Source organism: Dichotomicrobium thermohalophilum, from assembly GCF_003550175.1.
Lineage (GTDB): Bacteria > Pseudomonadota > Alphaproteobacteria > Rhizobiales > Rhodomicrobiaceae > Dichotomicrobium > Dichotomicrobium thermohalophilum.
This window is the reverse complement of record NZ_QXDF01000001.1, coordinates 2098350-2150849: the sequence shown is the minus strand read 5'-3', so window position 1 is coordinate 2150849 and position 52500 is coordinate 2098350. Positions and strand designations below refer to the sequence as shown.

Annotated in this window: 52 protein-coding genes, 1 tRNA gene and 1 riboswitch (1 of these 54 cut by a window edge); of the genes, 26 read left to right on the top strand and 27 right to left on the bottom strand. The window is 64.5% G+C overall.

Annotated features, from left to right (window positions below):
• Positions 1–154 precede the first annotated feature (154 nt).
• Positions 155–2185 (bottom strand): 4Fe-4S binding protein, encoded by a 2031-nt coding sequence (locus BXY53_RS10030; RefSeq protein ID WP_119061870.1) that lies wholly within the window; start codon positions 2183–2185, stop codon positions 155–157.
• Positions 2186–2333: 148 nt separating this feature from the next.
• Here BXY53_RS10030 and BXY53_RS10025 point away from each other — a divergent pair, with 148 nt between their 5' ends.
• The 5 genes from BXY53_RS10025 (at position 2334) to BXY53_RS10005 (ending at position 7508) form a co-directional block, all read left to right on the top strand.
• A complete protein-coding gene (locus BXY53_RS10025; protein WP_119061669.1) occupies positions 2334–2897 on the top strand; it encodes a DUF3305 domain-containing protein in 564 nt (187 codons plus the stop codon).
• Positions 2894–3463: a DUF3306 domain-containing protein gene (locus BXY53_RS10020; RefSeq protein ID WP_119061668.1), complete on the top strand. Its 570-nt coding sequence runs from the start codon at positions 2894–2896 to the stop codon at positions 3461–3463. Before BXY53_RS10025 ends, BXY53_RS10020 begins: the two co-directional genes overlap by 4 nt.
• A 179-nt stretch (positions 3464–3642) precedes the next feature.
• Positions 3643–4062, top strand: a complete 420-nt coding sequence (locus BXY53_RS10015) for a DUF4399 domain-containing protein (protein ID WP_119061667.1) — start codon at positions 3643–3645, stop codon at positions 4060–4062.
• 109 nt (positions 4063–4171) lie between these two features.
• The gene (locus tag BXY53_RS10010) at positions 4172–5980 is read left to right on the top strand and encodes an ABC-F family ATP-binding cassette domain-containing protein (RefSeq protein ID WP_119061666.1); all 1809 of its coding nucleotides are present in this window, start codon (positions 4172–4174) and stop codon (positions 5978–5980) included.
• Positions 5981–6152: 172 nt separating this feature from the next.
• A complete protein-coding gene (locus BXY53_RS10005; RefSeq protein ID WP_147361544.1) occupies positions 6153–7508 on the top strand; it encodes a L,D-transpeptidase family protein in 1356 nt (451 codons plus the stop codon).
• Here BXY53_RS10005 and speB read toward each other — a convergent pair.
• The 4 genes from speB to BXY53_RS09985 form a co-directional block, all read right to left on the bottom strand.
• Positions 7505–8398, bottom strand: a complete 894-nt coding sequence (gene speB, locus BXY53_RS10000) for an agmatinase (protein WP_119061664.1) — start codon at positions 8396–8398, stop codon at positions 7505–7507. The genes BXY53_RS10005 and speB overlap by 4 nt on opposite strands.
• A gap of 4 nt (positions 8399–8402) precedes the next feature.
• Positions 8403–9596, bottom strand: coding sequence for a type III PLP-dependent enzyme domain-containing protein (locus BXY53_RS09995; RefSeq protein ID WP_119061663.1), 1194 nt, complete (start codon positions 9594–9596; stop codon positions 8403–8405).
• A 119-nt stretch (positions 9597–9715) separates the two neighbouring features.
• On the bottom strand, positions 9716–10195 hold the full coding sequence (locus BXY53_RS09990) for an Lrp/AsnC family transcriptional regulator (protein ID WP_245410405.1): 480 nt from the start codon (positions 10193–10195) through the stop codon (positions 9716–9718).
• Between the two features lie 110 nt (positions 10196–10305).
• Complete coding sequence (locus tag BXY53_RS09985) at positions 10306–11199, bottom strand: LysR substrate-binding domain-containing protein (protein ID WP_170144398.1); 894 nt, start codon at positions 11197–11199, stop codon at positions 10306–10308.
• A gap of 160 nt (positions 11200–11359) precedes the next feature.
• Between BXY53_RS09985 and BXY53_RS09980 the strand changes: the two genes are divergently transcribed.
• Positions 11360–11806: a DUF1127 domain-containing protein gene (locus BXY53_RS09980; protein WP_210209183.1), complete on the top strand. Its 447-nt coding sequence runs from the start codon at positions 11360–11362 to the stop codon at positions 11804–11806.
• A gap of 71 nt (positions 11807–11877) precedes the next feature.
• Here the strand turns inward: BXY53_RS09980 and BXY53_RS09975 are convergent, their stop codons facing one another.
• Positions 11878–14085: a protein-disulfide reductase DsbD family protein gene (locus BXY53_RS09975; RefSeq protein WP_119061661.1), complete on the bottom strand. Its 2208-nt coding sequence runs from the start codon at positions 14083–14085 to the stop codon at positions 11878–11880.
• 352 nt (positions 14086–14437) lie between these two features.
• On the opposite strand from BXY53_RS09975, the gene BXY53_RS09970 reads away from it, so the two are divergent.
• From BXY53_RS09970 to BXY53_RS09950, 5 genes are all read left to right on the top strand, one after another.
• A complete protein-coding gene (locus tag BXY53_RS09970) occupies positions 14438–15577 on the top strand; it encodes a TRAP transporter substrate-binding protein (protein WP_119061660.1) in 1140 nt (379 codons plus the stop codon).
• A 178-nt stretch (positions 15578–15755) separates the two neighbouring features.
• A complete protein-coding gene (locus BXY53_RS09965; protein WP_119061659.1) occupies positions 15756–16394 on the top strand; it encodes a TRAP transporter small permease subunit in 639 nt (212 codons plus the stop codon).
• Complete coding sequence (locus BXY53_RS14305) at positions 16391–18211, top strand: TRAP transporter large permease (protein ID WP_245410404.1); 1821 nt, start codon at positions 16391–16393, stop codon at positions 18209–18211. The genes BXY53_RS09965 and BXY53_RS14305 overlap by 4 nt, the downstream gene beginning before the upstream one ends.
• Positions 18201–19580: an amidase gene (locus BXY53_RS09955; RefSeq protein WP_119061658.1), complete on the top strand. Its 1380-nt coding sequence runs from the start codon at positions 18201–18203 to the stop codon at positions 19578–19580. Before BXY53_RS14305 ends, BXY53_RS09955 begins: the two co-directional genes overlap by 11 nt.
• A 34-nt stretch (positions 19581–19614) precedes the next feature.
• On the top strand, positions 19615–19794 hold the full coding sequence (locus BXY53_RS09950; RefSeq protein WP_119061657.1) for a hypothetical protein: 180 nt from the start codon (positions 19615–19617) through the stop codon (positions 19792–19794).
• Between the two features lie 35 nt (positions 19795–19829).
• Here BXY53_RS09950 and BXY53_RS09945 read toward each other — a convergent pair whose 3' ends face one another.
• Together BXY53_RS09945 and sciP are read right to left on the bottom strand one after the other, a co-directional pair.
• Complete coding sequence (locus BXY53_RS09945; protein WP_119061656.1) at positions 19830–22175, bottom strand: adenosylcobalamin-dependent ribonucleoside-diphosphate reductase; 2346 nt, start codon at positions 22173–22175, stop codon at positions 19830–19832.
• A 118-nt stretch (positions 22176–22293) separates the two neighbouring features.
• On the bottom strand, positions 22294–22569 hold the full coding sequence (sciP, locus tag BXY53_RS09940) for a CtrA inhibitor SciP (protein ID WP_119061655.1): 276 nt from the start codon (positions 22567–22569) through the stop codon (positions 22294–22296).
• A gap of 269 nt (positions 22570–22838) precedes the next feature.
• Between sciP and mnmA the strand changes: the two genes are divergently transcribed.
• Together mnmA and BXY53_RS09930 are read left to right on the top strand one after the other, a co-directional pair.
• Positions 22839–24020 carry a tRNA 2-thiouridine(34) synthase MnmA gene (gene mnmA / locus BXY53_RS09935; RefSeq protein WP_119061654.1) on the top strand — a complete coding sequence of 394 codons (1182 nt, stop codon included), beginning with the start codon at positions 22839–22841 and terminating at the stop codon, positions 24018–24020.
• Positions 24017–25501: an ArnT family glycosyltransferase gene (locus tag BXY53_RS09930; protein WP_119061653.1), complete on the top strand. Its 1485-nt coding sequence runs from the start codon at positions 24017–24019 to the stop codon at positions 25499–25501. The genes mnmA and BXY53_RS09930 overlap by 4 nt, the downstream gene beginning before the upstream one ends.
• Here BXY53_RS09930 and BXY53_RS09925 read toward each other — a convergent pair.
• On the bottom strand, positions 25486–26262 hold the full coding sequence (locus BXY53_RS09925; protein WP_119061652.1) for a glycosyltransferase family 2 protein: 777 nt from the start codon (positions 26260–26262) through the stop codon (positions 25486–25488). The two genes, BXY53_RS09930 and BXY53_RS09925, sit on opposite strands and share 16 nt — an antisense overlap.
• A 128-nt stretch (positions 26263–26390) precedes the next feature.
• On the opposite strand from BXY53_RS09925, the gene BXY53_RS09920 reads away from it, so the two are divergent.
• From BXY53_RS09920 to BXY53_RS09910, 4 genes are all read left to right on the top strand, one after another.
• Complete coding sequence (locus tag BXY53_RS09920) at positions 26391–27038, top strand: class I SAM-dependent methyltransferase (RefSeq protein ID WP_119061651.1); 648 nt, start codon at positions 26391–26393, stop codon at positions 27036–27038.
• A gap of 133 nt (positions 27039–27171) precedes the next feature.
• Positions 27172–27248: transfer RNA gene (locus BXY53_RS09915), tRNA-Met, on the top strand.
• A gap of 215 nt (positions 27249–27463) precedes the next feature.
• Complete coding sequence (locus BXY53_RS14135; protein WP_170144397.1) at positions 27464–27601, top strand: hypothetical protein; 138 nt, start codon at positions 27464–27466, stop codon at positions 27599–27601.
• A 40-nt stretch (positions 27602–27641) separates the two neighbouring features.
• Positions 27642–27932, top strand: coding sequence for a hypothetical protein (locus BXY53_RS09910; protein ID WP_119061650.1), 291 nt, complete (start codon positions 27642–27644; stop codon positions 27930–27932).
• 52 nt (positions 27933–27984) lie between these two features.
• Here BXY53_RS09910 and BXY53_RS09905 read toward each other — a convergent pair whose 3' ends face one another.
• A complete protein-coding gene (locus BXY53_RS09905) occupies positions 27985–28683 on the bottom strand; it encodes an aspartate/glutamate racemase family protein (protein ID WP_119061649.1) in 699 nt (232 codons plus the stop codon).
• 299 nt (positions 28684–28982) lie between these two features.
• On the opposite strand from BXY53_RS09905, the gene BXY53_RS09900 reads away from it, so the two are divergent.
• From BXY53_RS09900 to BXY53_RS09890, 3 genes are all read left to right on the top strand, one after another.
• Positions 28983–30326 (top strand): MFS transporter, encoded by a 1344-nt coding sequence (locus tag BXY53_RS09900; protein WP_119061648.1) that lies wholly within the window; start codon positions 28983–28985, stop codon positions 30324–30326.
• 128 nt (positions 30327–30454) lie between these two features.
• A riboswitch (S-adenosyl-L-homocysteine riboswitch) is annotated at positions 30455–30522 on the top strand.
• Between the two features lie 24 nt (positions 30523–30546).
• Complete coding sequence (locus BXY53_RS09895; RefSeq protein ID WP_119061647.1) at positions 30547–31593, top strand: homocysteine S-methyltransferase family protein; 1047 nt, start codon at positions 30547–30549, stop codon at positions 31591–31593.
• Between the two features lie 66 nt (positions 31594–31659).
• A complete protein-coding gene (locus BXY53_RS09890; protein WP_119061646.1) occupies positions 31660–31863 on the top strand; it encodes a DUF1289 domain-containing protein in 204 nt (67 codons plus the stop codon).
• Positions 31864–31962: 99 nt separating this feature from the next.
• Here the strand turns inward: BXY53_RS09890 and BXY53_RS09885 are convergent, their stop codons facing one another.
• Together BXY53_RS09885 and BXY53_RS09880 are read right to left on the bottom strand one after the other, a co-directional pair.
• Positions 31963–32538, bottom strand: a complete 576-nt coding sequence (locus tag BXY53_RS09885) for a peptide-methionine (R)-S-oxide reductase (RefSeq protein WP_119061645.1) — start codon at positions 32536–32538, stop codon at positions 31963–31965.
• 192 nt (positions 32539–32730) lie between these two features.
• Positions 32731–32988: a hypothetical protein gene (locus BXY53_RS09880; protein ID WP_119061644.1), complete on the bottom strand. Its 258-nt coding sequence runs from the start codon at positions 32986–32988 to the stop codon at positions 32731–32733.
• Between the two features lie 497 nt (positions 32989–33485).
• On the opposite strand from BXY53_RS09880, the gene BXY53_RS09875 reads away from it, so the two are divergent.
• Positions 33486–34322 (top strand): acyl-CoA thioesterase, encoded by an 837-nt coding sequence (locus BXY53_RS09875; protein WP_119061643.1) that lies wholly within the window; start codon positions 33486–33488, stop codon positions 34320–34322.
• A 10-nt stretch (positions 34323–34332) separates the two neighbouring features.
• Here BXY53_RS09875 and BXY53_RS09870 read toward each other — a convergent pair whose 3' ends face one another.
• The 12 genes from BXY53_RS09870 to BXY53_RS09815 all read right to left on the bottom strand — a co-directional run bounded on the left by BXY53_RS09870 (position 34333) and on the right by BXY53_RS09815 (position 45285).
• Positions 34333–34710, bottom strand: coding sequence for a hypothetical protein (locus BXY53_RS09870; RefSeq protein WP_119061642.1), 378 nt, complete (start codon positions 34708–34710; stop codon positions 34333–34335).
• Positions 34711–34778: 68 nt separating this feature from the next.
• Entirely contained in the window at positions 34779–35705 is a 927-nt protein-coding gene (locus BXY53_RS09865) for a metal ABC transporter permease (RefSeq protein ID WP_119061641.1), read from the bottom strand.
• The gene (locus tag BXY53_RS09860; RefSeq protein WP_119061640.1) at positions 35705–36916 is read right to left on the bottom strand and encodes a metal ABC transporter permease; all 1212 of its coding nucleotides are present in this window, start codon (positions 36914–36916) and stop codon (positions 35705–35707) included. The genes BXY53_RS09865 and BXY53_RS09860 overlap by 1 nt, the downstream gene beginning before the upstream one ends.
• Before the next feature lie 2 nt (positions 36917–36918).
• Complete coding sequence (locus BXY53_RS09855) at positions 36919–37734, bottom strand: metal ABC transporter ATP-binding protein (protein ID WP_119061639.1); 816 nt, start codon at positions 37732–37734, stop codon at positions 36919–36921.
• Positions 37735–37737: 3 nt separating this feature from the next.
• On the bottom strand, positions 37738–38703 hold the full coding sequence (locus BXY53_RS09850; protein ID WP_210209182.1) for a metal ABC transporter solute-binding protein, Zn/Mn family: 966 nt from the start codon (positions 38701–38703) through the stop codon (positions 37738–37740).
• 156 nt (positions 38704–38859) lie between these two features.
• On the bottom strand, positions 38860–40623 hold the full coding sequence (locus BXY53_RS09845; protein ID WP_119061638.1) for a SulP family inorganic anion transporter: 1764 nt from the start codon (positions 40621–40623) through the stop codon (positions 38860–38862).
• Positions 40624–40707: 84 nt separating this feature from the next.
• On the bottom strand, positions 40708–42381 hold the full coding sequence (locus BXY53_RS09840) for a bifunctional protein tyrosine phosphatase family protein/NAD(P)/FAD-dependent oxidoreductase (RefSeq protein WP_119061637.1): 1674 nt from the start codon (positions 42379–42381) through the stop codon (positions 40708–40710).
• Between the two features lie 106 nt (positions 42382–42487).
• On the bottom strand, positions 42488–43372 hold the full coding sequence (locus BXY53_RS09835; protein WP_119061865.1) for an MBL fold metallo-hydrolase: 885 nt from the start codon (positions 43370–43372) through the stop codon (positions 42488–42490).
• A 22-nt stretch (positions 43373–43394) separates the two neighbouring features.
• On the bottom strand, positions 43395–43847 hold the full coding sequence (locus tag BXY53_RS09830; protein ID WP_119061636.1) for a YeeE/YedE family protein: 453 nt from the start codon (positions 43845–43847) through the stop codon (positions 43395–43397).
• A gap of 1 nt (position 43848) precedes the next feature.
• Entirely contained in the window at positions 43849–44277 is a 429-nt protein-coding gene (locus BXY53_RS09825) for a YeeE/YedE family protein (protein WP_119061635.1), read from the bottom strand.
• 7 nt (positions 44278–44284) lie between these two features.
• Positions 44285–44497 (bottom strand): YgaP family membrane protein, encoded by a 213-nt coding sequence (locus BXY53_RS09820; protein ID WP_119061634.1) that lies wholly within the window; start codon positions 44495–44497, stop codon positions 44285–44287.
• 110 nt (positions 44498–44607) lie between these two features.
• Positions 44608–45285, bottom strand: coding sequence for a Crp/Fnr family transcriptional regulator (locus BXY53_RS09815; protein WP_119061633.1), 678 nt, complete (start codon positions 45283–45285; stop codon positions 44608–44610).
• Positions 45286–45384: 99 nt separating this feature from the next.
• Here BXY53_RS09815 and BXY53_RS09810 point away from each other — a divergent pair, with 99 nt between their 5' ends.
• Positions 45385–45903, top strand: a complete 519-nt coding sequence (locus BXY53_RS09810; RefSeq protein ID WP_119061632.1) for a GNAT family N-acetyltransferase — start codon at positions 45385–45387, stop codon at positions 45901–45903.
• 13 nt (positions 45904–45916) lie between these two features.
• Here BXY53_RS09810 and BXY53_RS09805 read toward each other — a convergent pair whose 3' ends face one another.
• The gene (locus BXY53_RS09805) at positions 45917–46843 is read right to left on the bottom strand and encodes a DMT family transporter (protein ID WP_119061631.1); all 927 of its coding nucleotides are present in this window, start codon (positions 46841–46843) and stop codon (positions 45917–45919) included.
• Positions 46844–47015: 172 nt separating this feature from the next.
• On the opposite strand from BXY53_RS09805, the gene BXY53_RS09800 reads away from it, so the two are divergent.
• Positions 47016–47717, top strand: a complete 702-nt coding sequence (locus BXY53_RS09800) for an SDR family oxidoreductase (protein ID WP_119061630.1) — start codon at positions 47016–47018, stop codon at positions 47715–47717.
• 33 nt (positions 47718–47750) lie between these two features.
• A complete protein-coding gene (locus BXY53_RS09795) occupies positions 47751–48821 on the top strand; it encodes an AI-2E family transporter (RefSeq protein ID WP_119061629.1) in 1071 nt (356 codons plus the stop codon).
• A 4-nt stretch (positions 48822–48825) separates the two neighbouring features.
• Here the strand turns inward: BXY53_RS09795 and BXY53_RS09790 are convergent, their stop codons facing one another.
• Together BXY53_RS09790 and BXY53_RS09785 are read right to left on the bottom strand one after the other, a co-directional pair.
• A complete protein-coding gene (locus BXY53_RS09790; RefSeq protein ID WP_119061628.1) occupies positions 48826–50100 on the bottom strand; it encodes a M24 family metallopeptidase in 1275 nt (424 codons plus the stop codon).
• Positions 50101–50107: 7 nt separating this feature from the next.
• Positions 50108–50995 carry a HalD/BesD family halogenase gene (locus tag BXY53_RS09785; RefSeq protein WP_119061627.1) on the bottom strand — a complete coding sequence of 296 codons (888 nt, stop codon included), beginning with the start codon at positions 50993–50995 and terminating at the stop codon, positions 50108–50110.
• Between the two features lie 239 nt (positions 50996–51234).
• Between BXY53_RS09785 and BXY53_RS09780 the strand changes: the two genes are divergently transcribed.
• Positions 51235–52113 carry a LysR family transcriptional regulator gene (locus BXY53_RS09780; protein ID WP_119061626.1) on the top strand — a complete coding sequence of 293 codons (879 nt, stop codon included), beginning with the start codon at positions 51235–51237 and terminating at the stop codon, positions 52111–52113.
• Between the two features lie 64 nt (positions 52114–52177).
• Positions 52178–52500, top strand: partial view of an ABC transporter permease gene (locus tag BXY53_RS09775; RefSeq protein WP_119061625.1) — the start only. It continues 325 nt past the right edge of the window; only the first 323 of its 648 coding nucleotides appear in the window; its start codon is at positions 52178–52180; the stop codon falls past the right edge of the window.

The following is a 52500-nucleotide window of genomic DNA, read 5'->3' as shown; positions in this document are numbered from 1 at the left end:
CGGTCAGGAACGGTGTGGGTGGGAGACCTCGATCCAGACGATCGCACGATCCGATTGCTTACGGTTGCCCACCCACACAACCCTCATACACCATCGCGAACACACAATTGCTTCAGCCCTTCGGGCTTCGCAATGACGGTCATGGTGCGACGCGTCAATCCTTGTCGCTGTCGTCCCGCTCCATGATGTAGTCCTCGGTCGTGCGGGTGCGCGGCACCTCGCCCATCTTGAACGGGTCGTTGCTGCTTTCGGCCATCGCCACGATGCGGCAGTTGTCGCACATCTTCAGCAGTTCGGTCTGCTTGTTCGACTCGAACATCCAGTGCTTGCCTTCGAGCTTGGCGATGATGCCGTCGATCGCCTTTTTCGAGCCGAACGGCTTGCCGCAGCGCACGCAGGCGAAGGGCTCATCCTCGTTCAGTACGATCGGGTTCGCCGCCTCCTGTCGGAAGTTGTAGCGCGGCTCCAGCGTGATCGCGCTTTCCGGGCAGGTGCTCTTGCAGATGCCGCACTGCACACAGTTCTGTTCGATGAAGCGCAGCTGCAGCGTGTCCTCCCCGTCGAGCAACGCGCTGGCCGGACAGGCGCTCACGCAGGCCAGACAGAGCGTGCAGGCATCGGTGTCGACATTGACGCGGCCATAGGGTGCACTCTCCGGCAGGGCGATCAGCTCGGCGTCGCTGCCGGCGCCTTCGCGCAGCTTGCTGATGGCCAGCCGGGCAATGTCGCGCTTCGAGCCGATCGGCAGGAACGGCTGCGCGGTCACCGGAGTGGGCGCCGGCGTGTCGTGCAGCGTGCTCTCGACGGCATCCGGGTCAGCCTCGACCAGCACCTCGACGCGCGCATCCTCGCCATAGCCCAGCTCGCGCATGAAGGTCTGCGCCAGTTCCGCCTGCGCGTGCAGCGCCTCCAGCTCCTCGGCCTGCTTGGGCGAGGCGAGCACGACCACACGCCCCGCCCCCGAGGCGACCATCGCGCAGATGAGGTCGTGCCCGAGCATCGCCACCGAATGCAGCGCGAAGGGCAGCACATTGGCGGGCAGACCGCGCCCGAACCGCGACATCGCCGAGACCAGCTCGCGCCCGTCGGTAGCGTCATGCACGAGGACAACGGGATCGCGCCCGCCCGCGCTGGCATACGCCTTGAGCAGGGTCTGCGCGCGGCCGATCAGGTCCTCGCGGTGCGGGTAGGCATAGCTCGCCGCACCGGTCGGGCATACGGCGTTGCACTGGCCGCAGCCGCCGCAGATGGCCGGGTCGATGGACACGTGATCGCCATCTGGCGTGATCGCCCCGGTCGGGCAGACATCGAGGCAATTGGTGCATCCGACCTTGCCGCTGCGGCTGTGGGCGCAGATGTCGGCGTTGTAGCTGACATAGATCGGCTTCTCGAACTCGCCGACCATGTCGGTGATCTCGAACATCGCGCGCGCCACGGCGCCCGGCTGGTTCGGGTCGGCCCGGAAATAGCCGTCGCGGCGCTGGCCCGGGGTGAACAGCGGTGTGTCGCCGGACACATCAAGGATCAGGTCGCATTCCGAGCGAACATTGTCCTGAGGAGCCTCGAAGGCGAATTCATCGCGCGAGGATGGCTTCATCGGCGCATGGCCGTTGAAGGTGACTTCAAAACCGCCAAGCGTGCCAGTGGTGCCTGCGATGGTGCCGCGATAGATCGGCACGTCGACCTGTGCCGGCGGGATCGCATCGCTCGCATCCTTGAGCACCAGCGTGACGCTCAGCCGGCTGGAAAGCTGGCGCGCGACGTCGAGGGCCTGCTGGCCCGCACCGTAGACCAGGCACACACCTTCGGATTTGAGCGTGGTCAGGCCGGTCGGGTTTGGCTGATAAGCGGCTTCAGTGATCAGCGCGGCCATCTTCGGCAGCGCGCTCGCCCCGGCCTCGCTCCAGCCTGCCTGCTCGCGGATGTTCACATAAGCCGGTTCGGCCGCGCCCATCTCCTCGGCGACCTCGCCGAACAGTGGCGCTTCCTGCGTGCACGCGACCATGACAGGCTCGCCGCTCTGCACGGCGGCGCGGTAATTGTCAAGCTGGCGGCGGCATAGCTGTGTGTTGACGTTCAGGGAATCGGACAGGCCGAGCGCTTCGCTCAGCTTGCCGCCGTCGAGGTCCATGGTCTTCTCGCAGTTGCAGACCAGAAGACGGCGGCCTTTCAGGTTATCGCTCATATCGGGCGTTTTCCGCTCCTTGGAGTTCATGGGTTCGCCGCGGGGGCTACAATGTGTTATTATTCTAATTTAAACAAGTCAGCTAGCAGAGGGAAGCGCGGTGCGTCCGGGCCCGCCCTCTTATGCCAATAAGACAAGGGTGACGCGAATGAACGCCCCAACGCCGGGTCCCTCGGAGACATCGCTCGCCATCCCGATCGGCGTGATCCTGACCTGCAAGCAGCCGACCAACGCCTGGGCCGACCCCGTGTGGCGCGCCAGCGGCGTCATGCTCGACATCCCGCCGGGGCCGGAATGGCGCGAACTGGCGCAGGGCGAGGGCTTCACCCAATACCTGACGACCCGCGCGCAGCTTGAACTGTTCCGCAAGGAGACCGAGGCGTATATTGCAAACATCGAAAGCCGCGAGCCGGCGCTGTATATTGTTTTGCGCGAGAGCGAGAGCGAGGACGCGCCGATGGAAGTGCATCTCGTGACGGCCTCGCCTTTCGAGGCGCAGGACTACATGGACAGCAGCGAGGAGACGGTCGAGCGCGTGTCGATGCCGGCGCCTTTGATGGAAATGATCGAGGCATTCATCGCCGAGCATCACGTCGAGGAAAAGTTCCGCAAGCGCAAGCGCGACGAGGTTGACCTTACCGAGGAGAAGTTCGGCAAGGAGCCGATCTTCGTCACGCGCCAGCGGATGAAAGGCAACGGTCGAGAACAATGACGACGGACGAAAAGGATTTTCTGTCGCGGTGGTCGCGGCGCAAGCAGGCCGCACGCGAGGGGCTGGAACAGCCGGAGACGGATCTGGAGCAGCCCGCGGCGCCGGCGGAGAGCGCCGCTGCGGAGCCGCCCGCCGAGGACGCGCCTGTCGATGAGTCGGCCTATGCCGAATTCGATTTCGACGCGCTGGACTACAACTCTGACTACACGCAGTTCATGGAAAAGGACGTGCCGGAGATCGTGCGGCGGCGGGCGTTGCGCGCGCTTTGGCGCTCCGACCCGATCCTCGCCAACGTCGACGGGCTCAACGACTACGACGAGGATTTCACGGACGCCGCGCTGGTCGTCGAGAATCTCGCCTCGGCCTACAAGCCGGGCAAGGGGTACAGGACCGAGGAAGATGAGGTCGAAGAGGCGCAGGTCGCGGAGACCGAAGACGCGCCCGCGCAGGAGCCGGCCTCGGGGGAAACGCCGGCACTCGAGCATAGCGAAGACCAGCCCCTCGACGCCGAAGAGACCGAGACGGCTAACACCGGGCCGGAGGACGGCGAGCCGTCCAAGACGTAATGCGTCATTCGATGGCATGTCGGGACGGGGCGTGACGCACGAAGTGCGCGCATTCTCCTGTATTTTCGTGTAGACTTCCTCCAATCGGGCGAGTGACATTCAACAAAGCGGAAAAATCCGTGCGGCTCGCCTTTCATCAGCCGTCGGTCAAGCGCCGATCGGCAACTGGAGGAAACGCCATGAAATACGCGGTGATTTTCGCCCTCGGGCTGGTGTTTGGTAACGCCGCCAGCGCGCTGGAGCGTACGCCCGCGCCGGAAGGCGCCGAGGTCTACATCGTTGAGCCGGAGGACGGGGCGCAGGTGAAAAGCCCCGTCACGGTCGTTTTTGGGCTCAAGGGTATGGGCGTCGCGCCCGCCGGCGTGGATAAGGAAGGCACAGGGCATCATCATTTGATCGTCGATGCACCGCTGCCGCCGATGAATGAGGGTATCCCGGCGGATGAAAACCACATTCATTTCGGCGGCGGCCAGACGGAGACAACAGTGGAGCTGGAACCGGGCGAGCACACGCTTCAGATGATCCTCGGCGACAAGAATCACGTGCCACATGAGCCGCCGGTCACGTCGGATCGCATCACGATCACGGTTGTGGAGTAAAAATGCCTCGTGCCGGTCGCCTGCGGGCGTCACCGGCGCAGCCCCCATGACATTGCGCGGCGCAACAGCTACATCGGGGCCATGAACGCAAGAAAACCAAGCGCAGGTCATGGCCCCGCCGCTTATCCAGCTAAACGAGATTGATCTCAGCTTTGGCGGCACGCCGCTTCTCGAAGGCGCGGAACTGCTCGTTTCGCCCGGCGACCGGCTATGCTTGGTCGGGCGCAACGGCTCTGGCAAATCCACGCTGATGAAGATTGCCGCCGGAATGATCGAGCCGGACGCCGGCGAGCGGTTTGTCCAGCCGGGCGCGACCGTGCGCTATCTGCCCCAGGAGCCGGACATGACCGGGCACGAGACGGTGCTGGCGTATGTCGAAGCCGGGCTGGCGCCGGGGGATGATCTGCATATCGCCGCACGCCTGCTCGAACAGCTCAGCGTCGATCCGGCCGCGGAACCCGCCAACCTCTCAGGGGGCGAGGCTCGCCGTGCGGCGCTCGCGCGGACGCTTGCGCCAAAGCCGGACGTGGTGCTGCTCGACGAGCCGACCAACCATCTCGACCTGCCGGCTATCGAATGGCTGGAAAGCTGGCTGGGCGGGTATCGCGGTGCGCTAGTCCTTATCAGCCATGACCGCCGCTTCCTCGAAAACCTCTCGCAGACGACCGTCTGGATCGACCGGGGCAAGACGCGCCGGATCGAGATCGGATTTTCCGGCTTCGAGGAATGGCGTGATGAGCAGCTCGCGCAGGAAGAACGCGACCAGCAGAAGCTGGACCGGAAGATCGGCCGGGAAGAGGACTGGCTGCGTTATGGCGTCACGGCGCGGCGCAAGCGTAATACCCGTCGCCTTGCCGAGCTGCAGGCGTTGCGCCAGGCCCGGCGCGAGTATCGCGGCGTGCAGGGGCAGGCGACCTTCAGCGCGGCAGAGGCTGAAAAGTCCGGCAACCTGGTTATCGAAGCGAAAAATGTCTCCAAGGCATTTGACGACACGCCGATCGTCCGCGACCTCTCCCTCAAGCTGCGTCGCGGCGACCGGCTCGGCATCATCGGGCCGAACGGCACCGGCAAGACCACCCTGGTCAAGCTGCTGACCGGCGAACTCCCGCCAGACAGCGGCACGATCCGGCTGGGCGCGAACCTGGCGATGGCCACGCTGGAGCAGGACCGCGCACAGCTCGACCCCGACGCGTCGCTGAAAGACGCGATCACGCGCGGCGGCAGCGACATGATCGACGTCGGCGGGCAGACCAAACACGTTGCCGCCTACATGAAGGATTTCCTGTTTACGCCTGAGCAGATGGGCACACCCGTGCGCGCCCTCTCCGGCGGTGAGCGGGCACGCCTGATGATCGCGCGGGCGATGGCGACGCCCTCGAACCTTCTGGTCCTGGACGAGCCGACCAACGATCTCGACCTCGACACGCTGGACGTGCTGCAGGACATGCTGGGCAGTTATGAGGGGACAGTGCTGCTGATCAGCCACGACCGCGACTTCCTCGATCGGATTGTCGGCTCGGTACTGGCGCCCGAAGGCGGCGGCGTCTGGCGCGAATATGCCGGGGGCTATTCAGACATGCTGGCCCAGCGCGGCGCGGAGCTGGGCAAGGACAAGCCGAAGGGCGGCAAGCAGAAGTCCCAGCCCAAGGCAAAGCCCAAGCGCGACACCAACAATCGTGGTCGACTGAGCTTCAAGCAGAAGCACGCGCTGGAGACACTCCCCGGTGAGATCGAGCGGCTGCGCACGCAGGCCCGCAAGCTGGAGGAGCGGCTCGCCGACCCGGACTTCTACAGCCGCGACCCCGAAGGCTTCGAGCGGGCGACCACCCGGCTCGGCGAAATTCACAAGGCGCTCTCCGAGGCCGAGGATCGCTGGCTGGAACTGGAGATGCTGCGCGAGCAACTTGAGAACAGCTGATACCCCTCCCGCGATGGTTGCCGAAAAGCATCGCCCGACGCCTTTTCTAGAAATTTGACGAAAATCAATATTCACCAGCCGTTAAGAGCTGTGTAATACTTTGGACAAAGGGGTGGCCGTCGGAATTTTCCCGAAGGCCAGCGTGTTCTTTGTGTTTTGGGAGTGGGGTATCATGTTGCGTCTGCCGCGTTGCAGCGAGTTGTCGCGTATTGTGTTTCGTTCTGGGGCTGTTCCCACGGCTTTTCTCTCCGCGGGCCTTATCGCTGCACCACCGGCAGCCGCCCAGGGCGCCAGCAGCCTCCTGACCAAGCCCGATCCGCTCAAGATCGTGGTGTCCCTGGAAAAACAGCACATGTACGTTTATCGCGGGACAGAGCGGGTTTTCACCTCGCGCGTGTCGACGGGCAAGCGCGGCTATTCGACCCCGGCGGGCGTCTACAGCATCCTTGAGAAGCGGCGCTGGCACCGCTCCAACATCTATAACAACGCGCCGATGCCGTTCATGCAGCGTCTGACCTGGTCCGGCATTGCGCTGCATGCCTCCGGCCACGTGCCGCGTTACCCAGCCTCGCACGGTTGCATTCGCCTGCCACGGGGTTCAGCGAGCACGCTGTTCAAGAAAACCGATGTCGGTGGGCATGTGATCGTGACGCGCGGCGAGACGACGCCGCACAGGATCAAGCACGACAAACTGTTGCAGCCGCAGCCGCTTGATCTGGTGACGATGGACGCCCGGAAGGCGCTAAAAAAGCGGCTGGCCTATGAAGAGGGCAACCTGGTGAGTATCGCGCTGCCTGCGCCGGCCGACCGGGCGCGCAAATACGCTTCCTTGACCCGCCCCCAGGACAAGACCGTGATGACCGACGCCACCAACGCGCCGGAGCCGATGTCGGCGAAGGAGGGGGCGCTGCTCATGGCCGATCTGGAACACGACATGCACCGCCTGGAGAGCTATATCGCGCGCTCCGAAGAGCCGGTGCGGATCCTGATCACCAAGCGCCTCGGTCGCGAGCGCATCCGCGACGTCCAGATGCTGCTGCGGGAACTGGGTTATGACCCTGGACCGATTGACGGGTTCATGGGCCGCCTCACCGGCGCTGCGATTCAGGAATACCAGGAAGACAAGGGCCTGAAGGCGACCGGCGCGTTTTCAGAGGAACTGCGCGACAAGCTGTTCCTCGACGCGCGCGGCGAGCCTGCGCCGACGGGGCATCTGTATGTGCGTCAGGGCTTCAAGCAAGTGTTCGACGCGCCGGTGAGGCTCAAAAACCCAGATGAACCGCTTGGAACGCATGTCTACTTCTCGCAGAGTTTTGCGCCAACCGATGAGCAGACTCAGTGGCTCGCGCTGACCACGGAAGAGGCGCCGGGCGTTGACGCAAATGCGGCGCTCGATCGCGTGAGCATCCCCAGAATCCTCCGCGACCGGCTGGAGCGGATGCTGACGCCCGGCTCGTCGATGATCATCTCGGACGCCGGCCTGGGACGCGAAACCGGGCGTGGCACGGACTTTGTCGTCCAGCCCTAGCCTGTTTCCGTCAAGGCGTAGGCGAGCAGCTTGTAGGCGAGCTTGGCGGCGGTGAAGTCGTAAGCGTGGAAGCCCGGGATCGGCGCCAGTTCCACGAGATCGGCGCCGACAATGCGGCTCGCGCCCGACGCAGCGCGCAGCACGGCGCAGACCTCGTCGAAGGAAAGGCCGCCCGGCTCGGGCGTGCCAGTTGCGGGCATGATCCCGGCGTCGAGCACGTCGATGTCCAGGCTGACATAAAGCGGCCGGCCGCGCAGCGGGGCGACGATCTCTTCCAGCGACCAGCTTGCGCGCTCGCGGCCCCAGAATACCCGCACCCGCTGGGGGGTTGCTTCCAGCAGGGGCACTTCCTCAGCCGAGATTGCGCGGATGCCGGCAGAGACGATCTCCACACCCTGATCCAGCACGCGGCGCATGGCGCAGGCATGGGATAACGGGTTGTCCTCGTAGCTGTCGCGCAGGTCGGTATGCGCGTCGAGATGCAGTACGGCGAGGTCCGGGTAGCGCGCGGCGAAGGGCCGTATCGCGCCCGCCGTCAGCGTGTGCTCGCCGCCGAGGACCAGGGGAAAATGTCCCGCATCCAGCGCCGCACCGGTTAGCGCGGCCAGCTGGTCCAGCGCATCGGCGGCCGAAGCCGCCACGCTCTGCGGCGCCAGCGTGGCGATGCCGAACTGCCGGTAGGGCTCGCACCAAAGCTCGTCATCGAAGAATTCAAGCTCCGGGCTGGCCGCGATGATCGCCTCAGCGCCGCGCGCGGTGCCGGTGCCGTAGCTGACCGTTTTCTCCATGCCGAAGGGAATGATAACCGCGCCAGCCCGCTCCGGCGCTGCGGCCTCCGCGGCGCTCAGGCCCAGAAAACCGTCTTCCGGCCGGCGGTAGTCAAGAGACATGGCGCTAGCCCAGCGCGCCGGCCTTGTCGGCGGGGCGGGCCTCGGTGTCAGCGTCATACATGCTCATCATCGGCGCATCGGTGAGGCTCACCCGCTCATACCTGCCAAAGCCGTTGAACGGCGAAGCCATCACATGTCCGTAAGCGCCAATGTTGCCGATCTCGATGTAATCGCCCTCGCCGATGTCGGCCGGCAGCATGAACGGCCCCGGCAGATGATCGAAGCTGTCGCAGGTCGGACCGAACAGCGCGAACCCTGTCTCCGGGCCGTCGATCTCGCCTTCGCCGGCGCGCAGCGCCCGCGTCGGGAACACGAAATTCGCATGCGCGGCGTCGAACAGCGTGCCGAACGCGCCGTCGTTGATGTACAGCGTGCCGCCCTTGCGGGCCTCGACCCGCACCAGCACGGACTCCGCCTCGGCCACCAGCGCGCGGCCCGGCTCGGCCCACAGCTCACAATTGTCGCCCACCCATAGCCGGTCGAAACTCTCCGCGATCGCGTCCACGAAGGCGCTCAGCGGCGGCGGCTCCAGCCCCGGATAACGCGCGGGAAATCCGCCCCCGACATCCACCAGGTCGATGCGCGCCGGCGCGGTGGCGATATAGCGCGCGGTCGTGCGTAGCGCCTCGCCAAAGCCCTCGGGCGACATTGCCTGGGAGCCGACATGGAAAGTCAGGCCCAGCCGCTCGGCCACGGCGCGCGCGCGCATCAGCAGGTCGGCTGCGTCGCTCAGCGCCACGCCGTATTTGCCCTCCAGCGGGATTTCGCTGTGCGTGTTCGGGCAGACGATGCGCAGCATCAGCGTCAGGTCGCGCGCGCCGCCGGTTTCGGTCAGGATCTTGTCGAGTTCCGCCGCGCTGTCGAAAGCGAAGGTGCGCACGCCATAGTCGAAATAGGCCGCGCGGATCAGCGACCGCGACTTGATCGGGTTCATCACATGCGCCTGCGCGCCGGGCAGCGCGTTCACGCGCGCGATTTCATCGAGAGAGGCGGCGTCGAAATCGCGAAGCCCCGCCTGATGCAGCGCGGCAAGCACATCCGGCGCGTCGTTGGCCTTCACGGCATAAAGGGTTCGGCCGGGGAAGCTGTCGCGGAACCACTCGACTGCCCGCGCGGCGGCATGCGGACGCACGCACAGAACCGGCACATCCGGCCTGCGATGACGGAGCAACTCGGCGGCGCAGGAAAACTGTTCCATCGGCATTCCTCCCGCGAGGGCGGCATTCGAGATCACGGCTTGTCAGGAAAATCGGATTGCGTCGCTTAAAAGTCAAAGCCGCGCTTGTAAAGACTTTTCTGCGCGACGCCAAGCGCGCATCATACCGGCAGCGCGGTCTCTTCCTTCAGCACCTCCATCGAGAGGCTGCTGGTGACGTTATAGATCGAGATCCGCGAAATGAGGCGCTTGTAGAACGCATCGAATTCCGCGGTCGAGGGCACGCGCACCTTCAGCAGATAGTCGATCTCGCCGGCAAGTCGATGGGCCTCCTGAATTTCCGGCATCTCCTGGATAGCGCGATGGAAATTCTCAAGCCAACCGGCGTCGTGGCTGTTGGTGCGGATGGTGACGAAGAACACCTCCTGCAGCCCCGCGCGGCGGCCATCGACAATCGCCGCCTGCCGGACAATCACGCCTGACTGCTGCAGCCGCTGGATGCGGTTCCACACGGCGGTCTTGGAAATGTTCACCTTCTTCGCCAGCCGCTCGAAGGAGATGGTCGCGTCCTGCTGCATGATGCGCAGGATCTTGCGGTCGGTTTCGTCGAGCTTGGGCTGGGTCGTATCGCTACGGCTCAAATGGCGGCTCCAAGGTGATCGTTGTTCATCAATCTGCCCGTGAGACTGTCCTTAAATGGAACTTTGTTCAAGATTTGTCGAGCCTCCGGGCAAACACGATCGCGTGAGCCCTAGGCCGCGGCCTCGCGCGGCGGTCCCTGGCGGAAGCAATTGACGATGTGGTCCTCCAGCCGGTCATGGATGCACGATGTTGCTCCCTTGGCCCGGCGCATGGCGAGCGCATAATCGGGCAGGGCCGGGAAGCCGTCGCGCTCGTCGAGGATGCGCAGCCCCGGGGTCACGTTCGATTGGGGAATCGCACCGACCGCGAGTCCGGCGCGGATTGCCGTCTCGATGCCGGCGAAGCTTACGCTGGTGTAGTTGATGCGGTAGCCGCGCCCCGCATCGGCCAGCGCGCCGATCGCCCATTGCCGGAAGCGGCAGCCGGAGTGGAACAGCGCCAGCGGCACCGGATCGTCCTGATGGACGCAGTGCTTTGCCGAGGCGGCCCACACAACGGGCTCGCGCAACAAGATCGGGTCGCTCTTGCCGTCGTCGCGATTCAGTTCGCCGCCCTCGGTGAACAGGATGATGTCGATCTCGTTCATATCGAGCTTGGGCATCAGGCTGCGCGTTGGCTCGCACACGACATTCACATGCACCTGGGGGTGAGTCTCGGCGAAGCTGCGCAGGATCGTCGGTAGGAAGGCGACCGCATACTCATCCGGGGATCCGATAGTAACCGTTCCGGTCAGTTCCGAGGGCTGGAATGCGGCCAGCGCTTCTGCATGGGCGCGCAGCACCCGGCGGGCATGGCCGAGCAGCAGTTCGCCGTCGGAGGAAAGCTGCACCGTCCGGCCCTCGCGCACGAACAGCGAACGGCCGATCGTGTCCTCCAGCCGCTTGATTTGCATGCTCACGGCCGACTGGGTGCGGCCGACGCGTTTGGCGGCTTCGGTGAAGCGGCCGGTTTCGGCGATGGCGATAAAGGTCTGCAGCAATTCGGGTTCTAGGACGGGCGGCATTGCATTCTCCAGTTTCACTTGACGCAGCCTACCACGCAGATCGCCATTCATCAATTGCGGAGATGAATAGCATCAGAACTATTCGTTAGACTGATGGTTTGTGCTCCGGCATCGTTCCCTCAGTGACGGATCGGTCACGGGCAACACTGGAGCTTGAACGATGGAGTACCCGAATGGATTGCGGCGCACATCGTCGCATCAGCCCTATATCCGGGCGGCGCACCAGGCCCGCTCGGCAGAGTTTTATCGGCTTATTGGCATGGCCGCGCGCAGCATCGCGGCAGCCGTCGGCGCGCTGTCCTCGCCGCTGGCGAGGGGCGTGCGTCACCTCAACCGCGAGAGGCGGCTGCGCGCCGCGAAGCGGGAGCTGCAGGCGCTGGATGATCGGCTGCTGGCGGACATGGGCATCAGTCGCGACGACATTGACGAGGTCGTGCGCAACGGTCGGCCGACGCCGAATATCGCCGCGGAGCAGGCGCATCCGCACGAGGCCAAGCGGGCGGCTGAGGTCGTCGAACTCCGCCGCGAGCCGGACCTGATGGGCGCGCTGATCATCCACGGACCGTGGGGCCGCTACAGCGACCGCCGGCGCAACGATGCGGCCTGAGGCGTGTTGCCGATTTGTCGTAACAACGGGCTGAGGGGCCGGGCGCGATCCCGGCCCCTGCATGTCTGGCGCTATCGCTGCGTCTTGCGGACCTGGCCGACATCGTCAAGCTGGCGCAGCACGAAGCCTTCGGTGAGGATTTGCGGCAGCACCCTGGGCGGCTCGCCGTTGCCGGAATAGAGCAGGTAGAGCGGCACGCCGGCGCGGCCGAACTTCTCCAGCATCTGCGAGATTTCAGGGTCCTGGTTGGTCCAGTCGCCAACAAGGTAGGCGATGTTGCCGCGCTTCAGCGCCTCCTGGAAAGCGTCCGAGTTGAGCGCGACCTCTTCATTAACCTTGCAGGTGATACACCACGCAGCCGTGAAATTCACGAAGACCGGGCGGCCTTGCGCGCGCAGCTCTTCCAGCCGGGCGACGGAGAACGGCTCGCCAACCTCGGCGCTGGCGGCTGTCCGCGACTCGCCCTGCCGGGCATCCTGGGCGAAGTCCACCATCGGCCCGGCCAGCGAAAATGTCACGATCACGACGGCGGCAGAAACGGTGTAGCGGAACGCGCGGCTCGCTTGCGTCATACCGACCAGCCAGGCGGCGAAGCCGACCGCGATCAGCACCGCCCCGGCACCCAGCACGCCATCCGCGCCAGTCTGCAGGCTCAGCACCCACACCAGCCAGACGACCGTGGCATAGAGCGGGAAGGCTAGCACCTGCTTGAGGGTTTCCATCCACGGTCCCGGCTTGGGCAACAGCCGCGCGAACGCGCCCGACAGGCTCAGAAGCGTCATCGGCGCGGCGAAGCCCAGCCCCAGCACCATGATCACCGTTGTCGCCTCAACCGCCGGCTGCGTCACGGCATAGCCCAGGGCAGCGCCCATGAAGGGGGCGGTGCAGGGCGTCGCGGCGATGCTGGCCAGCACGCCGGTGAAGAACGAACCGGAGGCGCCGCTGCGCCGCGTCAGTGAATCGCCAACGCCCATCAGCGCGCCGCCGAAATTGAAGACACCGGACAGGCTCAGCCCCAACGCGAAGAACAGCGCCGCCATGACCAGAACGAACCACGGCGACTGGAACTGGAAGCCCCAGCCGAACGCGGCGCCGGTCGCGCGCAGCGCCAGCAACAGGCCCGCCAACACCGCGAAGCTGAGCATCACCCCGCCGAGATAGGCCAGCGCATGATGACGGTTGCCGTGCGCGCCGTCTCCGCCGCGCGCGAGGCTCAGCGCCTTCATGGACAAGACCGGGAACACGCAGGGGAAGAAATTGAGAATCAGCCCCCCGAGAAAGGCGAACGCTGCCGCGTGCCATAGGCTCAGGCCCCCCGGCGCGGCGCCGCTCGACGCGGCCGGAAGCGCCGCAACCGTTTCCGCTGGCGAGACGGAGAGGTTATAAGCCTCGCGCGTGCCGTCTGCGGCCGTCAGCGTCAGCACCCCGTTCAGCTTTTCGACAGGCTGGTCCTTCCGTTCGCCGCGCATCATGACGAGGCGCGGCGTGCCATTCTGCCAATCCAGCTCTTGCGGAGCGGCGTTGGTGATCAGTCCCCAGTCGCGGGGGAAGAAACGCATGGCCGCGACGTCTTCGGCGCGCAGCGCGTCGGTCTCCGCCGTCAGCGCCAGCTTATCCGGCGCGACTGTCAGCTTCACCGGCCAAGGCGCCTCCATGGGCAAGTCGCGCACCGCCGCGGCGATCTTGTCCGCGCCCTTGCCGGGATCAAGGGGTGCACCGCTCCCGGCCACCGCCAGGGTCAGTCGTGCCTTGCCGTCCTCGGGAATGCAGATCTCCTCGCAGACCAGCCACCGAGATTCCGCGCGAAGTGTGACCTTCTCTGCGCTCAGGCCTTCCGGCGGCGTGATCTGCACGAGCAGCAGCGCCTCGTCGGCGTAGCCGTAATTCATCAGGGTGCCGTAGGGAATCGCCTTGGGCGGCGGCCAGTGAATGTCCGAGACGGCGAATCCTTCGGGCAACGTCCAGTCGATGCGCGTTGGCTCACCCGAGTCGCCCGGGTTTTCCCAGTAGGTGTGCCAGCCTGGTGCGATTTTTTGGCGCAGGGCGACCCAGAAGGTCTGGCCGGGGCGGATCGCGGCGGTCTCGGAGAGGAGGTCGATCTGGACTTTCCGGTCGGCCCGCTGGGGGGTGCTGCTGGCAGTCGATTGGCCCTGCACAAGTGTCTCGAGCGTACTGGAGCCAGTCTGCGCATGAAGCGCACCCGCCGTGACAAGGGCGAATGCCCCCAGGGCAAGAACGCCGGCAATATCCTGAATGATCCGTAAAACCCGTCCCTTCATGGGCCCTGCCGTGTGCTCCTCCGTGTCGATGATGCTCCTGCTATAACAGATAAGACCAACCTGTCTGATGCCCAGCTCAAAATCCCGTGAACCGTATCAACGCCGCAGGGCCCGTGCCCCATGCTGCATCGCGAAGGGACTGGCCGCGTTCGACTTTCGGACCGTTCATGTCGATAAAGGCTTGCGTACGTGGCAATAATCCGGTCGTATATGCTCCGGAGCGGGCCTGCCCCGCTTCAGACGCATGGCTTATGCCTGTGAGGCTTCTCGCAGCCTCGAAAAGCCATGCCGCCCCGACCGGCGCGAGATTCCGCGCTGCTCAAGAAGATGACCTGAATTCTGGGAGGAAGGAATGTCTGAAAACAAGACTGACCAGACTGTCTCTCGCCGCAAGTTCCTCAAGGGGGGCGCCGTCGCCGCGACAGCGGGCGTGACTGGCGCCGTGGCGATGCCAAACATTTCGCGCGGCGCGCCGGTGACCCTGAAGATGCAGACTTCCTGGGGCGCGCAGAACGTCTGGCAGGGCTTCGCGCAGCAGTATGTCGACCGCGTCGAGGCGATGTCCGGCGGCCGCATCAAGATTGACCTGCTTCCGGCCGGCGCCGTGGTGAAGGCATTCCAGGTTCAGGACGCGGTGGCCGACGGCGTGCTCGACATGGCCCACACCGTGACCGCCTACTGGTACGGCAAGAACAAGGCCGCCTCGCTGTTCGGCACGGGCCCGGTGTTCGGCGCCAACGCTGCGCAGGTGCTGGCCTGGATTCACGCCGGTGGCGGTAAGGAGCTATATCGCGAGCTGGTTCAGGACATCCTTGGCCTCAACCTGGTCGGCTTCTTCTGCTTCCCGATGCCGACGCAGCCGCTGGGCTGGTTCACCGAGCCGATCGAGTCCGCTGAGCAGATGCAGGGCCTGAAGTACCGTACGGTCGGTCTGGCCACAGACATCATGCAGGGCATGGGCGTTTCGGTGACGCAGCTTCCGGGCGGCGAAATCGTCCCGGCGCTGGAGCGCGGCGTGATCGACGCGTTCGAGTTCAACAACCCGAGCTCGGACCGCGACTTCGGTGCGCATGACGTGCGGTCGCACTACATGCTCGGCTCCTACCACCAGGCGGCCGAATTCTTCGAGATTCCGGTCAACAAGGACCGCTTCGAGAGCCTGGATCCCGACCTGCAGGCGATCCTCGAGCATGCGGCCGAGGCTGCCAACACGTCCAACTACGCCACGGCCATGGACCAGTACTCGAAAGACCTGCAGTGGCTCCAGGAGGAAGGTGGCGTGACCGTCCACCGCACGCCGCAGAGCGTGATGGAAGCGCAGCTCCAGTCCTGGGACGAGGTTCTGGAAGAACTGAGGCAGGACGAGTTCTTCAATCGCGTCGTCGAGAGCCAGAAGGCCTGGGCCGAGCGTGTCGCCTACTACGACCTGCTCAACTCGGCCGACTACAAGCTTGCCTACGAGCACTACTTCCCGGGCAGGCTCGGCTTCTAAAGTATACGAACGCAGACAACGCTCCCGGTCAGGGGCGGTGGGCTTCGCGCTCGCTGCCCTTGCCGGGCGTAACGCGGTGCGCTACCACCAGCACGGCCAAGCCGGCGTTCCGCCGTGCTTCTTACCCCGCTCGGCTCAGAGCGCCCTTAACCTGCGTTTTTGAGGAGTTAGGCCAGACGTGCTCGCCTTCATAGCGTTTATCGACCGCATATCGGCCTGGTTCGGAAAGGCCTTTGCGTGGTGCATCGTCATCATGACACTGGGCGTCTCCTATGAGGTGTTCGTGCGCTACCTGCTGCGCCAGCCTACCTCCTGGGCCTTCGACCTCACCTACATGATGTACGGCTCGCTGTTCATGATGGCCGGCGCCTATACCCTCTCGCGGGACGGCCATGTGCGCGGCGACGTCGTCTACCGGCTCTGGCCGCCAAAGACGCAGGCCGCCGTCGAGCTTGTGCTTTATATCGTGTTTTTCTTCCCCGGCGTGACCGCCCTGATTGTCGCCGGCTGGCAGTACGCCGAGCGCTCGCTGCGCTATCTGGAGGTCAGCGTGATGAGCCCGGCGAATGTGCCGATCTTCCAGTTTAAACTCATCATCGTTGCCGCCGGTATTCTCCTGTTCCTGCAAGGTATCGCCCAGGTATGTCGTTGCATCGTCTGCATGCGCGAAGGCGCCTGGCCACGCCAGATCGAGGACGTCAAGGAGTTGGAGGACCGCCTGCTGGAAGGCGATACGGCGGACATCATTCGCCACGGTACCGAGGCCACGGATGTTCAAAAGCCAAGTGAAAGCGTGAAGAGAGAGTTCGACAGATGACCGATCCTCAAATTGCCGTCTTGATGCTGGGGATTTTCATCCTCCTCATTCTGCTCGGCTTTCCGATCGCTTTCACTCTCATCGCCATGGGCGTGGGGTTCGGCTATTACGCCTACTACGACCCCGAGCGCATGCAGACGATCTTCGACAACCGGATCTTCGATCTGCTCGTCAACCAGACCTATTCGGTCATGGCGAATGACGTGCTCACGGCTGTGCCGCTCTTCCTTTTCATGGGCTATATCGTCGAGCGGGCAAACATCGTCGACCGCCTGTTCTATACGCTGAACATTTCCGCGCGGCGCGTTCCTGGCTCCATGGCCATTGCTGCGATCATCACCTGCGCGCTGTTTGCCACGGCGACGGGTATCATCGGCGCTGTGGTGACGCTGATGGGCCTGCTGGCGCTGCCGGCGATGCTGCGCGCGCGATACGACACCAGCTTTGCCTCCGGCGTTATCTGCGCGGGCGGATGCCTCGGCATCATGATCCCGCCGAGCATCATGCTGATCGTCTATTCCGCGACATCGAACGTCTCGGTGGTGAAGCTCTATGCGGGCGCCCTGTTGCCGGGGTTCATGCTGGCGGGACTTTATCTGCTTTACGTTGTAGGGCGCGTCCTGTTCAATCCGAACCTGGCGCCCAAACCCCGCCCGGAGGACGTACCGGATGTCAGCCGCGGGCAGATGTTCCTGATGCTCGCGACGTCATTCTTCCCGCTATTCTTCCTCATTCTGGCCGTGCTGGGGGCAATCCTGTTCGGGCTGGCCACCCCGTCGGAAGCGGCCGCAATCGGCGCGCTCGGCGGCATGGTTCTGGCGGTGGCCTATCGCGCAGCGGCCATCAATGATGGCACGGAGACCGCACCCTGGGTCGGACAACGCTGGAGCGGGCTGGACACACTGTTCTATATCCTCGGTTATGGCGGCGCCGTCACGCTGCTGCTCGCCTTTGCCTACGTCGCCATTCGCGCGGCCCTGGTCAATTACGTTGGTGTGCCGATGCCGGACGAGCCCGGCTTCCTGATCCGTGCGGGCAGCATGCTTGCCATTGCGGTGATCATCGGCCTCCTGTCGCGTACCGCGCTGCTTGGCACGCTGCAGCCGCGCCGGCCCGAGATCGCGCGCATGTTCGTGTTCGGCGGGCAGGGCGCATTGATCGGCCTGGCTGGCGCCGCGGCCTACATGGTCATCTTTGAGGTGTTCCAGCTCGGCGACATGTTTTCGCGGCACGAAACAAACTATCGGGCCTTTGACATCGGCTTCTTCACCGGTCTCGCCGGCATGATGATGTGGCGCATCGTCGACCAGGACAAGCTGCGCGAGTCGATCTACCTGACCGTGCGGACCTCGGCAATGGTGTGCTGGCTGTTCGTCGGCTCGTGGACCTTCGCCTCGGTCTTTTCCTATCTCGGCGGCGAGGAGCTGATCAGCGAGTTCGTGCTGGGCCTCGATCTGGAGCCTTGGATGTTCCTGCTGCTGGCGCAGGTGATCATCTTCCTGCTGGGCTGGCCGCTGGAGTGGTCGGAGATCATCATCATCTTCGTGCCGATCTTCCTGCCGCTGCTGCCGGCCTTTGGCATCGATCCGCTGTTCTTCGGCATCCTGATCGCGCTTAATCTGCAGACATCGTTCCTGACGCCGCCAATGGCAATGTCGGCGTACTACCTGAAGGGGGTCGCGCCGCCGCATGTGCGGCTGATGCAGATCTTCGCGGGCGTGATGCCGTTCCTGCTGATGATCTTCCTGTCCATGTTCCTGCTGTATCAGTTCCCTGGAATAGCCTTGTGGCTGCCGGAGGTGCTCTATGGCAACTAACAGCGCAGGGCTGCGACCTGGCACCACGGTCGAAGAGCTTTGCGGGCTAAGCGCCGCAGAGGCGGCGCGTCGGATCGCCGACGGCACCGTGACCGCTCAGGAGATGGTCAGCGCCTGTCTCGCGCGCATCCGTGAGCGCGAGCCGGAGGTGCAAGCCTGGGAGTATCTGGACGAGGACTATGCCCTCGGCCAGGCCCGGCGGCTGGACGATTGGCGCGCTGCCGGGCATGAGATCGGCCCACTGCACGGCGTGCCGGTTGCGGTCAAGGACATCATCGACACGCGCGACATGCCGACCTGCAACGGTACGCCGCTGCATGAGGGGCGGCGGACGCGATCAGATGCGGCCATCGTCGCCCAATTGCGTCAGGCCGGCGCGGTCATCCTCGGCAAGACCGTGACAGCCGAGCTTGCGGTTTATGCGCCGGGCAAGACTCGCAACCCGCACGACCCGGGGCGCACGCCCGGCGGCTCGTCCTCCGGCTCGGCGGCTGCGGTCGCCGCGGGCATGGTACCACTGGCTGTCGGCACGCAGACGGCCGGCTCGATTATCCGCCCGGCAAGCTACTGTGGGGTGTTCGGCTTCAAGCCCACACATGGCGCGATTTCGCGAACTGGCGTGCTGACTCAGGCGCCGCCGCTGGACACGGTTGGGCCATTCGCGCGGACGGTCGAGGATCTGGCGCTGCTTACTGACGCCATGAGCGCGTATGACGAAAAAGATCCCGACATGCGCCCGCACTCCCGTGGTTCGCTCCGCAGGACGGCAACCAGCACGCCGGCGGCGCAGCCGGTTATTGCCTTCGTCAAGACGCCCGTCTGGGAGGAACACGCCGAGCCTGCGACGAAAGAGGCCTATGCCGAGCTGACCGAAGCACTGGCCGAGCAATGCGACACCGTGGACCTGCCCGACGTGTTCCAGCGCGCCTGGGCGTGGCAGCGCATGCTCCAGATGGCCGGTGTCGCCAAGAATTACGGGCCGCTCGTGGACCGCGCGCCGGAGCAGGCCAGCGAAATCATGCGTGAATTGATCGCCGAGGGCCGAGAGGTGACGGCGGTGGACTACAACACGGCGCTTGAGATGCGCCAGGTGCTCAACGCCGGGCTTGATGAGATTTTCAAGCGATATGATGCGATCTTGACGCCGGCGACGCCCGGGCCCGCGCCCAAGGGGCTGGAAAGCACTGGCAGTCCGGTGTTCAATGCGCTGTGGACATACTGCGGCGTGCCCTGCGTGAACCTCCCGCTGCTTGATGTCGACGGCATGCCGCTGGGCGTTCAGCTTGTCGGGCGGCGTCAGGATGACGGGCGACTGCTGCGCACGGCGAACTGGCTGGTCCAGCATCTGGCCGCGCTGGCAGAAGGATAGCGCGTGATGCCGCGGTCAGGGAGAAAGGGTAGCGATGTCGCTTGCTGATAAGATCATCGCCTTCATCGGCCTGCTTGGGCTGATCGTGTTCAATTCGGTGATCCTGATCTGGGTGGCCGAGCCCGACCTCATCATTTTGGTCTCGATCGCGCTGCTGCTCGCCGCATACGACTTTTGGCGCACTGTTTTCAGCAAACCGCGCGAGGAGGACTGAGGGCGCCGCGCGCGACGCCTGCCGTCTGCCCCCGCCTAGCCGCAGCTTGAATAGCCGCAGTCCCGGCAGATCAGGCAGCCCTCCTGATAGAGCATCGACGGCCGGCCGCACTGTGGACAGAAGAGCTTTTCGCTGCCGCCCGACTGGCCGACACGTGCACCTGCGGCTTTCTGCAGGAAGCCCGGCTCAGCCTCTTCTTCACGCTGGATGAAGCCGATGTCGATCATGTGCCGCTCGATGACCTCGCCGATAGCTGCGAGCAGGCTCGGGACATAGCGTCCGTCGACCCAGTGGCCACCGCGCGGATCGAAAACGTCCTTCAGTTCCTCGACCACGAACGAGACATCGCCGCCGCGCCGGAACACCGCGCTGATCATCCGCGTGAGCGCCACCGTCCAGGCGTAGTGCTCCAGGTTCTTCGAATTGATGAAGATTTCGAAGGGCCGTCGGCGTCCATCCTGAATGATGTCATTGATCGTGACATAGATCGCGTGGCCGGAGCCTGGCCATCTCAGCTTGTAGGTATAGCCGGGCAGGGCGGCGTCGCGTTCAAGCGGGGCAGACATGTAGACGACCTCACCGCTGCCCTGTCCGCGCTCCGGCGCCGGGGCAGTGAGCTCCAGCGATTGCTGCTGGGGGCGTGCCCTGGCTTCCGTGGCCTCCGGGCGCTCACCTTCGCCGTCGACGCTGCTCAGCACGGCGCCCGTGACGGGGTTCGGCCGGTAGACCGTACAACCTTTCAGGCCGGTCTCATAGGCGTGCGTGTAGATGTCCTTGAAGTCGTTAAAGGCGATGTCCTTCGCGCAGTTGATCGTCTTGGAGATCGCGGCGTCGACGTGCGGCTGCAATGCCGCCTGCATGGCCAGATGCTGATGCGGATGCAGGTCCGGCGCGCGCACGAAGCATTCCGGCAACGCGGCGTCCGCCCCGAATTTTTCGCGGAAGAGCCGATAGGCGAAGTCCTCGACGCATTCCTCATCCGCGGTGCCGTCGTCCCGCAGGATGCGGCGGCGATAGCTGAAATCGAAAACCGGCTCGATGCCGCTTGAGACGTTGTTGGCAATGATCGAGATCGTTCCTGTGGGCGCGACTGAGGTCAAAAGGCCATTGCGCAACCCCTTTTCGCCGATGGCCCTGCGCACATCCGTCGGCAGATCCTGCGCGCCTTCGGTTGCCAGGTATTTCTCGGGGTCGAACAGGGCAAAGCTGCCTTTTTCCGCGGCCAGATCGGTGCTCGCCATGTAAGCGTTGTACTGGACCAAGCTCATCCAGTGCGCGGCCAGCTTCACCGCTTCATCAGTGCCGTACTGCTTGCCGCAGAGGATAAGCGCATCCGCAAGCCCGGTTACGCCGATCCCGAGCCGGCGCTTGGCCTTCGCTTCCTCGGCCTGGGCCTTGAGCGGATAGCCCGAAATGTCGATGACATTGTCCAGCAGGCGCACGGCCGTCCGGGCCAATTCCGCCAGGCGATCCTCGTTGAGGGCGGCCTTGTCGGTAAACGGCCGATCGACGAGCGTCGCCAGGTTCACCGAGCCGAGCAGGCAGGCGCCATAGGGTGGCAGGGGCTGCTCGCCGCACGGGTTCGTCGCGTGGATTGCCTCGCAATAGGCCAGCTTGTTGCGCTGGTTTACACGGTCGATGAAGATTACGCCCGGCTCCGCGTAGTCATAGGCCGAGTGCATGATCTTGTCCCACAGCGCGCGGGCAGGCACGGTCCTGTAGTGCACGCCGCCGAAACACAGAGGCCAGTCCGCATCCTCCGCGACGGCGTCCATAAAGGCGTCGGTGACCAGCACCGAGAGGTTGAACATCCGCAACTTGTCGGGATCGGCCTTGGCGTCGATGAAGGCCTCGATGTCCGGGTGATCGCAGGACAGCGTGCCCATCATCGCGCCGCGCCGCGAGCCGGCGGACTTGATGGTCCGGCACATGGCGTCCCAGACATTCATGAAGCTCACCGGTCCGGAGGCGTCGGCGCCTACGCCCTTCACCGGCGCGCCTTTGGGCCGCAGCGTCGAGAAGTCATGGCCGATACCGCCGCCCTGCTGCATGGTCAGCGCGGCTTCCTTCACGTTGTCGAAGATCGAGGCCATGTCATCCTCGATCTCGCCCATGACGAAGCAGTTGAACAGGGTCACCGCCCGGCCGGTGCCAGCGCCCGCGAGGATGCGGCCGGCGGGGATGAACTGGAAGTCCGACATGGCGTCGAGGAAGCGGGCCTGCCACAGCCCGCGATCATCGGGCTTCTCGACGCTGGCCGCCGCCTTGGCCACGCGATGCCACATGTCCTCGACGCCGGTCTCCGTCTCGCGCGGGCTCGGCGCGAAACGGTATTTCTGCTCCCAGACCTGCCGGGAAATCGGAGCGAGCGGAAGACTCATTCTGCGTTCCGGTGCATCAAAGCGGCAACACCGCAATCTAAGCGGGGCGCCGGGTTATCGTTTTGTTCTCTATTTGTACCAGAAAGCCGGAACGGAGGGAAGGGCGCCCGGGCGCGCCCTAGCCGCGGTATTCCTGAACGCGCGTGGCGCGCAGACCTGGCAGGCCATGTTTCTCTATGGAGCGCTGCCAGCTCAGGAACTCGTCGATGGTGAGACGGTAGCGATCGCAGGCTTCGCTGAGGCTCAAAAGCCCCCCGCGCACAGCAGCGACCACTTCGGCCTTGCGTCGGATGACCCAGCGGCGCGTGTTGGCGGGTGGGAGGTCGGCGATGGTCAGCGGGCTACCATCGGGGCCAATCACATATCTTGCACGCGACGTGAAATGCTCACTCATCGTGTATTTGAACCCGGTACAATCGAACGCGACGGTAGGAACGGTATCGGGTTCGGCTTAATTTTCTTTTACTCAGCGAGGCCAAGTAAGTTCCCAGAATAGGACAATCTTTAGGTGTTTTATATTATTTCACAACTTATACGGGAATTCACGAAAATTTGTTTCGCTTTCGCTTTGCGAAGGCTTTGGCAGCGCCGGTTGCAGGGGACCCCAACCCTCAGTATATTTGCGGAAAATCTCGTTCCATAGCGGTCATAGCCAGGCGACGCATGGCACAGTCCAGCACGATCACAACCGCACGGCCTGCCGAGGCGAGCGGCCTCAACAGCTTGTATTTGCCCGGCCCGCCGGAGCAAACACGCGTGGTCGTGGCCATGTCCGGCGGCGTCGATTCATCGGTCGTCGCGGCGATGCTCGCGCGTGAGGGCTATGACGTGATCGGCATCACACTGCAGCTCTATGATCACGGCGAAGCGACCGCGCGCAAGGGCAGCTGCTGTGCCGGGCAGGACATTCACGACGCTCGCCGCGTGGCAGCGGCGATCGGCATCCCGCATTACGTCCTGGACTATGAGCGGCGCTTCCGCGACGCGGTGATCCAGAATTTCGCCGACAGCTATGTGGCCGGTGAGACGCCGATTCCCTGCGTCCAGTGCAACCAGTCGGTGAAGTTCAACGACTTGCTGGGCAGGGCGAAGGAACTGGGCGCTGACGCGATGGCGACCGGCCATTACATCGTCAATCGCCCCGGTCCACGAGGATGGGAACTGCATCGCGGGCGCGACGCCGACCGCGATCAGAGCTATTTCCTGTTCGCCACTACGCCCGAGCAGCTCGAATTCCTGCGCTTTCCGCTTGGCGATATGCACAAGAATGACGTCCGCGACCTGGCGCGCGAATGGAACCTGCCGGTCGCGCAAAAGGCCGACAGCCAGGACATCTGCTTCGTGCCAACCGGGCGCTACACGCAGGTCGTTGAAAAGCTGCGTCCCGATGCGGCACAGCCGGGCGACATCGTGCATATCGACGGGCGCAAGCTCGGCCGTCACAACGGCATCATCAACTATACGATCGGCCAGCGCCGCGGTATTGGCATCCCCGCGCAGGAGCCGCTCTACGTCGTGCGCATCAATGCCGAGCGCCGCGAGCTCGTCGTCGGTCCGCGTGAGGCGCTGCTGACCCACTGGGTCAGGTTGCGCGAGGTGAACTGGCTCGGCGATGGTCCGCTCACGGGTGGCCCGCGCGAGATCCACGCCAAGGTCCGCTCGACGCGCCCGCCGCAGCCCGCTGAACTTCACCTGCGCGAGGGCGAGGTCTGGGTGCGGCTGATCGACGGCGAGGACGGTGTCTCTCCGGGCCAGGCTTGCGTGTTTTACGATGGCTCAGCACAGGGCGCCCGCGTGCTCGGTGGCGGCTGGATCGACGCGGCAGACCCAGCGCTTTCGGCATGAGCGGAGCGGGCGAAACGCTGGCGCGGCCGGCCCGCGCCCTCGATGTCGAGACGATCGCCCGCTATAGCGTCTGGATCATCTTCGCATATTTCGCCGCGCTGCTGGCCATCCGGCTGAGCTTTTCCGGAAGTCTTGAGACGGACGAGGCTCAGTTCGTCGGCCACACGCATCTTGCGCTGGGCTACGGCAACTCGCATCCGCCGGTCTATAACTGGCTTGTCGCTGGCGCGCTTTGGCTCACGGGGAGCTGGGCCGCCGCCGTTGCGATCGTCAAAACGGCGTTTCTGGCCGGCACCTATCTGTGCATCTACGACGCCGGGCGGCGCATCTCCGGGCGACAGCTTACCGGGCTGATCGCCGCGGCGAGCCTGCTGTTCCTGCCGCAGGTGGTGTGGAAGTCGCAGGTCACGCTGGCCCACACCGTCATGGTGATGTTTGGCGTCGCAGCGACGTTGCACGCCATCATGCGGATCCGCGAACGCGGCAACTTGGGCGATTTCCTCTGGCTCGGCGTCGCGGTCGCGGCAGGAGCGTTTTCGAAATACAACTATTTCCTGGCGCTCGCCGCGATTGTGGTGGCCACGTGGTCAATCCGTGAGGTGCGGGACAAGCTGTTCGTACCGCGCCTGATTTGGCCGGTCGCGCTTGTCACCGTCCTTTATCTGCCGCACGTCATTTGGGCGGTGGCTCACCTGTCCGAGACCACTGAGCGCATGGCGAGGCTGGCACGCGAACACCCTCTGTATTCGGTTGTGGACGTGCCGGCGCTGGGCATCGACGGGCTGCTCGCAATGGCGCAGGCGACGCTGGCCTGGGCCGGGCCACTGGTGGCAGTGTGGTTCATTGTCTGGCGGCTGACGCCGGCCGAGGCGCCAAGCGCGCTGGATGCGGGCCGGGCGATCGCCGCGCGCTTCTTTGCGCGGGTGACGCTTATGAGCGTCGGCCTCTTCGCGCTGGTGATCCTGCTGGCCGATCTGCACAGCGTCGATGAGCGCTACATGACGCCGCTGTTGATGGCCGTGCCGCTGTGGCTGGCGGCGGCCTGGCCGCTGGAGTTGCGCGGGCGCGCGCCGGTGCATTTCCTGCGCACCGCCGGAGTTCTCGTGCTGCTGATGTTGACGGCTTATCCGGCCTGGCTGCTGTTCGGCAAGGAACAGCTCGCGCATCCCTATCCGCAGTTCGCCGCCGAGATGCGCGATGAGATCGACGGGCCGGTCGCGGTTCTGGCGGGGCGGCAACGGCTTGCTGCGAACGTCGTGATCCGGCTGGACGGTGCGCGGATATGGTCGGCCGGGGACGAGCCGCCGCAGGCGCTGCTGGTCTGGCGCGGACATTCCGAAGACGCGCCCGGGGCTCTCGTCGCACAGCTTGGGCCTGAGTACGCGCCAGATGGGCCGGTGCGGCGGCTGAGCGCGCCATACGCCAACCTCTCGGGCGAGACGATGCGGTTGAGCTATCAGCTTTTTCAGCGCGCGCCTTGAGCGCCCGCGCGTTTGGCCGTCTGCTCCGGCTGGGCGGCGATCTCGGCGATATCCCCGCGCGGGCTGTAGCGCCGCATGAGCCAATACATGCCGACGACATCGAGGAAGGCGACCGCCGCGCGGTCGAAGAAGCCGTATTTCGATGCGCCGTGCCGCCGGGCGCGGTCGTTGATCATCACCTCGCGCACCGCCAGCCCCTCGCGCCGCGCCAGCGCGGGCAGAAAGCGGTGCATGTTGTCGAAATAGGGCAGGGCGCGGGCCAATGCGCAAGGGATCACCTTGAAGCCGCAGCCGGCATCGCGCGAGCCGTCGCGGAGCATGAACTTGCGGATCGGGTTGGCGAGCTTGCTTGTGGCATATTTGACCGGCCCGTCATTGCGCCGGCGGCGCACGCCCGCATAGATGACGGCCTCGCCGCCACCGGCAATTTCGGGCCACAGCCGCGCCAGGTCCGCCGGGTCGTTCTGGCCATCGCCGTCCAGCATGGCGATCCACGCGCCGCGCGCAGCCTCGAACCCGGTCTTGAGCGCGGCGGATTTGCCCGCCCGCTGGCCATGGGCGATCAGGCGCAGACGGGGCTCGCTGGGCATCAAGGCGCTGACTTCCGCGCGCGTGCCGTCGCTGCTTCCGTCGTCGATAATGATGATCTCGTATTCAAGACGGGGCGCTTCGGCGGCGAAGACGGCCGTGATTTCCGCGATCAGCGGCGCGAGATTGCCCGCCTCGTTATGCGCGGGAATGACGATGGACAACTGGGTCATGTGTCGCCGGGTTGTTATGGCGCGCGCGGCGCGTTTTGGCCCCAATGCCGCTTATAAAGACGAAAGGACTGGAGCGAAACCGTGGCGTGGCTTAAAAGGCGGCTGTCGAAAGCCATCACGGGGTCAAGATGTCCACACCGACGCTCGACAACGAAGCTGTGCGCAAGGCCTACCGCCGCTGGGCGCCGGTCTACGATCACACCTTTGGCCGGGTCGCCGCCGTCGGGCGGCGGCGCGCGGTCAGCTACATCAACACGCGGGAAGGCCGCGTGCTGGAGGTGGGCGTCGGGACCGGGCTTTCGCTGCCCGCTTACAAGCCGCATCTGAAGGTTGTCGGGCTCGACATCTCGCCGGAAATGCTGGCCAAGGCGCAGACGCGCGCGCGTCGGCTCGATCATGTCCTCGGGCTGGCGCAGATGGACGCCGCGGGGCTTGGCTTTGCCGATGGCGCCTTCGACACGGTCGTGGCGATGTATGTGATGACGGTCGTGCCCGATCCGGTGGCGGTGATGCGCGAGCTGGCCCGCGTCTGCGCGCCGGGCGGCGAGGTGATCCTCGTAAATCATTTCAGCCAGGAGCACGGGCTGCGCGGCTGGGTCGAGCACAAGATGGCGCCGCTGGCCGAGACGCTGGGCTGGCATCCGGTGTTCGAGACCGAGCGGGTGATGGTCTGCCCCGAACTGGCGCTGCAGGAGCAGACCCCGATGTGGCCGATGGGACTGTTTTCGATGCTGCGTTTCAACAAGCGGCCTGAGCGCCCGGCTGCGCAAGGCTGAACGCCGGCGTGAATGCGGGGCGTGTCCCGACTTGACGGGTCGCGGCGGCGTTCTTATACGATTGTTATCGCTTTCCTCGTGCAGCGGATTGGCCGCTTGACTGCCGGCGCATTGGGTCCGGGCGCGACTTTGGGGCGGAGTAGCTCAGCTGGTTAGAGCAGCGGAATCATAATCCGCGTGTCGGGGGTTCAAGTCCCTCCTCCGCTACCATCCGGTATTCAGATTCTCATCCAGACTGCCTGAATCGCAACGCTGAACATCTTATCCACTATTCGCGCCAGCCGTTCCCCTTCGGCACCCCGCGCAACACCCATTCACCAATATTATACCACGTCCCAATAAAGCCATCATGGCATCTTGATGCCGCCGCAGTGCTCAGCGATCTCTGCAGTCGTCTCTTAAGCGATGTTTTGGAGGATCAAGAGATGAAGCAGAGCAAGTCGGGCGGCACAAACAAATCGCCGAAACAGAAAAAGGCGCAGGCTGGTACCGAGCCCAAACCCGAGCAGGCCGCTCAGTCGAAGCAGGCTGAGGGCGAGCAGGGGTCGCGCGGCCAGAAGTAAGCCGGCGGAAATCGCAACAGCATGAGCAAGGGAGCGTGACATGCCAGTGCGCAAGTCGTTGGCCGTCGTGACAACCGCAAGTCTGGCAGTTTTTGCGGCGGCCGAGGTTCACGCGCTCACGGTGACCAACCGGGATTCGACCGAGCACAGGCTGAGGGTTCTGGAAGGCCAGGGCGACGTCGAGACAAGACGTGTCGTGATTCCCGCAGGCGGGACCGTCAGGATCTGCGAGCAAGCCTGTACCATCGAGATGGAGAACGGCGACATCGAAGTGTTCGACGGAGATGAAGTCGTCGAAATCTCGGATGGGGCCTTTCTGACGCAGGAGTGACGGCAACCGTTCAGAAAAGGTGTGTCCGGCTTGCGCGGACACACCGCCCTGTTCAGTCCCCGGACAGCGCGAAGTCCAGCGCGGCGCGCGCGTGCAATGCGGTCGTGTCGAAGGCCGGCAAGTCCAGATCTTGTGGTGAGAGAAGCAGCCCGACCTCCGTGCAGCCGAAGATTACGCCGTCGATCCCGTCCGACTGCGCCCGCGCGATCACATCCAGATAGGCCCGCTTGGACTCCGGCTTCACGACACCCTGGCACAACTCGTTGTAGATGATGTCGTGCACGACCGTGCGCCCCGCCTCGTCCGGCACCGCCACGTCGATCCCGTGCCGGTCGCGCAGGAAGCCCTTGTAGAAATCCTGCTCCATCGTGTAGCGCGTCGCCAGCAACAGGGGCTTCCGCGCCCCGGCCTCGTGGATCGCCCTGGCCGTCGCGTCGCCGATATGGATGAGCGGAATGCTCACCGCCGCCTGCACCTCGCCCGCCATCTTGTGCATGGTGTTGGTGCAGATGACGAGGCCGTCCGCCCCGCCGCGCTCCAGCCGCCGCGCCGCCGCGACCATTGCCTCGGTCGCCGCCGCCCAGTCGCCCGCGGCCTGCAACGCCTCGATCTGCGCGAAGTCGAAGGACCACAACAGGAGCTGCGCTGAATGCAGCCCGCCGAGCCGCTCGCGCGCCATCTGGTTCAGCAGCCGGTAATAGACGGCGGTGCTCTCCCAGCTCATGCCGCCGATCAGGCCGATCGTTTTCATGTGCCATCCTCTGCCAAGCGCCTGCCGCGCTGGCGCAATTTTCGATCAGAACAAAACACGTCATCCCCGTGCTTGACACGGGCACCCATAACCGCGGCAAGCCTTTAAGCCGGATTGCCGGATTACTCGGATCAGGCCCGAGCACAGGCAAGTCCGGCAACGACGAATGGGGAATCGTCCCAGACTGATCGAAAAACACGCTCGGTCGCGTGGGCCGGACTACATGCCGGGAAATCATGCCAAAGACAAGGCGGCGTGGCGGGGCTTTCCTCGCCCGCGCAAGGCGTTAGGTTAGGCCCATGCTGGACATTCTGAAGAATCGCACCTTCCGCCATCTTTTCGCCGCCCAGGTCATCGCGCTGCTCGGCACGGGCCTCGCAACGGTCGCGCTCAGCCTGCTGGCCTATGACCTCGCGGGGGAGCAGGCCGGCTTCGTGCTGGGTACGGCGCTTGCCATCAAGATGATCGCCTATGTCGGCGTGTCGCCCTTCGCCGGGGCGCTTGCCGAGAAGTTGCCGCGCCGGGGGTTCCTCGTGTCGCTCGACGTTATCCGCGGCGTCATCGTGCTGATGCTCGCCTTCGTCGATCAGGTCTGGCAGGTCTATGTGCTGATCTTCCTGCTGCAGTCGGCGTCGGCATCCTTCACGCCGGCCTTCCAGGCGACGATTCCGGACATCCTCCCCGACGAGGCAGACTACACGCGGGCACTGTCGCTCTCGCGGCTGGCTTATGATCTGGAAAACCTGCTCAGCCCGGCGCTCGCCGCCGCGCTGCTGGCGCTCATCAGCTTTCACTGGCTGTTCGCGACGACGGCGATTGGCTTCGCGCTGTCCGCCGCGCTTGTGCTCTCGGTGGCGCTCCCAGTGGTGACGGCGACCGCACAGGCCAGCTTTTTCCAGCGCGCGACCAAGGGCATCCGCAATTACCTGAAAACGCCGCGGCTGCGCGGCCTGCTCGCGCTCAACCTGGCCGCGGCGGCGGGCGGGGCGATGGTGATCGTCAACACCGTCGTCTATGTGCGCAGTGTCTTCGGCCTGGGCGAAAGCGATGTGGCCATCGCGCTGGCGGTGTTCGGCGGCGGCTCGATGATCGGGGCGCTCGCGCTGCCGCGCTTGCTGGAGAGGGCGAGCGATCGCCGCGTCATGCTTGCGGGCGGCGCGGGCCTCGTCGCCGGGCTGGCGGCGCTTAGCGTCTCGCCAATAGGGCAGGGCGCCGGCTGGTGGAGCTTCCTTGTCATCTGGTTCGTGCTCGGGGTCGCCTATTCCGGCGTGCTGACCCCGGCGGGCCGGCTGCTCCGCCGCTCCGCGCACAAGGAAGACCGTCCGGCCCTGTTCGCCGCGCAGTTCGCGCTGTCGCACGCCTGCTGGCTGCTCACCTATCCGATGGCGGGTTGGCTGGGCGGCGCGTTCGGCTTGTCGGTCACGGCCGGTGTCCTTGCGGTGCTCGGCGGGGCGGGCGCGGCGCTAGCGATGCTGTCCTGGCCGCGGTCCGACCCCGAGGTGCTGGAGCACGTCCATGATGACCTGCCGGCCGATCATCCGCATGTCCGCGACGCGCGGGCCACCGCGCGCGGGCTGGAACACGCGCACGCTTACGTCATTGACGAATACCACGCGCGCTGGCCTGAGCAGCCGTCCCGGTGACTGCGGAAGCCCGCTTGACGCAGCGTCCGCCGGGACGCACATCCACGCCAGCGCGTCGTTATTGAACGGGCGCGATTTCACGCATTCAGGGCAGAGTAACCCGGTTTCGCGCCGCGCATGCGGGCGGAACCGCTGAGGAACGTTGCGTCGAACCCTGTTTCGTCAGGCTCAGCCAAATCAACGACGTTCGCCCGTGCAACGCTTTGAAGGATGAAAGGCCATGTCAAAGAATGTGCTGGTGGACCGGCTGGATCAGGGGCCGGTGATCTGCGCCGAAGGCTTCCTGTTCGAGCTTGAGCGCCGCGGTTATCTGTCCGCGGGCGAGTTCGTGCCCGAGGTCGCGCTGGAGCACCCGGAGGCGCTGGAGACGCTGCACCGCGACTTCCAGCATGCTGGCTCGGATATCGTGGAGGCGTTCACCTATAACGGCCACCGCGAGAAGATGCGCGTGATCGGCAAGGAAGAGCTGCTGGAGCCGCTGAACCGCTCGGCTCTGCGGATCGCCAGGAAGGTCGCCGACGACAAGCCCGGCAACCTGATGGCGGGCAACATCTCCAACACGAACATCTGGTCGCCCGACGACGCGCAGGCGCAGGCCGAAGTACGCGGCATGTTCGAGGAGATGGTTGGCTGGGCCGTTGACGAAGGCGCGGACATCATCATCGGCGAGACGTTCTATTACGCCGGCGAGGCGTTCGCCGCACTGGAGGTCGCCAAGGCGACCGGCCTGCCCACGGTCATCACGCTTGCGCCGATGGCGGGCAACGCGATGTCTGATGGCTACGGCATCGTCGAGACGGCGCAGGAGCTGGAGCAGCGCGGCGCGGATGTCGTCGGCATGAACTGCTTCCGCGGCCCGGACACGATGCTGCCCTGGCTGCGTGAAATCCGCGCGGCGGTGACCTGCCATGTCGGCGCACTGCCGGTGCCGTACCGCACGAGCGACGCCGAGCCGACCTTCTTCAGCCTCACGGACTCGCACTGCGCCTGTCCCGCGCCGCATGGCCGCCCCTTCCCGACGGCGCTCGATCCGCTATACTGCAACCGGTACGAGATCGGCGCGTTCGCGAAACAGGCGTTCGACATCGGCGTGCGCTATCTCGGTGTGTGCTGCGGCGCCGCGCCCATCCACATCCGCGAGGTCGCCGAAGCCGTGGGCCGGACGCCGGAGGCAAGCCGCTATTCCGAGCGCATGGAGAATCACTTCATGTATGGCTCGAACGAGCGGCTGCCCGAGCATATTCGGGCGCTGGGCGAGCGCGCGTGAAACGGAAGCGGTCCGGCTGCGCTTGGCGGGCCGCGTCATGCGAAACGGTTGGCGAACAAGTCTGAAATGAAACAGACGAATCTGGAGGCCGCGCGGGCGACGAGCCCGTGTGTCGGCATCTGTCAGCTTGACGCCGCTTCGGGCTATTGCCTGGGCTGCGCGCGCACCGGCGTGGAGATTGGCGGCTGGGCCGGCATGAGCGATGACGAGCGCCAGGCCGTGCTCGACGCCCTGCCGGAGCGGTGGGCCGTGCTCGGCGTTGAGCGGTAGGCTCCGGGGATCCGACTTGAAGGCGAAACATGAGCCGGTAACGCTCACCGGCTCATGTGTTTTCTGAAGCAATACGACAGTTGAGCGGTTCGACCGTGCTCACGCCAGTTCGAAAGTCAGTGCTGCGCCGTTGATGCAGTGCAGCACCTCGTTGCTGATCCACACGATGTGGCCAAGATGGCTCCCGCAGCGACGGCAGTGCACTTCGAGCATGTAGAGGGTGCTGTCGCCAAATGTGTCGGTTGCGTCAATGCCGGTGAGGACGGCATCCGGTTCGGAATGCCGGAAGAATGTCCAGCCCTTATCCAGCACCTTCTTCGTTTCCGACCAATAGAGAAGCTGGTCGCAGCCCTTGCAGCGATAGAGCCCCTCGCGGGTCTCGTTCCAGAGCGGGCTGGATTTCTGCGGCTCGGTGCCCATTTCGCGCATGATCGAATACTCGAAGTCGCTGAGCCGCTCCCGCCACTCGGCCTCGGTGCGCTGGATTTCATAGCGGTAGTTCGGCTCGCGCGGCTTGACATCCGACATCGTCCGCGCGTCGGCCAGCTTGGGATTGGGGCCCGAGACATCCGAAGCGTCCTGCGCGAAGGCTCTTCCTCCGAGCACACTGAATGTCGATGCGGCCGCGCCAGTCAAGAAAACACGGCGGTGTACGCCAGTAACACGCTCGCTCATGGTAATATCTCCTTCGGTAATTTGTTTCTATAAAATCATTCTGTCTAAATAATTTATATTATCAAATCACAATGGCGAGAATTAGTCGTGATAAAAATCGCTTCATATCTTGAGGCGCGCAAAAATGACGTGATCCCGGTGGCATCCGCATGGATCCCACCGGGCAACGTCTAGGCGTAGAGCGTCAAAGACTTAGTTCTTCGGCTCGAACACGTCGTTCAGAGCCGTGGTCTGACACACGACCACGGCTTCCTGCGGGGAAATGCGACCGTCGCCGTCGATGTCCACATTCGCCATGACGCCGCTGACGCCGGACGCTTCCTCGGCGCTGACGAAACCGTCATCATTCGCGTCGAGTTGTCCGATCTCCGCCACGCAGTTCATCGGGCCCGCGAAGGCGCTGGTCGACATCAGGAAGGTTACAGCAATAGCACCCAGGATAGCTTTCATCACAAGTCTCCTTAACTAGATTTCAGCGTTTGCTTGTCCAGAGTGGACGAAGTTTTGCTCGATGAGTGCTTAGACAATGCGTTTGCGCTTGCCTCAGCACTCGATTTTTTGGATACCACGGCGCCGAATATGGATCAAAACACAGAACGATTACTTGAATTGACGGAGCTGTGAAGATCGTTTGACTTCACACACGCTCGCATTTTCGTGAGCAGGCGGAAATGGCAACACCTCGGTCTGGGTCGGGGGGCGTGCGGGGGGGGGGGGGAACGCGCTTGCACTCCAGCGAAGTCGGGACATTTCAGCTAATCATCTCCGTTAATTTTCGGTAACGCCTCAGGGCTTGCGCTCTCGAACAGCTCAAGCTCACGTGAATGGCGTGGGCCCCGGGAGCCACGTCGGCAAACATGCGTGTGGGGCTAGATCGTCGCGCGTGTTGTGGTATGCAGATGGCCGTCAGACGCCGGACAGGCGCAGGAACCATTGGAGTAGAGGAAATGCCCGAAACGCTGCGCAGCATCGTGCATCCGTGGGAATGCGACGCGGTCGATCATTTCACGACCGGCTTCTATTTCGCGGCGTATTCAGCGGCGCAATCGCATTTGTTCCGTCTGCTCGGCTACAACACGGACGATGTGGCGGCGCTGCGGCCGGTGGCCTGCCGGACGACCTTCAAGCAGGAACTGGCGGCGGGTGATGCCTATCACATCGAATCCGGCGTGCTGGCGCATGACCCGGCGCATCTTCGGATCGGCCACCGGCTCTACAATTCCGAGACCAACGATCTCGCTGCGACGCACGAAATCGCGTTCGAAGGTGATGTGACGCGCCCACGGCCGGAAGCGCCAATCGACTGGGCTGAGGAAGAGGCAGGGCGTGACGTCGATTTTGCGGCACTGTCCGGCTGGTCAACGACCGCGCAGACGCTGGTGCGCCCGGAGGATCTCGACGGGACGGGCCGGCTCGATCTGAGTGCGCTGATCCTGCACACCTCCGATGCCAATGTGCAGTTCCAGAACCGCGTCGGCATGACCTCGTCCTACATGCGCGAAGAGAGGATCGGCTACGCGACCTTTGCCTACCGTATCGCGCTGCATGACCTCCCGCGTGAGGCGGGCACGGTGCTGAAGACGGAAAGCGCCGTCGTGCAGCTCGGGCGCAGTTCGCTGTGGTTCGCGCATCGGGTCACGGATGGGCTGAGCGGCGCGAGCGTTGCGGATGTGGCGCAGTTCGGCGTGCATTTCGATCGGCGGGCGCGCGCGTCGGCGCCGATCCCCGACCGGATCCGTGAACAGGCGCAGCGCCTTATGTCGGGCGGATCAGGGCAGGGCTGAGAAGGCCGGCTCAGTCCGCCGCGCGGTCATCGGGGTCTTCGCCGGCCAGATCGTCGCCGGTGAACGTCGTGATCACGCTATAGACGAAGAACAGCGACGTGCCAGCGCCGAGCACCCCGAACAAGATACGCTGCCCGACTTCGAAATCGCCCGAAGCAGCCATCATGATCAAAACAACAGAGATCGGGCCGAATATGATCGCAAGCAGCAGGTTCTTTGCCCGGTCGCTGTAGAGAGCGGCGATCATCAGGCAGCCAAAGGCGATGGCGCCGAAGCCCAACTCCACGTGGTAGGGGATCTCATCAGAGAGCTTGTCCGGTCCGGCGATGAAAAGACCGCCCATGATAAAGGCGGCCAGAATCGCAAAGAAGTATTTGATCTTGTCCACCGTGCCCCTCCCGCCCCAAGATGTGGTCTGTGACGGTTAGCAGGGCGCTATGGGGCGCGCCAGCTTTTTCAGGTCGCGGCGGCCTCACCCGTGCGCGTGCGGCACGGCCCGAACAGCGCGGTCAGTGCAAGGATGATGCCGGAGACCGTCGCGATCATGCCCGCGGCGCTCACCGAATGGCTGCCGCCCAGCCACAGGGGTCCATAGCCCGCCAGCACATAACCCAGCACTGCCGAAAGCGTAGCAAAGGCCACGGTCCATAGCAGGTTCACCTCCAGCCGGTCGCTCATCAGGCGCGCGGCAGCCGGCGGGCAAATGAACATGGCAATCACGATGCACACCCCGACCGCGTCGAACGCCGCGACAGCGGCCACCGCCGCCGTCATCACCAGCCCGAGGCTGAGCAGGCGCGTCGGGATGCCCACGGTGCGCGCGAATGCCTCGTCGAAGGTTGCGATCTTGAGCGGCCGCCAGAACGCGATTGTCAGGGCAACGACGAACACGCACACGACCGCCAGCCGCACCAACTCGTCGGGCAGTTTCGCCAGCGCCGCCGGGTCCGTGAGTGCGCTCCAGTCGCGCCCGGCCAGCCAGACAAGGCTTTCCAGGTTGCCCATGAGGGCGTGCTGAACGTCCAGATGCACGCCGCTGGTGTCGGTCTGTTCAAGCAGCAGCACGCCGCCCGCGAACAGAGCCGTGAAGACCACCCCCATCGCCGCGCCGGACTCGATGTTGCCGAGCCGCTTGACCGCCTCGATCAGCGCGACGGCGACGAGCGCGGCCGCACCTGCGCCAATCATCATCGGCCAGGCGGCGACGACGCCGGTGAAGAGGAACGACACCACGATGCCCGGCAGCGTGACATGTCCGATTGCGTCGCTGATGAGCGCCTCGCGCCGCAGAAGGAGGAAGGTCCCCGGCAGCGCGCAGGCGATTGACGCGAGAATCCCGATCAAGAGCGGCGTAAGGCTGAGCTGGACGAATTCAGAGCCCATTACGCGGTCACCTCCTGCGGCGGACCGAGCCTGCGGTCGATCTCCGCGATCTCGTCGCGCGTTAGCACTTTCTCGATGGGCGTCACGCCATCATAGCTTCCGGCGCGGGTGGTATCGGCGTGGAGCCGGCGGACCATGGCCCAGCGCTGCTCGTCAAGAAGCGCCTTTGCCGCCTGCGCGCGCCCGGCCTCGGTCGGCACGCCATCCCGGCGGATCAGTCCGGCTTTACGGAGCACCGACAGCGTCATCCGGTCATGGATCGGCTCCTGACGCGCGAGCGCCAGCAGCCCTTGGCGCAGATGCACGCGCCGCTGGAAGCGATAGAACTGGAGCGCAGCCGCCAGCACCCCGCGGCGTGGGGCAAATAACAGCGAAACGAGCATCAGCGCGGCGCAGACGAGCACGATGATCGGCCCGGTCGGCAGGGCAGGGGCAGAGGCGGAAATCGCGGTACCGATGTAGCCCGACACCGAGCCTGCGGCGCCGGCAATCCAGATCATGGCGGTGGCGCGCTCGGTCCAGAAGCGGGCTGTCACCGGCGGGATGATCAACAGTGCGACGATCAGGATCAGCCCCACGAGCTTCAGTCCGATCACCGTGATGGCCAGCACGAGGCCCATGATCGCAATGTCGACGAAGCGCACGTTGTAGCCGGATGCCGCGGCATAGTCGGCGTCGAATGAGACAAGGGTCATTGGCCGACGCAGCGCCCAGGTGAAAGCGACTGCCAGCGCGCCCCCCACCGCGATGAATACAGCATCCTGAAACAGCATCCCGGCCGTGGAGCCGAGCAGGAAGCTTTCAAGCCCCGCCTGCCGTCCGGCGGACATCGTCTGGATGACCGTCAGCAGCACGACGCCAAGGCCGAAGAAGACGGATAGCACCGCGCCGATCGCCGCATCCTCCGCCAAGCGTGTCCGGCTGACGATCCAGTCCACCACCAGCACGCCGAGACCGGCGGTAATCGCTGAGCCGAGGAGCAGGCCGACAAGATTGCGTCCGTCGCCGCCGAAGGCGACCATCACGATGAAGGCCAGCCCGATACCGGGGAGCGTGGCATGGGCGAGCGCGTCGGACACCAGCGCGCGCTTGCGCAGGAACATGAAGGTCCCGCACGCGCCGGCCGCAAAGCCGAGTAGCGCCGCGCCGATCGCCACGAGAGCCGAATTGTAGCCTGCGCTCAGAAGCAGCGCGTCAAGGAACCGCTCCAATCTTAAGCCGTCTCCAGTTTGAGCTGGTCGATATGCGTCGTCGCCAGCCGGCCGCCATAGGTCGCCTGCAGGTTGTCTGACGTGAAGGTCGTGGCGACCGGGCCTTCGGCGATCTTGCGCACATTGATCAGCAGCACGTTGTCGAAATAATCGGATACCGTCGCCAGGTCGTGGTGCACGCAAACAAGCGACTTGCGCGCCTGCTTGAGATCCTTGAGCACCTGAATGATGGCCTTCTCGGTCGCCGCATCCACCCCGGCGAAGGGTTCATCGAGCAGATAAAGGTCAGCGTCCTGCGCCAGCGCGCGGGCAAGGAAAACCCGTTGCTGCTGACCGCCGGAGAGCTGGCCGATCTGACGTTCGGTGAAGTCCGCCATGCCCACACGGTCGAGGCATTCCATCGCGCGGCGCTTGTGGCCGGGTTTGATGCGCCCGAGCAGGCCGAGTTCGCGGTACTGGCCCATCAGCACGACGTCGATGACACGCGCGGGGAAATCCCAGTCGACGCTGGCGCGCTGCGGCACATATGCGATGCGGCGCCGCGCTTTGGCGAGCGGCTGACCGAACACCAGCACGCTGCCTGAGAGAGGGCGGACCACTCCGAGACAGGCTTTCAGGAGGGTCGATTTGCCCGCGCCGTTCGGCCCGACGATCGCGGTCAGCTTCTCGGCCTCGAAGGTCGCGTCGACCGAGAAAACCGCCGGCTTGTCCCCGTAAGAGACCGTCAGGCCGCGCACAGCGAGCGGGGCGTCCTCGGGAATGGATGAACTGACGACCCGTCCATCTTCCGCGGCGATGTCGAGCGATGGCAGATACATGGTTTAACTCCCCAGCCTGTCGTTCATGCCGCTTTCCGGCGCGTTGCCGCCGAGCGCGCGCGTGATGGTCGTTACGTTGTGGTCGATCATCCCGATGTATGTGCCCTCATAAGTGCCGGGCTGGCCCATCGCGTCGGAATAAAGCGTGCCGCCGATCGCCACCTGGTGGCCCTGCGCCGCAGCGCCCTCGATCAGCGCGCGGACATTCCGGTCCGAAACCGAGGACTCGACGAACACGGCCCCGATGTCGCGCGCCACGAGCATGTCGACGAGCGTCTCGATCCGGTTCAGGCCGGCTTCGCTTTCGGTGGAGATGCCCTGAATGCCGACGACCTCGTAGCCGTATGCCGAACCGAAATAGTTGAAGGCGTCATGCGCGGTGACGAGCACGCGGCTGTCCGCCGGCACCGAGGCGAGGACCTCGTTGGCGTAGACGGCGAGTTCGCTGATGTCGGCGAGATGCGCCTTGGCGTTTGATTCAAACGCCGACCTGGCATCCGGGCGCGCCTCGATCAGGGCGTCGCGGATATTGAGCACGACCCGCGCCCACAGGTTCGGGTTCATCCAGACATGCGGGTCGAGCTTGTTATCATAGTCGTCATGGGCGATGAGCAGGTTGCGCGGCAGGGATTCGGCGACGGGCACGACGTCTTGCGTCTCTGCGAGGTCCAGCATGAAGTCTTCAAGCTGCGCTTCCAGATAGAGCCCGTGCCACAGCACCAGATCCGCGTTCGTGAGCGCGACGATGTCCGAGCGCGTCTGGCGGTAGGCGTGCGGGTCGACGCCCGGCCCCATGAGCGCCTGAACCTCGACCTGATCACCGCCGACCTGCCGGGCGGCATCGGCAATCATGCCGGTGGTGGCGACGACCTTGAGCGGCGCCGTGTCAGCGCGCGCCGGACTGGCGAACACCAAAAAAGCAAGAGCAAGACCGGAAAGCGCAAGAAACCTGCGTCGAAACAGCCTCATCACTCCTCTCCATGCCAGCGCGGCACAAGCCACCGCGCCTTTCAGAGTTACGCAGAGGCCGGAAGGAAGTCAATGCAAATGAGAATTATTTGCAACTAATCCATGCGCGCGGTTTGCCGCACGCACCGCAATGGGGCCAGCGGACAGGCGGAGAGGTTAGGCGTGCTGATTGGAAAGCGCCTCTGCGGGCCGCGCTTCGGCCCCGTGCTCGCTGAGCTCGCGCATGGCCTGATGCTGCGAGAGGAATACCTCGCCGGTCAGATGCTCAAGGAAATGCGTGCTTTCCAGGCGGTCCATCACCGGTCCCTTGACCTCGCTGAGGTGGAACTGCACGCCGAGCGCCGCGAGCCGCTCGTTGATCGCCTCCAGCGACTCCAGCGCGCTCATGTCGATCTCGTTGACGGCCGGGCACATCAGGATCACGTGGCGCAGGTCATCGCGCTGCGCGACCATGTCGTAGAGCCGGTCCTCCAGGTAGCGGGCATTGGCGAAATAGAGGCTTTCGTCCACGCGCACGGTCAGGATGTGCGGGTCGGTGATGACGTTGTGGCGCAGCACGTTGCGGTAGTGCTCGGTCCCGGGTACGCGCCCGACGACGGCCATGTGCGGGCGCGATGTCTTGAAAAGATGGATCAGCACGGACAGCGCCACGCCCGTGGTGACACCCAGCTCGACGCCGAAGCCCAGCGTGACGAGTATGGTTGCGCTGACGGCGGCGAAATCGGCCTTCGAGTAGTCCCAGGCGCGCTTGAGGATGCCAAGGTCGACCAGCGAGAGCACCGCCACGATGATCGTCGCCGCCAGCGTCGCCGTCGGCAAATAGTAGATCAGCGGGGTCAGCGCCATTGCCGCGATCGCCAGCCCGACGGCCGTGAAAGCACCCGCCGCCGGGGTCTCCGCGCCGGCGTCGAAGTTCACCACTGAGCGGGCGAAGCCGCCCGTGACCGGATAGCCGCCGGTAAACGCCGCGCCGACATTGGCCGCGCCAAGGCCGATCAGCTCCTGGTCCGGGTCGATGCGCTGGCGCTTTTTCGCCGCGAGCGTCTGCGCGACCGAGATCGACTCCACGAAGCCGATGATCGAGATCAGGATCGCCGGGCCGATGAGCTTGAGGAGCAGGTCGCTGGAGAAATCCGGCATGGTGAAGGGTGGTAGGCCCTGCGGTACCGTGCCGACGATATCGACGCCCTGCGCATCCAGCCGTAGCCCGCCGACGATCAGCGTCGTGACCGCCACGGCCAGCACCGGCCCAGCCTTCGCCGCAACATCGGCCAGCCGCCGGTTCAGCCCTGCCGCGATCAGCAGCGGCTTCAATCCTTTGCGGACCCAGAACAGGAACGCGGTCGCCGCCGCGCCGATGATGAGCGTGATCGGGTTCAGCTCGGTGATGTGCAGTGCCAGCGAGCGAAGCAGCTCGAACAGGTTATGCCCCTCGGCCGGAATACCCAGGATGTGCTTGAGCTGGCTCGCCGCGATAATGAGGCCAGACGCGGTGATGAAGCCGGCGATGACCGGATGCGACAGGAAATTCGCCAGAAAGCCTAGCCGGAACACGCCCAGCAGCAGCAGGAAACCGCCGGACAGCATTGCCAGCGTCAGCGCCGCCGTCGCATAGCCCGCCGTGCCGCTTTGCGCGACATCGCCGATTGCCGCCGCCGTCATCAACGAGACCACCGCGACCGGCCCGACCGCCAGGCTGCTGCTCGTTCCGAAAACGGCATAAAGGATGATCGGCACGATCGAGGCGTAGATGCCCGCTTCCGGCGGCAGCCCGGCCAGCAGCGCGTAGGCGAGTGACTGCGGGATCAGCATGATCGTCACGATCGCCGCGGCCACCAGATCGTTCGTGAGCGCCTCGCGCGTGTACTCCACGCCCCATTTGAGGATCGGCAGATACCGTGCGACTGGACGCGGGATCATTTCCTGACCTCATCATCTGACGACAGAAACGGGCACGCCAGCGGGTTGCCGGCGCGAGATCGATTGTTCGGGACGCGGAACGGATCAGGCCGTTTCCAGCTTCTCCGGCTTGGCCATCCACTCCTTGCCGCGCAGCATCGCCTTCCAGTAGACCGGCGGCAGGATTTTCTCCTTGAGCAGCCAGGCGAGATGGCTCGGCTTGGTGCCGTCGATCAGCCAGCTCGGGAAGCTCGGCAGCAGCTTGCCGCCATAGCCGAACTCGGCCAGCACGATCTTGCCGCGCTCCACCGTGAGCGGGCAGGATCCGTAGCCGTCATACTGCGCGACGGGGGACTTGCCCTTGATGTCGGCCACTATGTTCTCGGCCACCACCGGAGCCTGCTTGCGCGCGGCGGCCGCTGTCTTCGCATTCGGCGCGTTCATGACGTCGCCTAGCGCCCAGATATTCTCGTAGGTCTTGTGGCGTAGCGTGGACTGGTCGACATCGACCCAGCCGGCCTCGTCGGCCAGCGGCGAAACGCGGATGAAGTCCGGCGCGGTCTGCGGCGGGCAGACATGCATCATGTCGAACTCGACCTTCACGCGCTCCGTCTCGGTGTCCGGCTTGTTGACGTCGAACCAGGCGGTTTTCGCGTCGCCGTCAACCTTCACGAGGTTATGGAAGAAATTGAGGTCAATGCCGTACTTCTCGACGTATTCCATAAGCGCCGGGACATACTCCTTCACGCCGAACAGCACGCCGCCGGCATTGTAGAAGCCGATGTCAATATCCTTCAGCCGCCCGTGGCGGTTCCAGTAATCGGCCGAGAGATACATTGCCTTCTGCGGCGCGCCGGCACACTTGATCGGCATGGGCGGCTGGGTGAACACCGCGCGGCCGCCCTTCATCTTCTGCACAAGCTCGAAAGTGTAGGGCGCGAGATCGTAGCGGTAATTCGAGGTCACCCCGTTGCGGCCCAGCGTTTCGACCAGCCCTTCCACGCGGTTCCAGTCCAGCTTGAGGCCCGGGCAGACCACGAGGCGCTGATATTTGATGACCCGGCAGCCGTCGAGGATCACGGCGTTGTCCCCCGGCTCGAAGGCCGCGACCGCCGCCTTGACCCAGTGCACGCCGCGCGGGATGAGCGAACCCATCGTCTTGGCGGTGTCTTCCGCGTCGAAAATCCCGCCGCCGACCATCGTCCAGCCGGGCTGGTAATAATGCACGTCTGCCGGGTCGATGATGGCGATCTCCAGGCCGGAGCGCCGCGCCTGCAGGCTCGATGCGACCGATATGCCCGCCGCGCCTCCGCCAACGATCACCACGTCATAGGTCGCGTCCGGCCGGTCGGTCGGCGTCTTGCCGGCATTGGCGATGCGCCTGACAACGCCGCTCATGTCGTAGCCCGCGCGCTTTGTGGAGGCGAGAATGTCGGTCACGGGGCGGCTTTCGGCTTCGGCGAGCGACCAGAGGGTGGCCGAGCGCGTGCCGGAGCGGCAATAGGCGAGGATCGGGCCGGGCAGTTCCTTCAGCGCCGCGCCGAAGGCTTCCGCGTCCTCGTCGCGTACACGGCCCGAAACGACCGGCATGTAGCGTGCTTCCAGCCCCTCGGATTCGGCCGCGGATTCGATCTCCTCGAAGCTCGGCTGGTCAGGCGCTTCGCCGTCCGGGCGGTTGCAGATGATCGCGCGGTATCCAGCCTGCGCGATCTCGGGGATGTCCTCGGGGCGGATCTGCCCCGATACGCTGAGACGGTCCGAAATCGGCTTGGCGTCCATTTGTTCGTTTCCTCTTGCTTGTGCGGCATGTGCCACCTTGGCCCGTCCTCGACGGGCCGAAGCGCAAGCGCCGGACACGAGGGCCCGGCGCTGCGTTTTCCCGATGCTACAGCTTGTTGACCGGGACCTTCAGCATCTTGTCGCCGTGCTCGTCGGTCGGCACCTCGCCCGCGCGCATGTTCACCTGCAGCGAGGGGATGATGAGCCGCGGCATGGCAAGCTGCGCATCGCGCTCGGTGCGGAACTTGACGAACTCTTCCTTCGTCTTGCCGCCGCCGACATGGATGTTGTGAGCCTTCTCCTCGCCGACGGTGGTCTCCCATTTGATCTCTCGGCCGCCGGGCGCGTAGTCGTGGCACATGAAAAGGCGCATGTCGTCGGGAAGCTGAAGGATCTTCTGGATCGAGTCGTAGAGCGTGCCGGCATCGCCTCCGGGGAAGTCCGCGCGGGCCGAGCCGCCGTCGGGCATGAACAGCGTATCGCCGACGAAGGCCGCATCACCGATGACATGCGTCATGCAGGCCGGCGTGTGGCCCGGCGTGTGGATGACGAACGCCGACATCGTGCCGATCTCGTAGGTGTCGCCATCCGAGAACAGGCGGTCGAACTGGCTGCCGTCGCGCTGGAATTCCGTGCCTTCGTTAAAGACCTTGCCGAAGGTCTCCTGAACCACGGTGATCTTATCGCCGATGCCGATCTTGCCGCCCAGCTTTTCCTGGATATAAGGGGCGGCGGAAAGGTGATCGGCGTGGACATGCGTTTCGATCAGCCACTCGACTTGGAGATCGTTCTGCTTGACGTAATCGATGATCTCGTCGGCGTGCTCGAAGGTGATGCGCCCGGCGGCGTAGTCGATGTCCATCACCGAGTCGACGACAGCGCAAGCCTTCGAGTTCGGGTCCTTCACGACATAGCTGATCGTGTTGGTCTGCGGGTCGAAAAAGCCCTTCACCTCGGGCCGGACGGACATGTTCGTGCGGTATGCGCTCATGCTTTCCTCCACTGCTCTCGTCTTATTGCCGCAGCGTCTGAGAGACGCTCGGCTTGCCCTGGGCGAGGCGCATCAGGGCCTGCGCCGTAAAGATGCCCGCGATCAGCGCCGCCACGAACAGCAGCACCTCCGTGCGGGCAGTGCCGATAACGGGCAGGGCGCCGCCGGGGCAGAAGCCAGCCATTCCCCAACCCACGCCGAACAAGGCGGCACCACCGATCAGACGTGCGTCGATCGTCCGGTTGGTAGGGACATGAAATTGCCCCTCAACCAGCGGGCGCGACCGGGCCAGGACCACACGGTAGCCGATGAAGGTCACGGCCAGGGCGCCGCCCATGACGAAGATCAGGCTGGGGTCCCAGGTGCCGGCGAAATCAAAGAAGTTCAGCACCTTGGCCGGGTTGGCCATACCCGAAATGACGATCCCCAGCCCGAACAGAAGGCCGATCAGGAATGCCGGGATAAGGTGCTTCATCTCAGCCTCCCAACACATGGCGAATGACAAATACGGTCGCCGCTGTTGCGACCATGAAGGTCAGCGTGGCCGTGATTGACCGACCGGACAGTCGCGCCATGCCGCAGACCCCGTGGCCGGAGGTGCAGCCTGAACCAAACGTCACGCCGATCCCGACGATGAAGCCGCCAAGGAGCATGAGCGGTGTGGACACCGGCACCTCGATGGTGGGCATTCCGCCGGTAACCGCGAAATAGACCAGCGGTGCCGACACCATTCCGGCGAGTACGGCCGCGCGCCAACTCCAGTCCGTGCCGGAGGTCGGATTGACGAAGCCGGTGAGAATGCCGGTGGCGCCCATGACCCGGCCGAGCACGAGCATGAGAAGCACGGCCGAAAGCCCGATCATGACGCCGCCGAAAAGCGAAGCGAATGGAGTAAATTCCGTCATTGGACCCTTAACTGCTGCAGGTCCGCATACCCAGCAGGGAATAGAGCGGACAAACACGCACGAGCGCCGTCAGCACCAGCACCGCACCAACGACTACGGACACGATGGTGGCCACCTGTCCCTGAAACATCGCGATGTCCGTTGCAAAAGGCGCGATCACCAGCAAAACGCCGATGACGAGGCGCAAGACACGATCGAAGGTTCCGACATTGGCCGTCATTTTCCTGCCTCCTGACGATTGCGCCATAAAGGTAGCTTAACGCCGGTCAAGCGTCGGTGACCTTGTCACAAATCAATTGAAAGTCAGGAACAAGTGCCGTGCAAGCCTGATCAGCCGTCGGCGTGGAGGGCCTTCAGGGCGTCGCGGTCGGTGATGCGGATTTCGCCGCGCGCAAGCTCGACCCAGCCCCGGCGCTGGAACTCCTTGAGCTGGCGGGATACGACTTCCCGCGCCGTGCCCAGTTCTGCCGCCAAGTCCTGATGCGTGGTGGCGATCACGCCGCCCGGCGCCGGCAGCTCGACCAGTTTTTGCGCAAGCCGAATGTCCATGCGCCGGAAGGCGATCTCCTCGATGACGAAGAACAGGTCGGTGATGCGCCGGGAATAAGCGGTGAAGACGAAGCGGCGGAAAACCGGGGACTCCGCGATCAGTTCCTCGAACACGCGGCGCGGAATGGCGACGGCCTGCACATCGGTCTCGGCCACGCCCTCGGCCAGATAGTCCTCATAAGCGAGCACGCAGGCCGTGGTCAGCACGCAGCTTTCGCCTGCCGAAACGCGATAGAGCACGATGTCTCGCCCGCTTTCGGAGGTCTGATGCACCCGCACAGTGCCCGCGAGAAGGAGCAGCAGGTTCTCGGGCGCCTTGCCGGGGCCGAAGATAACCGTCCCCTTCGGCACGGAAATGATCGTGCTTTCAGCAGTCAGGCGCTCGCGCACCGGCGCTTCCATGCCGGCAAGCCCGGGAAACTGCGAAATCCAGTCGATATGCGGCGCCTTCTGATCCATGGCTCATCCCTACCGTATTGCGCGACCCGCGAGAAGCGTTTTGCGCTGCGCCTCGGGCACCCGCTTGCAAGCGAGCGGTCAAATGCGGATGATGAGGCCATGCCGTTCAAAATCCGCCCGGCGACGCCGCGTGATGAAGAAGCGGTCGCGGCGCTCCTGCAGTCTTCATATGGGACGCTTCTTGCGGATGCCTATGATCCGGATGTGCTGGAGAGGGCACTTCCGCTTCTGACACGGCCGCGCCCCGGGTTGCTTGCCAGTGGGCGCTATCATATCGCTGAGTTTGCAGGCCTCGGGCCTGCCGGCTGCGGCGGCTGGAGCCTGGAAGCACCGGATCAGCCGGACACGCCTGTCGAGTTGGCCACGGGCCATCTACGCCATTTTGCAACACATCCGGACGCCGTGCGCCAGGGTATCGGTGCGTCTCTGCTTGAGCGATGTGTAGCAGAGGCGAAAGCGGCGGGCGTGCAGCGCCTTCAGTGCGTGTCGACCCGGCAGGCCGTGCCATTCTACGCCGCCCTGGGCCTGCGCGTTGTCGGTCCAGTGCCGTGCCAGCTCGCGCCGGATATCACGCTGGCAGGTGTGTCGATGGTGTTGGACCTGCGTGAAACGTCCTAGGCTTTCAGGGCGACTAGCAACGCATCAGCAGCCGCCAGGGCCGGCCGTCGATCGCAGCCAGCCCAAGGCCGATCAGCCCCATGCCGAGCAGATGCTGTGGCTGCAGCACTTCGCCGAGAAAAAGTGTGCCCAGCAGGATCGCCACGACCGGGACCAGAAAGGTGACGAGCAGGACGTTTGTAGCTCCCGCGCTTGCCAGCAGGCGGAAATAGATGATGTAGGCGAGCGCCGTGGACAGCGCGGCGACCGCGAACAGGGCGGCGATCGTAGCGACCCCGGGCATCTGAAGCGTCCAGGGCTGGTCGACGAGAAACATTACCGGCAGGAGAATGATGCTGGCGGCCGATGTCTGCCCCGTCGCGGTCTGCAGCGGCGTGACCTTCAGAGTGCGGAAGCGGCGGCCGAACACGGCCGCTGAGGCATAGCACATCGCCGCGCCAAGCACCGCAAGCTGCGCCACGACGTTGACCCCGAGATTGCGCAGCGCATCCAGCCCGATCATCACCGTCACGCCGAACAGCCCGATGATGACGCCGGCCAGCCGCCCGCGCGTCAGTTTTTCATCAGATGTGAAGACATGTGCGATCATAACGGTGAACAGCGGCGTCGTCGCATTCACGATCGCTGCCAGGCCGGAGGCGATATGCGACTGACCCCAGACGATCAGCGAGAACGGCATCACGTTGTTGATGAAAGCCATCGCAAAGAAGGTGCGCCAGAGCCGGGCATCGCGCGGCATCCGCAGCCCGCTGGCCCGCAGCGCCAGATGCAGGATCACCGCCGCGATCAGCACCCGCGCCACGACGACAGTAAAGGTCGGCAGGCTCTGCACCGCCACGCCGTTGAAGAAGAAGGACGCGCCCCAGAGCAGCGACAGGGTGATGAGCATCGCCCATTCGCTCGCGCTCATGGAGGTGTTGATGGCCGGGACGTCGGACATGGAGTGCTTCTGGTTCGTGTGTGACGCCAGGGAACCGCGGATGTGATGTCTCGGCAATTCACGTCTTGCGGTCAAATCGGATTTTGCGCGCGAAGCGTTTGCCATAGCCGGCGAACTGCGCGAGGCTGCGCGCTGCCGGACGGGCACGCGGCATTCAGTCTGGAGGTAACGCATGATCGACACGTATCAACGCGCGCTGATCGTCGGTGCCGGCGACGGCCTGAGCGCCTCGGTCGCCCGCGCGCTCGCGGGAGCCGGGCTGAAGATCGGGCTGGCCGCGCGCAACGTCGACAAGCTTCAGCCGCTCATGTCTGAAACCGGCGCGGTCGCACGCGCCTGCGATGTCACGCAGCCGGAGCAGGTCGAGGCGCTGTTCGTCCAGATGGATCATGACCTCGGCGGCTCGCCCGACGTGGTCATTTTCAACCCGAGCGCCCGGATACGCGGGCCGTTCGTCGAGCTGGAGCGCGAGGGCGTGGCGAATGCGCTCAGCGTGTCGGCCTATGGCGGCTTTCTCGTTGCGCAGGCTGCGGCCAAGCGCATGCTGCCGAACCAGCACGGCGCGATCCTGTTCACCGGCGCATCAGCGAGCGTGAAGGGCTATCCGCAATCGGCTCCGTTCGCGATGGGCAAGTTCGCCTTGCGCGGGCTGGCCGAGAGCATCGCGCGGGAGTTGCAGCCGCACGGCATCCACGTCGCGCATTTCGTCATCGACGGGGCGATTCGAAATCCGGGCCGCACCGAGCCGGCGGACGCGCCGGACAGCATGCTCGACCCGGACGCGATCGCGCGGAGCTATCTGCACGTGCTGCACCAGGACCGCAGCGCATGGACCTTCGAGGTTGCACTGCGCCCTTGGGTCGAGAAATTCTGAACGTGACGGCGGGGGAGCAGGGGAAAGAGCGGGATGTCACCGCAGGGCACGAGCGAGCCGAGCCTGAATAACATCGCGCTGCTGGCCATCGTGATGGGGTTTTTCATAACGGGGCTGGTCTACGGCGCGCCGTTTCTGATCCCCATCGTCATTGCAGCGCTCATCACGATCTTGTTGAGCGCGGCTGGCGACCGGATCCACCGGCTAGGGCTGCCGGAGCCGTTCGCGACGCTGACGGCTGTGGTTCTGTTCATCGTGCTGATCATCGCGGTGTTCAATATCCTCTCGGCGCAGACCAACGATGTCGCGCGCGCCTGGCCGGGCTATGTGGCGCGGTTCAACGCGCTGGCGGATCAGGTGCTCGGCTGGGCCGGGCCGCAACTGGCCGAGCGCATTCGCCAATCGATTCGTGAGATCGACATTCTGAACCGGGTGCCCGGCCTGCTTGGCACGGCGGGCGGCATCGCGGCGACGCTGGCGCTGGTGGCGCTTTACATCGGCTTTCTGCTGGCCGAGCGCGGACGGCTGGGGCCGAAGATCGACCGGTTGGCCCAGGGACCCGGCGAGGCCCGCCAGATCAAGGATGCCATCGAGGATATCACCGAGAGCGTGCGCCGTTACCTGTGGATCAAGACGATTCTCAGCGTCGTCACCGCCGGCATCAGCTACGTGGTGCTGAAGGCCTTGGGCGTCGACTTCGCCGAGACCTGGGCGCTTTTGATTTTCCTGCTCAACTACATCCCGAGTATCGGCTCGGTGCTCGGCGTGGTGTTTCCCGCGCTGCTGGCGCTCGTGCAGTTTGAGACGCTGTGGGAGTTCTTCGTTATCGCCGTGCTGCTGGCGGGCACGCAGTTCATCATCGGCAACGTCATCGAGCCGCGGCTGATGGGCCGCAGCCTCAATCTCAGCCCGTTCGTCGTGATGGCCTCACTGGCGTTCTGGGGGATGATCTGGGGCGTGATCGGTGCGTTCCTGAGCGTGCCCATGACCACGGCCTTTGTGATCGTGTGCAGCCATGTGCCGTCGCTGCGCTGGATCGCCATTCTGCTGCTCGCCGATACGCGCGCGGTCGCGGGCGCCGAGGTGGAGCGGCAGGCGGCCTGAGGGGTTAGACCTGCCGGCCCAGCAGTGCCTCGTCGAAGGGATAGCGTGAGAGCAGTTCGACTCCATCCTCGGTCACGACGACCTCTTCCTCGAGTTTCACGCCCTCCGGCCCGTCGACCTCGCCGATATAACTCTCCACCGAAACGACCATGCCTGGCTCCAGGATGCCGTCACCGGTGAAGCGGTCGAGGTCCATCGCATGGGCGACGAGCGGCGTCTCGCCGTGCATCCCGACGCCGTGGATGATCGAGGGATAGCGCCGGTCGAGAAACCGTTCGGGGATCGGCCAGGCGCGTTCGGCGAGTTCGCGGAAGCTCATACCCGGGCGCAGGATGTCGATGTTGTGGTGCACCTGCTCCCAGGCCATCTGATACAGGCTCTGTTGATAGCCGCTCGGCTTGCCCGGTCCGACATGAAAGGTGCGGGAGAAGTCGGAATAATAGCCATTGCAGCCGATGGTGTCAGTATCGAGCGCGACCAGCTCGCCGGGGCGGATGACCCGTTCGCTCGCCTCGTTGAACCACGGATTGGTGCGTGGGCCGGAGTTGAGCAGGCGGGTCTCGATGAACTCACCGCCGCCGGAGATGACGGCGCCGTACATGGTGGCGAACAGGTCATTCTCCGTGATTCCCGGCTGTACGGCCTGTTCGACCGCGTGAACCGCCCCCTCGGTCGAGGCCATTGAAATGGCCAGGCAGGCGATCTCCTCCGGCGTCTTGATGCGCCGCGCGTGCAGCGTATCGCCCATGCAGTCGCGCACATGCAGCCCTTGCGCCTCCAGCGCGCGGGCGAGCCCTAGCGTGCAACGATCCAGCCCAACGCTTCGGTTGCCGCGGCCATGGTCACGCACCAGATCGGCGATCTCCTCGGCAAACCCGGCGGCGGCCAGCTCATCCCGTTGGTTCACGGCCGACCAGACGACCTTGGACGTGCGCGAGTCGTCGATCGTCTCCAGCCAGGTCGAGACATGCGCGCTGCCCGGATACTCGAACAGGATGACCGGGCCTTCCTGGGGGACATAGATGTAGCGTGTCGAGTTGCGCAGGAAGTATCCGAACATGTTGCGCGAGCCGGTGGCATAACGCTGATTGTTCGGGTCGAACAGCACCAGCGCCGCGTAGTCCTTCTCGGCCATCATGTCCCGCAGGCGCTTGAGGCGCCCGGCGCGCAGCGCCACGGGATCGAAGCCCGGCGGCAGGCTATCGACGTTGGCGACGGGACCGGACGGCGTAATCGGCGGGCGCGGGCCGCGCCCGGAGGAAGAGCTGTGATGACTCATGGGAGATTCAGTCCTTCAGAGTGTCCGTGCGCTGCAAGCCTGCGGTTTCCTCGCGTTCGTGGATCGGGGCGATACGGCCGAACAGCTTGCGTGTGCGTGCCGCGCGGCCGACAAAGCCGGGCTGGCGCGCATAGCCGAAGATGATTGTGTGACGCTCGCGTTCGCCTTCGACGCTGGAGACCCGGTGCAGCGACAGCCGGCCATAGAAGATTTGCAGGTCGCCCGGCTGGAGATCGAGCGCGCGGACAAGCGATCGGTCGCCCTTGAGGACGCGGCTGACGGCCGGAATGTTCTCGTCTTCAGGGCTGCGGATTTTCGGGCAGTACTCGAACGTGCCGCCAGCCTCCGGCGCCTTGGTCATCATGGTAACGATGAAGTCGTTGGTGTCGTAGTGCCAAGGATGTTCGCAGCCGGGGCGGAGACAGTTGACGACAAGGCCCGCCAGGGGATCGGCATACGCGTGGAGAACCGGCTCTTCCATCGCGGCAGCGACGAAATCCTGAAAGGCGCGGTTCTGGTACAGCGAGCGGATCAGCGTGCCCTCGGGGATCATGTCACCGGCGACGAAGCCGTTGGTGCGGCTGTTGAAGATGTTGACCGGGTGATCGGCGGGGAGTGAGCTGTCGCCTTCGCTGTTGTAGATGTTCGTGGTGGAGGAATTGTAGTGCGCATGAGACGAAAGCCGATCCGTCTCGGCTTCCAGACGTTCAAGCGCATCGGACCGCACAAAGCCTTTCAACACGACACAGCCGTCTTCCCGGAGCTGCTGCTGGCATGTGCGGACGAGTTGATGACGTGCCGACGACTGTCTTTCGGCAAGCGGGTATCGTTGGAGATCAACGATTTGATCGATAGGGATCGCAGGCCGGTTATAGTCCTGGATGACGGCAGACATGGTTGCTTCTCCTTGGTCTCAAGGCGCGAGACAAAAGAGGTATTCTCGCGCCTTTGCAGCAAAAGCGCCCAAAATCATGGTTTGTCCTTTTTTACTATTTAAAGATCGCTTGTCCGAAGATAGGATAATTGTCGAATGAGCCGAGCCTCTTTTGATGCGCCTCTTGTGAGTACATTACTGAAGGGCGATTGATAATGGAAACGATTATGTGCAATAGTATCAATGAGGATTCGCAATAGATGGGGGTGTCGGTGGAGCCGGAGCTGCTCAAAGCGTTTCTCGCCGTCGCCGAGCTCGGCGGTTTCAGCGCCGCCGCGAAGCAGCTCAACGTGACCCAGTCGACGGTCAGCCTTCAGATCAAGCGTCTGGAGGAGCGAGTGGGCAGCAGCCTGTTCCACCGGACCAGCCGGACCGTCACGCTCACAGAGGCTGGCGCCATCCTGGTTCCATACGCCGAACGCATCCTCCGCCTGAACGGTGAAGCGCAGGACGCGCTCGCCTGCTCGTCGCATGTTCAGGAGGTGCGCGTGGGCATGACCGATGAGCAGGCGGGTGCCTATCTTCCCTACATCCTCCCGGTGTTCACGCGCTCGTTTCCCGACTACCGGCTCCAGGTGTTCTGCGACACCAGCCCCGTGTTGGTGGAGCGTGTGCACGACGGGCTGCTCGACATTGCGATCACTATTCGCCACCCGGATGCGCGGGGCGGAACCTTGATCGGCCAGGAGACCCTATGCTGGATCGGGTCAGGGGACTTTGAGCTGGCGCTGGACGAGGACATTCCGCTGGCGGTCAACCCGGAGGGCTGTGTCTACAGGGCCAGCGCAATCGCCGCGCTGAACCGGATCGGCCGGCGCTGGCGCATCGCCTTCACAAGCAGTCATCCGATCAGTACCAATATCGCCGTTCAGACAGGGTTGGGAATTGCGGTCAAGGCCGTCCGGTCGCTGCCGCGCGGCTGCCGGGTGCTGGGCGGCCAGGAGGGGCTGCCCTCGCTGGGCACGGTGGCCGTGGAGATGCACACCAGCGGGCCCGTTCTGAGCGAGCCGGTGCAGATGATCCGAAATCTTCTTCTTCAGACCGCCGAGCGGCACGAGGGGTTCGTCGCAGCGGTCTGACGGCCGTCGGCCGATCGAAATTCATTGACTCGCGAAAACACTCTGGAGGTGGGAGAGAGCGTTCGTGGAGATCATTGCGTTTATCGGCGACAATCTCGACTTCATCGCCGAGTTGACGGTCGAGCATCTGTCGATCGTGGGGGTTGCGGTCGGGCTGGCCGTGCTCACGGGTGTGCCGATCGGCATCGCCATCACCCAGAGCAAACCGGCGGCCGATGTCGTGCTCTATATCGCCAGCATCATCATCACCATTCCGTCGATCGCCCTGTTCGGCGCAATGATCCCGATCCTCTCGCTCATCAACCAGGGTATCGGCTATCTGCCAGCCGTCATCGCGGTGCTGCTGTATTCGCAGTTGCCGATCATTCGGAACACCTACACCGCCAT

Bases quoted from the DNA above. Each gene is read 5' to 3' on its own strand.
- BXY53_RS10030 (WP_119061870.1), bottom strand. From the start codon at position 2,185: ATGAGCGATAACCTGAAAGGCCGCCGTCTTCTGGTCTGCAACTGCGAG.
- BXY53_RS10025 (WP_119061669.1), top strand. From the start codon at position 2,334: ATGAACGCCCCAACGCCGGGTCCCTCGGAGACATCGCTCGCCATCCCG.
- BXY53_RS10020 (WP_119061668.1), top strand. From the start codon at position 2,894: ATGACGACGGACGAAAAGGATTTTCTGTCGCGGTGGTCGCGGCGCAAG.
- BXY53_RS10015 (WP_119061667.1), top strand. From the start codon at position 3,643: ATGAAATACGCGGTGATTTTCGCCCTCGGGCTGGTGTTTGGTAACGCC.
- BXY53_RS10010 (WP_119061666.1), top strand. From the start codon at position 4,172: ATGGCCCCGCCGCTTATCCAGCTAAACGAGATTGATCTCAGCTTTGGC.
- BXY53_RS10005 (WP_147361544.1), top strand. From the start codon at position 6,153: ATGTTGCGTCTGCCGCGTTGCAGCGAGTTGTCGCGTATTGTGTTTCGT.
- speB (WP_119061664.1), bottom strand. From the start codon at position 8,398: ATGTCTCTTGACTACCGCCGGCCGGAAGACGGTTTTCTGGGCCTGAGC.
- BXY53_RS09995 (WP_119061663.1), bottom strand. From the start codon at position 9,596: ATGGAACAGTTTTCCTGCGCCGCCGAGTTGCTCCGTCATCGCAGGCCG.
- BXY53_RS09985 (WP_170144398.1), bottom strand. From the start codon at position 11,199: ATGCCGCCCGTCCTAGAACCCGAATTGCTGCAGACCTTTATCGCCATC.
- BXY53_RS09980 (WP_210209183.1), top strand. From the start codon at position 11,360: ATGGAGTACCCGAATGGATTGCGGCGCACATCGTCGCATCAGCCCTAT.
- BXY53_RS09975 (WP_119061661.1), bottom strand. From the start codon at position 14,085: ATGAAGGGACGGGTTTTACGGATCATTCAGGATATTGCCGGCGTTCTT.
- BXY53_RS09970 (WP_119061660.1), top strand. From the start codon at position 14,438: ATGTCTGAAAACAAGACTGACCAGACTGTCTCTCGCCGCAAGTTCCTC.
- BXY53_RS14305 (WP_245410404.1), top strand. From the start codon at position 16,391: ATGACCGATCCTCAAATTGCCGTCTTGATGCTGGGGATTTTCATCCTC.
- BXY53_RS09955 (WP_119061658.1), top strand. From the start codon at position 18,201: ATGGCAACTAACAGCGCAGGGCTGCGACCTGGCACCACGGTCGAAGAG.
- BXY53_RS09950 (WP_119061657.1), top strand. From the start codon at position 19,615: ATGTCGCTTGCTGATAAGATCATCGCCTTCATCGGCCTGCTTGGGCTG.
- BXY53_RS09945 (WP_119061656.1), bottom strand. From the start codon at position 22,175: ATGAGTCTTCCGCTCGCTCCGATTTCCCGGCAGGTCTGGGAGCAGAAA.
- sciP (WP_119061655.1), bottom strand. From the start codon at position 22,569: ATGAGTGAGCATTTCACGTCGCGTGCAAGATATGTGATTGGCCCCGAT.
- mnmA (WP_119061654.1), top strand. From the start codon at position 22,839: ATGGCACAGTCCAGCACGATCACAACCGCACGGCCTGCCGAGGCGAGC.
- BXY53_RS09930 (WP_119061653.1), top strand. From the start codon at position 24,017: ATGAGCGGAGCGGGCGAAACGCTGGCGCGGCCGGCCCGCGCCCTCGAT.
- BXY53_RS09925 (WP_119061652.1), bottom strand. From the start codon at position 26,262: ATGACCCAGTTGTCCATCGTCATTCCCGCGCATAACGAGGCGGGCAAT.
- BXY53_RS09920 (WP_119061651.1), top strand. From the start codon at position 26,391: ATGTCCACACCGACGCTCGACAACGAAGCTGTGCGCAAGGCCTACCGC.
- BXY53_RS14135 (WP_170144397.1), top strand. From the start codon at position 27,464: ATGAAGCAGAGCAAGTCGGGCGGCACAAACAAATCGCCGAAACAGAAA.
- BXY53_RS09910 (WP_119061650.1), top strand. From the start codon at position 27,642: ATGCCAGTGCGCAAGTCGTTGGCCGTCGTGACAACCGCAAGTCTGGCA.
- BXY53_RS09905 (WP_119061649.1), bottom strand. From the start codon at position 28,683: ATGAAAACGATCGGCCTGATCGGCGGCATGAGCTGGGAGAGCACCGCC.
- BXY53_RS09900 (WP_119061648.1), top strand. From the start codon at position 28,983: ATGCTGGACATTCTGAAGAATCGCACCTTCCGCCATCTTTTCGCCGCC.
- BXY53_RS09895 (WP_119061647.1), top strand. From the start codon at position 30,547: ATGTCAAAGAATGTGCTGGTGGACCGGCTGGATCAGGGGCCGGTGATC.
- BXY53_RS09890 (WP_119061646.1), top strand. From the start codon at position 31,660: ATGAAACAGACGAATCTGGAGGCCGCGCGGGCGACGAGCCCGTGTGTC.
- BXY53_RS09885 (WP_119061645.1), bottom strand. From the start codon at position 32,538: ATGAGCGAGCGTGTTACTGGCGTACACCGCCGTGTTTTCTTGACTGGC.
- BXY53_RS09880 (WP_119061644.1), bottom strand. From the start codon at position 32,988: ATGAAAGCTATCCTGGGTGCTATTGCTGTAACCTTCCTGATGTCGACC.
- BXY53_RS09875 (WP_119061643.1), top strand. From the start codon at position 33,486: ATGCCCGAAACGCTGCGCAGCATCGTGCATCCGTGGGAATGCGACGCG.
- BXY53_RS09865 (WP_119061641.1), bottom strand. From the start codon at position 35,705: ATGGGCTCTGAATTCGTCCAGCTCAGCCTTACGCCGCTCTTGATCGGG.
- BXY53_RS09855 (WP_119061639.1), bottom strand. From the start codon at position 37,734: ATGTATCTGCCATCGCTCGACATCGCCGCGGAAGATGGACGGGTCGTC.
- BXY53_RS09850 (WP_210209182.1), bottom strand. From the start codon at position 38,703: ATGAGGCTGTTTCGACGCAGGTTTCTTGCGCTTTCCGGTCTTGCTCTT.
- BXY53_RS09845 (WP_119061638.1), bottom strand. From the start codon at position 40,623: ATGATCCCGCGTCCAGTCGCACGGTATCTGCCGATCCTCAAATGGGGC.
- BXY53_RS09840 (WP_119061637.1), bottom strand. From the start codon at position 42,381: ATGGACGCCAAGCCGATTTCGGACCGTCTCAGCGTATCGGGGCAGATC.
- BXY53_RS09835 (WP_119061865.1), bottom strand. From the start codon at position 43,372: ATGAGCGCATACCGCACGAACATGTCCGTCCGGCCCGAGGTGAAGGGC.
- BXY53_RS09830 (WP_119061636.1), bottom strand. From the start codon at position 43,847: ATGAAGCACCTTATCCCGGCATTCCTGATCGGCCTTCTGTTCGGGCTG.
- BXY53_RS09825 (WP_119061635.1), bottom strand. From the start codon at position 44,277: ATGACGGAATTTACTCCATTCGCTTCGCTTTTCGGCGGCGTCATGATC.
- BXY53_RS09820 (WP_119061634.1), bottom strand. From the start codon at position 44,497: ATGACGGCCAATGTCGGAACCTTCGATCGTGTCTTGCGCCTCGTCATC.
- BXY53_RS09815 (WP_119061633.1), bottom strand. From the start codon at position 45,285: ATGGATCAGAAGGCGCCGCATATCGACTGGATTTCGCAGTTTCCCGGG.
- BXY53_RS09810 (WP_119061632.1), top strand. From the start codon at position 45,385: ATGCCGTTCAAAATCCGCCCGGCGACGCCGCGTGATGAAGAAGCGGTC.
- BXY53_RS09805 (WP_119061631.1), bottom strand. From the start codon at position 46,843: ATGTCCGACGTCCCGGCCATCAACACCTCCATGAGCGCGAGCGAATGG.
- BXY53_RS09800 (WP_119061630.1), top strand. From the start codon at position 47,016: ATGATCGACACGTATCAACGCGCGCTGATCGTCGGTGCCGGCGACGGC.
- BXY53_RS09795 (WP_119061629.1), top strand. From the start codon at position 47,751: ATGTCACCGCAGGGCACGAGCGAGCCGAGCCTGAATAACATCGCGCTG.
- BXY53_RS09790 (WP_119061628.1), bottom strand. From the start codon at position 50,100: ATGAGTCATCACAGCTCTTCCTCCGGGCGCGGCCCGCGCCCGCCGATT.
- BXY53_RS09785 (WP_119061627.1), bottom strand. From the start codon at position 50,995: ATGTCTGCCGTCATCCAGGACTATAACCGGCCTGCGATCCCTATCGAT.
- BXY53_RS09780 (WP_119061626.1), top strand. From the start codon at position 51,235: ATGGGGGTGTCGGTGGAGCCGGAGCTGCTCAAAGCGTTTCTCGCCGTC.